Consider the following 45,453-nt stretch of genomic DNA (forward strand, 5'->3'; position numbering starts at 1 on the left):
AGTTGGGTGATGGTAGACTCTGACATGTGGCATATCCTTTTCTCAGCAGAGAATCGACGGCGTCTGAACACCGCCATGATATGCCGCCCCTCAGGGCATCACCAACTTTCGCACGTTTCTCTCAGCCTGGCAGCGATCGACTGCAAGATGACGGCGTTCGTGTTGATGTCGCTGTAAGTGCTGCTTGGGGTCCCAGTTTGTTCATTGATACTTGAAGCAAAGCCATAAGGGGTTTGAGCTCTTTCTCTTACGAACGACAGAAGTTTCGCACTCCACGCGTGGTCCTTGCATGCTGACCATAGGTATGCAGCTTTTGAGCTGATCGCGAGATGCTCCTCTCGGAACGCTTTGGTGCGATGCTCTTCTAAGCCGCCGACGGTGTCGATCGCCCATAGGCGTCCTGGGGCGTCAAATTGCAAACCTTGGTACAAGAACCAAGGTCTGCTGTTGATCGGCCCCTCGGAGACGCAGATCAACCGTCCTGTTTCATCGTATTCTTCAAGCTGAGCGGCAAAGAGAACATCGGCGAGATATGCTGCTTCCGGCGACATACCGAACTCTAGCGCCTCCATTAGGAGGGGTTCGGCGCCCATAGGGCCTATATGCCCGCACACTTCTAGCAGGGACATTTGACCATCTGAAGCGCTTTTCCCACCGAGCACTTCGTAGGGCGACTTGGCTTCTATGCCCCATATTCGAAAGGCCCAAGCTGCGTAATGTGCGCAATGAGATCGAAAGGTAGAAACCAATGTTCCCTCTTCGACTGAATGGACAATTCCATCGTCCACGACATTCTTCAGGTCCCAAGACGCGACAGTGCTTGTAGCAAGGCCTTTGGATAAGGGATGGGTGTCTAAGCTGTATAAGGCTGCTAGAAGGCGACCTGCATCGCAGCCGTCGAAGTTTCGATTTCCCCATTTGAACTTGTTTGTTGCAATCCACCCCTGCGGCAGAAGCCGACCTTGGGACCTGCGGCCTGCGATGTTGGGTAAGATTTTTTCGATGGCGTGGCGGAAGTGCTGGTCAGAAATAAGTTTTAAGTCGACGGCTGCTAGCAATGCGAAGATATGGCTCCCCACATCCCACATCGTCACGGCTTCATGTAGCCTTGGGTTGGTTTTTGAAAAATTCGCTGTAGCAGGGCAGAGCCCGGTTTTGGGGTTGGTCCATTTCTCAAAGTAAGACCATGCAACTTTAGCGTCATTCATCAGCCCTTCCCGCTCTGTTACATTTGGGATCTGGGGCCGCTGCGATATGTAAGGATAATAAGCCTCTGTCCTGCGAAAATGTGTGGTGTAGGAGTCGGTTGGTACGAGGCGCCCTACATAGTCCGAGAGCGAGACGACCTGGGAAAGCCCATCATTTTTAACCGCTTGCAGGGCATCTTTAAGCATCCTCTGATGGGCTTTGCTCCGCAACATCTCTGCAGGGATTGAGAGAACAGAGTCGGCCGCCCCCATAGAGGTTTGTAGCGTATCGCTTACTGTCCTGACGTTCTGTACGCGTACGGAGGGTATTCGTAATGTGTTGTCAGCTCCTAAGCCCCCTTCGCGCTTCTGGCTAAGCTCAATCGCAATGCCGTAGCTTTTTGGTGTTGATGGGTGTGCAGAGGAGGACGGCCCCTGTCCCAGGGCCCCCAGTGGTGCCAAAGGCTCATCCAGAGGGTGGCTTTCTTTTAGATTGGCCCAGTACTGAAAGGCACTTTCTGCTGAGGTCTTGTCACCAAAGCTAGATGATAAGCCTTCAAGAGCAAGCTCCTGCCGAAAGCGCATTAGAGCTTCTCGCTCTTTGTCTGTCGCGTCTGACCGTAGAGTAAAATGAACCCCCACATAGCGCTGATAGTCATAGGCATCCCGGAACTGAATATCAGAAGCGAGAATGGCGCTTACCCAAGGCCCCTCGTCGGGAAGCAGCACTTGCTGAGCAAAAGCAGTAGCCGCTGCTTGCAGGCGCGCCAGAGGCAGGTTTGAGAGGTCATGCGCCGATAGGTAATAAACCCTCTCTACGGATTGAGTTTTTGGCAAGCTATAGGCTGTTGGAGGGAGCTGCAGTTGAACCCTCTGACCACCTATTATTCTGACTACACCATTGTCCCAAGCTTCTGGTCGCACCTGAGTGCTGACGTCGGGGCGCATTAAAACATTCCGGATGCCGGACGCGCGAAGCCCCGATGGAGCCATTGCTATGGGTTGCATGTCACAGGCGATGGTTTGGCTTACAGCCATGTGCAGGGATTGCGGAGCGTCATTTCCCCATAAAATGGCCTCCAAGGCACGGCGGGCTTCGTAGGCGGCCCGTGCTTGGAAATAAGGGGTCATACTGCCTAACTGTTTCACCCAAGGCACGACCTGCACCAGTCCCGGCGTTTTTTCCGCGCGTTGTGTCAAGGTGCGAGAAAGCGCGCTGTTTGGCCCCAACTGACTTTGGCTGGGGTCAAGCAAGCAGGTGATAGGTAAGCCATTGCGGGCGAAAGTATCTAACACGATGGCGGTTCGCGGGGGGGATGTTCTGCTGTCTAAGCCATCAAGGACCACAAGGGTATTTTGAGGTGTGACCGTAGTGCTCTCTGCAGCGGTGGCTCCAGAAAGAAGCAGCGGGGCTGCGGTCCCCCATTTAAGAAAGGTTCGACGCTTCATGACGCTCTGTTTGCCGTGTCAACCTGGAAACCTACGCGGGTCATGCGCCCCCAGTTGGCCAAGGAGCCCGTAGCCGCCCGCCATAGCGCCCGGATCACGGATATATATAAGATCGGACGATAAAAGAGTCGCTGAAGGGGAAGCAATAGTAGGAGCCATCGATCCTCCAGAGGATCTAAGCGGAATGCCCTATTGGCGCTCAGCACCTCCAGTGTTGGAAGCATCAGGTAAGCAATAAGCAATGGGCTGGCTATAACCTTCGCATGTTCGTCTGCCGTTCCGAAGTCCGCGACAAACTCTACAATAAGGATCACTAAGAACAGGTCCGCCAAAGGCGCAAGGAGAGGCATAAGGTAGCCAAAAACTGCGAGATCTGGAAGCGCGACCAACCCCAGTGCCCGCCCTTCTATCGTGGCGCCCAAATGTTTCCAGCCAGCCTGCATCATGCCCAGTGACCAGCGTAGTCGCTGTGTCATCAGCCCTCTGAGCGAAGCGGGAACTTCTGTTCTTGCGATAGCGCGGTCCTCATAGAGCGCTTTGTACTTTGACCGGATGACGGCCATTGTCATATCTGCATCTTCCGTAAGGGTTTCTGTCGAGAAGATACCGGCTTCCATCAATGCTGTTGTCCGCCATGCGCCAATCGCGCCCGGAACAACGGTTATCGCATTAAGGTGTTCTTTTGCCCGCCGTTCTATGGCTTGGGATGTAATGTACTCTAGGGCCTGTAGCCGGGTGAGCAGATTGCGTCGATTGCCAACAACAACTTTGCCCGCCACGGCCCCGACGTTTGGGTTCTCAAAATGCGCGGCTAACAAGCGGACTGCATCGGGCGCTATTTGAGAATCTGCATCGATACAGATCAAAATGTCACTTTGGGCTTCATCAAGGGCTGCGTTAAGCGCTGCAGCTTTGCCGCGGTTGGGCTGCTTTAGAACGGTCACCAAGGGGTGGTACGAGAAACTTGCTGCTCTTAGATAGGTATCATCTGTTGACCCATCGTCGACGACGATAATATCAAAATCTGGGTACTCAGATAACAAAGCTTTTTGAATGCATTGCTCGATGACCTGCTCTTCGTTGTAAGCGGGGATCACGATTGTAACTGAAGGCTCATGACCTGAGGGTGTGGGGGTATGGCGTTGGCGGCGCCCCGCCAGAAGAAGCAAGCTTGCTGAGCGAAGGGCACCAACTGCGAAGACAGTCCAGAACGCCACTTGAAGAACAGTCCAGCTGCTTCCCATTGCAAAGAATGAGACATTGCCGAGCGTTGCGGTCATCGGGTCTCCGTCTGGCAAAAGAATATCGGGGGGAACGCCCAATAGGTCTGCAAGGGTTGTGAAGGTATAGCCTTTGTCTCGCAGCTCAGAGATCACACGTGGCAAAGCAGCGACGGTTTGGTGCTGATCACCTCCCCCGTCATGAAGCAACACAACGCCTCCCCCATTTAGCTCCACTTGCTTAATGATCTCATCTGCAAGCGCATCGGACGTTTGCTCAACCCAGTCTCGTGGGACAATATTCATGCCTGCAATGACATATCCAGCCTCCTCGAGAGGGAGCAAGGAGGCAACCTCCTTGGAGGTAATGGGCCCTCCGCTTCGCATGTAAGGCTCACGATAAAGGCGCATGTTTTTGCCTGTTATGCCGTTTATCAAAAGCTGTGTGGAGTTGGCTTCGACCTTAGCACGGGAGGCGGAGATCTCAGCCATATTGGGGTGCGAGTAAGTATGAGAGCCCAGCTCGTGCCCCTCCGCTAGAATGCGCCTTATCAGGTCTGGTGAAGCTAATGCGTTACTACCTAAAACGAAGAAAGAAGCGGGTGTCTGGGTCTGGCGCAAAATATCTAGTGCAGCCGGCGTATGTTGGGGGTGGGGACCATCGTCAAAGGTAAGAACAACCTTGTTCGGCTCGCCTTCCCCGTAAAGCTTTCCAGCTGCCGCCTGAGGCATCTCATCATAGACCGCGGAGGTAACCTCGCCTGTTTCTGGACTAATTTTGATGGTGCGTTTGCCCATCTGAGGCATGGAGCGAGGTGCAACAAAGGGCCCGCGGCCCGTGAGGGCTACATAATTTGACAAAAGAACGCTTTCTAAGGCTGCGGAAGGCAAGGTCATGCCGCGGGTGGTCTGATCTAAGACTGCCCAAATCCCGGGGTCTTCATAGCCTAAGCCGCTTAAGCTCAGAGCCTGTATCCCGTATCTTTTCAGGGTAAGTATCTGATTTTGAGCTGTTATGGCGTCAAGGAGCCATAGCTGATGCTGTAGGCCTCTTGCATCTAGATAGCTTGCCCGAGTGTTCCCTGAGCCCGGAGCCAGCGTGGCAAAAGCATCGTGTTGAGCAAGCGCCGTCATGGCTTTTGCAAAGGGCAGTACTTCCGGACGCGGGCTACCAGAAACCCAATCCAACGAGTGGGTTCCCAACTCAACCACAAGTTTGCTAGGCGCCACATGCTCCTGAAAGGCTTTAATACGCTCTTCAAACCAACGCTTGTCTGCAAGCGGTTGCGGGGCGGACCCGATCCAATGCTCTTGGTAACCTTTGATCACAACGGTATCGAAGAACCGGTTGGCAATGACTAAAAGGCTAGCGGAAGCACTGCTTGGGAGCCTAACGCATGTTTCCAATTCCCTGCTTTTAAACTGACTTGTAAGTCGGCGGCTTAGAATACTGAAGGTTTGACCCTCTATAAGAGCAAGCGAGCTTGCGTCTATGCAGTAGCCTTTCACATTAGCCGTTTGTGAAGGCTGATCCAAAAAGTTACTTAGTGCAGCGGATACCTTCGCGGGGCCGGTGGGGGTCCGCAATAGCCCCAACGCAGCCGTATCCCACTGCAGGATCGGCATGATGTCAAAGGTGCCAACTTCGGTGCGCTGCTTAAGCAAAGGCTGGCGGGTCTCAAGGCTCACTTCCCCGACTTGGACATCGCCGTCTAACTCAGTGAAGTGAAACCAAGTAGGCATAGCCACATGGATGGTATTGCAGCTCTCACTGAATGAATGCGTAGCCCAAGGAAGTTCCGCAGATACAACCGCATATACCTTTAATGTTTGGGATGGCGCTGCGCCCTGCCCCGTTCTGTTCAAGCACTGATACTTTTGAAGCTCTTGTTGAGCGTAAAGGTCGATCGCTGGCATATCAGAGCCATGCTCTCCTTCTACCAAGAGGCTGTTTCTGACAGAGGCTGTGTGCCCTTTCAGGGTGCTGATAGGTTCTGGTAGAGCTGCTTCAAGCCCTCCATCCAATCCTACTGTAATCGCAAAAAATAAAAGCCAAGCGATGACGCCACTGATAAGCGTGCCAGCTGAAAAAATAACACGCGCTTTCCGCCGCCGACTTGGGTCAAAAAAGACACGATCAGACAAACCACGAGTTGCACGTGGTTCATGGTACCCGCGGTGCGCATTCATGCGCCCCTTTGCCTTATTCTCTTGTCGCTTCGCGTTCCACATCGAGTATTCGCATCTATAGCTTGCTGTATAGAAGCGCAGTGTGAGGCCACCCGAATATTATGCCCACGCGAACGTCGCCAACCATTTGAAAGCCAAGAGACCGGGAGCGTTAAAAAGAAGTAGCCGCTTTCAACGTACCGTGAGGATGCTCAAACGTGGTCGGCGAGCTGTTGCTGGCAGAAAAGCAGTGCTCGCATTGTTACAAATCTATACAGAAAGCGAGTATAGATAGCGGCAGGAGTGTGTCACGCGTTTGCCCACTTTCCGCCCAATTTGCAACTTAAGAGTGTGTCATTGTTTCGCTTTTCGAATGCCTTGTGCGAATAAACTCAAACTGTTGAACCTAAAGAATAAATGGATCTTTCTGTAGGCTTATGATTCGCTCTCTTCTTTCCTAAGATATGTCGTCTAAGTTTGGCGTGGATCGAATCATTGACATATTTCCGTACGTAGAAAAAATGGAAGATGATCGTGTCCCCCACAGCACACGGTCATCCCAGTAGCGGCTACAGTTTCGGCTGTAGCCGTTTTTGCCTTAAAGGCTATGTCCGGAAATATCCCGACGTTTATATGCCGAGTTTCTTTTTGAGAGCCAGCACTTCGCGCTGATAGGTATAGCCCCGTGTAAGGGCTTTATCACCCTTGATAGGCCACCATTCCGTTTGCCCCGGGTAGCTGCGCCAAACCCGGTCAAAACGATCGACGACATGCAATATGCAACTTTTCTCACCCGGCGAGCTACCTGCACGACCGTTATTGGGCCAATACCATGTAAGATTGTGACACATACGCCCATAGCTATCTACGGTCCACTCGCCAGCGCCTAAGCTATCGCTGCTCTGCGCACACCACGCGCGTGCTTGGCTGTTTGCGCCAAAGTAAATTCCACCTTGGCAATCTGCTTCCCAAGTTTCTGTCTTTCCAACGTATGCTGCAATAATTTGACGAGGGGCTGGCGTTTTAGCGCCATAGGGAAGAGGGTCTGCTGCTGCGCCGACTGGAAGAGCTGCGATGAGCAGTCCAACCAACCAAGTTTTCCGGAAAAACATGCCAATAAGCTCTTTCTATAAAGGATCACATCGAATGATGGTCAGGATTTTGTGCTTTCAAGTCAATATATATCCCAAGCTCCTTTGCTCAAAAATTGATCTTTTGCCCTTCCAGCTTGGTAAGTGAAGCGCGCGCCCTGAGAGGCACAATTTTGCGATGCGTTGCAGTTAAGTGCTTAAAATTGCGAGGCTATCTTGAACAGATAGCTTGATGCGCCTAAGAAGCAGGAAATCCAATCCTATTTGCAGGTGAAAGAAAGTCTATGATCTCTAAAGACGAACTGAAAGCGATGTCCCGAAAGGAGCTTGAGAAGCTTCTAAACAGTGTAAGTAAAGCGCTTGCCTCTGCGAAAGCGAGAGATCAACGAGAGGCAAAGAAGGCCGCTGCCAAAGCCGCTGCGGAATTCGGCTTCTCTCTTGGTGAAATCTCCGAAGCCGACGGCACAGTCCAAAAGAAGACGAAAGCAAAAAAGGCCCCCAAAAAGCCCTCAAAGCCCGCTTTTGCGAACCCAGAGGACAAAACGCAGACGTGGACAGGTAAAGGGCGCCAACCAAACTGGTACCGCGCTCAGATCGCAGCAGGCGTTGAGCCTGACGCCATGCGCATTTGAACCTATATAACGACAAGGCCCTCGTCCGCGACGGGGGCCGAAGCGCCAGAAGGTATTTAATCCATTTCGGGGCATAGGGCGCGCTTCAGTGATTGTACTGCAGAAAATTAAAGCTCAAAAATTCCTATAATGTTCCGATAGTTATCGTGAGATTTCTACTTCAGGTAGATGTCCGCGCGCCATAGTTTTAACATTTTTATAGCCATGTAAGATTCAGCTTATTATCCTTTTTAAGCGGCGATTCCGGGCAAATTTTGTGCTGTCGGTCGCTTGCTGTTACTTTTTTAGGAGAATTTGCATGGATGAACTGACGGTCGGCGATGTTCGCCCCTTCTTGGCGATGATCGCGAATAACCCACTTTTGAATGATGCTGAGGGGCTCGCCTCACAGTTGCGCGACATCATAACCAGCCTGGGCGTTCCGATTACTCCTGAACTGGACGCATCCTTGTCCGCCATTGAAGCAAATCCCATCCTTGTATCCGCAGGAATTGAAGAGTTGCGCAGCGCCATTGAGGGCTTGCCAGATTCTATGCTTCTCAGCGACGTCGAAGGGTTTGGATCGGTAACTCCTGGCGGCCCCGACGTGACGCAGGACCAAAACGGAAACGACATTCAAACCTTCCAGTTGCCGTTCAGCGGGACGACGATCGCTATCGAAGAGGATGGGGTTACGGTGACCCTTCCCGGGGGCGAGCCGCAGAAACTCGTAGGCCTCGATCGGCTAGAGTTTACCGACGGCACGCTGTTCTTGGATGTTCAAGATGGTGCTGGATTGGTTAAAGCCGCTTACGAAGCCTTGCTTGGGAATGCTCAGCCGGATGCGGAAGGTTTCGACTTCTGGCTCGATCTCTACGAAGGGGGAACCATCGATACGTTTGCCCTGACAAACGCCTTTACGCAAACTGAAGCTTTTTCTCAGCAGTATGCAGAGGCATTAAATGATGCTGAAGCTTTGGTGCGGTCTATCTACCAAAATCTTTTTGACCGCGAAGCAGATGACGCTGGGCTGAACTTCTGGAAAGAGTATCTCGATGCGAACGGTATTTCCGATTCAGTCGACGAAGCTCTTGCTTACATGATGCAATCTGAAGAGTTTGCGCAACTGGTGGGCGCGACTTACACCGACGGCGTCTTTGTTTAGAAAGACCTGGGTGGGGCAGCTGTCTTACAGCAACTGCTCCACCCACATAGATGATAGATACGTCGGGTGGTGCACCTAATACAGGCGCCGCTTGGAAAGCGCGTATTTGTGGCTTTCTACCTTATCCCGAGTTAAATGCGCGGGCCATGCCGGCCGGCGCGCGGCGCTCTTTAACCCCTCTTAAAGTAGCGCCACGAAAACGAAGACTGCAGTGATGAGGCTATATCCGATCATGTGCAGGAAGTCTGACTTTGCAGGCTGTGTCATGTTTTGCTCCAATGCTGCTCTACAGGCACCATTGTTGACCACGAATGCGGCGATAAATTGCCCTAGGCTGGGCTTAAGGATGCAATTTTAGTGTCTTTGGGGCTATTGTTCGTAGTGGCCAGTTTGGTGCCATCTCCAAGCATCAGCAATCATGTTGTTCAAGGTGGAACGTTTAGGTGTCCAGCCAAGCTCATTGATCGCTCGAGAAGAGCCTGACACGAGCTTGGTGCAATCTCCTGGGCGTCGCGCACCGATTTTATGAGGCACCGTTTGATTGGTTACGGCACGGCTATGATCGAGCACCTCGCGCACTGAGAAGCCGCTACCAGTGCCGAGGTTAAATACTCGGCTGCCCCTATCCTGTTGAAGCCACTTCAAGCCCAGAACATGGGCATCAACTAGATCGCAGACATGCACATAGTCACGAATGCAGGTGCCATCGGGCGTGTCATAGTCATCTCCGAAGACCGTCAGCGCAGCCCTGTTCCCAGAGATCGCATCAAGCATGAGCGGAATCAAATGCGTCTCCGGCTGGTGAAACTCGCCCACTTCGCCCTCGGGATCTGCCCCGGCTACGTTAAAATAGCGGAAGATAACATGCTGCAGCCCATGGGCGGCTTCAAAATCACGCAGAATGTCCTCAATCGCGCGTTTTGAGGCGCCATAAGCGTTAATCGGATACTGTGCGCTATTTTCATCAAGAATGACGTTGTCCTGATCCCCATAGGTCGCACAGGTAGATGAAAAGACAAACCGTTTGCAGCCGGCCGCAACCGCTGCCTCAATCAGCGTAAGGGATCCGTTGACGTTATTGCGCCAGTAGAGACCCGGCTTTGCCATGCTCTCACCCACTTGGCTGAGAGCCGCAAAATGCATAACCGCGACGGGTTGATGTTCCGCAAAAACCTCATCTAGCCGTGTGCGATCTAGCAGATCACCCTCCTCGAAGGGGCCAAACTTTACTGCATCGCGCCATCCGGTGATGAGGTTATCGAAAGTCACTGGGATGAACCCAGCCGACTTCAGCGCTTTGCAAGCGTGCGAGCCAATATAGCCTGCCCCGCCGGTTACCAATACCTTATTCATATCACCTCTTCACCCGCCTAGTTAAGCTCGCTTTAACCCAGAAGGTCTGCTTTATTTCGGAGGCTTCTTGATCGCGCTATGCTTCGCATGGCGTGCTTCAGTTGGAGCGGTGAAGCGGCCTGCCGCCCCGCCCTCGAAAAGCTCTTAAGCAATCAGATCAAACTGCGCCATGTCGCTCTTCAATCCAATAGTAGATACAACGCCACCATCATCGTACGACCAGCTTTTCGCGTAGATTTCCGGAGCATTGCTGCCCCCTTCGAACGCGTCCATATGGATGAAGATGATTTCTGTGTTCAAGTTGACGACTTTAATGTTGCTGTAGGTATGGAGCAAGAAATCTAAAAACTCGCGCGCTTCCAGGTCGAAGCTTTCATAGCCAGGCAGTTTTTCAGCCAAGCCTACCGGGGTAGACGGCGACTTTGTCTCCTCCGTGTTCAGCAATTGGACGAGCTCACTGTGATCAATCTTGTCGAGGCTTGTGATTTCAAAGCTCTCGAAGGCCGCGTCAAAGCTCTGTAGAAAGCTAACCTCTTCCACGTTGCTATCGGAAGATATCGCGCTTGGAGTTTGAACCGGCTGCTCATTGGAAGCTTCCGCAGCTTTTTCATCTTGATCGCTCGGCGGTCGTTTAGACATCATGGCCACCGGCTGTGCGGGCTCAGCGTAAGAGAGCTCTTCAGTCTCTTTTATGCGGGTGCTCGAAGGACCTTTGGTTACGAGCGCGACTTCGGCTTCGGGATCAATATTTGGCGCTTCCGGTGCAGTTTCTTCGCTCTCCACTTCGGCTAAACCAAGGTCACGCTGCTGGAGCTTTATCGTTTCAGATGCCATTAGAAGGGCGGCTTCTTTCGACTTAACGTGCTCAAGTGCGGCGGAAAGGCTTTCTAAGCTTAGCTTTTGAGTAAAGCTGTCATCGGTCGTAATATCCAGAATGCTTCCAGCCGGTAAAGGCAAGCCAACGGCCAGGGCCACCAAGCTTAAGCTTACCCCAGCGGCTTTCGCACCATGCCCTGAAAGCCCTAAGGCCAAGCCTTCGCGGCTAGACGATGAACTGGACGTAGCCTTCACGATATCTTGCGGCGCAGACGCTTTCTGAACAGCGCTCGACAACACCTCCTGGTCGCCATCATGTCCTACTGGTTCTTTGCCAGCTGCATCTTCATGAGATGAACCCCCCATTTCTTTTGGCATGCTTGCCGTAGTGGCGGGAGTTGCCGCGATCAGTTCATCCGACATCAGATATACAGACCACACCAGAGCCGCGAGCGCCGCCGCGGGATGTATGAATACGACATCCCGGTTGCGTTTTGTGAGCGACACAACATTCTGCCCGGCCTGTGCCACTGGCTGCACGCGTCGCGAGAACTCTGCCACCAGATCGTGCAGGCTGTCTCCCTTAATAGGGGTTTCCTGCATTTGGCTGGTTACCAAATAGCATCCGTCAAAGCGGCTAAAATGCACCAGAACCTCGTTTTGGCTGTCCATAAAGACAAACCAAGGGTCTCCTTCATCTGTGACGCCATGATCTACTTGGGTCGTGACGCCTGCGAGGGCGAGTATTCTTTGCGTCCGGTAAAGATCCGCCAGTTCTTGATTGGTCCAACCTACTGGTTGCGTGCAAAGGCTATGGGATTGCTGAAGGAAGGAGACGTTTGCTTCAAAAGTCTGAGGGCCGTCATCAACGCCATCCCCTGCATCCATCGGACCATAAAGCTCTGCCATGTCGAGGCGGCTGCAGGCGTCATCTGTCTCAGTCAGCCCAGAAGCCGTTAAAGCGCTCGACCGAGCAAGCCGTGGAAAACGAATAACATCAGACATCAAGTAAATCCTTTGCGCCACCATATCAGTCTTGAAGCAAAGGCCAAGATGTTATGGCGCTCTGGACTTAGCACGGGCTCACCCACCTCCCCAAAGGTTTTCGGGTGGATGCAAAGGGTGTTGGTTTACGAAGACGGGCGAAGCAACCGCGCGCCTATTGTTTCCCCCATTGGTATGAAGAGCCCGACTCAGACTTTTAAAAAGCCCCGCACCTCCCGCGCTGTCGAGCTTCACAAAGGCACCCCTTCTCTAGGCAGCGTATTGCCCTGCAAAACATGACCGGCCGCTTGTGCTGCGGCAGCACCGTCAAAGTCTGAGGACGCCCCTTTGGGGTACCGGCTCGCTACTATGCTCAAAATATGCTTTCTGGCCATAAACCAAAGGCCTATCTGCCCTTGATACGGCACGTGACCTTTGACGAAAAAGTGTTTATAGCAAGACGACTATATTTGGTAGCGAAAGATGTTTTTACCCCATGAGTGCCAGTAATCCGCTCCAGCAGGCCTACAAGAAGTTTCGCGCCATTTTTGGGGCGACTATTCTATTTAGCTTTTTTGTTAACTTGCTCATGTTTGTGGGCCCGCTTTACATGCTCCAGATCTATGATCGGGTACTGGCCAGCCGCAATGAAATGACGCTTTTGATGATCACGGCCATCGCTGTGGCACTTTTGATCACCTATGGCGTCTTGGAGTTTGTGCGTTCACGCATGTTGGTGCGGGCCGGGCTGCAGTTTGACAGCATTCTCTCGCGGCCCTTGTTTGATCGTGTGGCGCGCATCCAACTGATTAATCCCACCAGTGGCGCCCGTACGGCTTTGGGGGATGCCGACAAGGTTCGCAGCTTCATCACCGGGCAAGGTGTTCTGGCCTTCTTTGACGTCCCCTGGACGCCCATCTTTTTGGCTTTGTGTTTTGCGTTCCATCCTTGGCTTGGTTGGGTGGCCACAGGCGGTACCCTCGTGATTTTCACACTGGCGTTGCTCAATGAATATCTTACACGAAACGCGCTACAGTCAGCGAATGTTGAAGGTCAGCAAGCCTCTGAGTTTGCGGGCGCCACGATGCAAAATGCCGAAGTTATTCGAGCTATGGGCATGCAAGACGCTTTGGCTGAACGTTGGAAGGTGAAACGCAACGGAATGCTGATCTCACAGGCCCAGGCCAGTGACTGGGCGGGCGCCGTGATGTCGAGCTCAAAATTTGTCCGTATGGGGCTCCAAGTCGCTATTCTTGGCACGGGGGCTTATCTCGCCATGCGGGGCGAAGTCTCTGCGGGGGTCATGATTGCAGCCTCGATCGTGATGGGCCGCGCCCTGGCCCCGGTAGAACAAGCCGTCGGACAATGGAAAGAGTTCGTGGCTGCACGCCAATCACATGCCCGTCTCAAAAAGCTTTTTGAAGCTGTTGCAGAAGAACCTACACGGCTCCAACAACCTCAGCCCAAAGGACATCTGCAAGTCGAAGGCATTACCACTGTGGTGCCCGGCACCCGCGATACAATTTTGCGCTCTGTAAGCTTCGATCTACCTGCGGGCCAAACACTTGCTCTTATTGGGCCAAGCGGGTCGGGTAAGTCGACATTGGCACGTCATTTGGTTGGCGTCGGCGACCCGATCAACGGTGCCATTCGGCTGGATAAAGTAGAGCTTGCCCATTGGGACCGCAATCAGTTGGGCCAAGCCATCGGCTACCTTCCTCAAGATGTGAAATTGTTCTCTGGGTCAGTGGCGGAAAACATCTCTCGCTTTGCAGAGGGCGCCACAGACGAGGAGATCATCGCAGCCGCTAAGCTTGCCGGCGCCCACGAGATGATTTCCGGGCTGAACGATGGCTATGCCACTCAAATCGGAAGCGGAGGAAGCCGGCTATCGGGCGGTCAACGCCAACGTGTGGGCTTGGCGCGCGCCTTGTTTGGGAACCCATGTTTGATTGTGTTGGATGAGCCCAACTCCAATCTGGACAGCGAAGGTGAAGAAGCGCTGGCTAAATGCCTTGCCCACCTCAAGAGCGAAGGTAAGTCTATCGTTCTCGTGACGCATAAAGCCAATATTCTGAGTGCGACGGACTATACACTGATCTTGAGGGATGGCGCGGTGCAGCGCTTTGTCGCCACCAAAGAACTCTTGCAACCTCAGCAACAGCAGCCGCAACAGAAACCTCAGCAGCCCCCCCAAACTGTTTCGCTGTCGACTGCAAAGCTGTAAAACTTGGCGAGATCGCACCGAATGCGCCGCAAGCGCTGGTCCGCTCTCTCTGAAAGTGGCAAAGCACCGGCATCCATACAGTAAGCCTCTAAAGCATTTAGGACCCAGTCGTGGCATCAGCAGAATCAACGTTGGTTGCAAGCCAACTTACAAAGATGGCAAACCCGCGGAAGTATTCTTGGGCAGGCTACATCCTCCTGCTCATTACCTTCGGCGTAATGGGCATCTGGGCCTATTTTGCCATCATTGCGAGCGCGGTTGTAGCTCCTGGGGTGGTCGCACTTGAGAGCGATCGCAAGGTTGTGCAGCACCTTGAAGGCGGCATCGTCCAAGAGATTATGGTTCGTGAAGCTGACCTTGTAGAGCAAGGCGATCCACTGCTTGTCTTGGACAACATTCAGGTCAATTCTGAAATCGCAGTTCTTGAGCAGCGCCGGGCGACGTCAGAGGCCTTGATCGCCAGATTAACCGCAGAGCAAACCTTTGCTGAAGAGATTTCTTTTCCCGAAGAGCTTCTGAACACGGAAGACCCTCAGGTTAAAAGCGCCGTGGAAGCGCAGCGTAATATTTTCGAAGACCGGCGCTCTATCTACCTGTCCCAAGCTGAGATCCTGAACTTTCGCGCAGAGCAACTGAACGGGCAAGCAGAAGGATATGAAGTTCAGCTCGAAGCCTTGAAGAGGCGTCATGCACTTCGCAGTGAGCTTTTCGAGCGCATGCGTACGGGGGAAGAGCGCGGTGTGGTTGAAAGCAATCGTCTTTCAAACATGGAAGATGAAGTAATCCAGATTGAAGCCAGCATTGGCACTGCTATGTCTGAAATCGCTCAAGTCAAAGCAGCCGCAGGCGAGGCGCGCCTCAATATTCTTAAGCTGAAACAGGAGTATAGCGAGCGCGCTAATAGTGAGCTTAAGACCGCGCGCTCAGAGCTTTCCGAGATCAACGAAAAACTCACCGTGGCTGAGGATCGGATGCGGCGTACCACGATCTCAGCGCCGACCACAGGTAAAGTTCAAAGCTTGGCCGTTACCACCCGAGGCTCCGTGATCCGCTCTGGTGAGATCCTCATGGAGATTGTTCCCAGTGATGAGACGCTTCTCATTGATGCGAAGGTCGCACCTGTAGACGTAGACAACGTGCGTCCCGGCCTTGAAACCGAAGTGCGCTTTTCAGCATTCAAATCCCGTCTGGCCAAGTTGGTCCTCGGCGAAGTGCTCTCCATTTCTACGGATGTTGTGACCACAAAAGATCCCAATGAGGCACCCTATTATTTGGCACGCATTAAAGTGCCGGATGAGAATCTTACAGATGAGATCCGGGACGGTCTGACCGCCGGCATGCCAGCTGACGTGGTTATTCTAACAGGCGAGCGTAGTGTATTGCAGTATATGCTGGATCCGCTGTCGGAGGCGATCTTTAAGAGCTTGCGCGAAGAGTAAGCTGGCATAGCGAGCTTTGCTCTTAGAAAGGCAAAAAATCTAATGGGGGGCGATGTGAGCAAGCTCAAACGTGTTGGCAACTATATAGCTGCAATCTTCAAGCTTGGTCGTACAGAGCGTATGGCCAAGGAAACATATCGCAACATGCAGACCATTGAAGACCGCTTTGCCGGTTGGGAAACGCGTGAGCGCCAGTTGCGCAACGGTGTTAAACAAATGGTTCAAGGCGAAACACAAGCTTTGATGGCCCGCAACGCAGAGCTTGCACGCAACTTTACTGAGCTCTCTCGGCGTTTGGATCAGATCCTACGCCCCCCCGCGGGGGAGCAGCCGATTTCTACGCCCGCTGATCCGTCCGATAAGGATGAAAGCGGCATTGGAGCGGTGATGGATAGTTTCTACCACAGGCTCGAGAACAAGTATCGCGGCACAACATCCGATATCCGCAACAGGCTGCGTATCTACCTTCCCGACGTAGAGAGCGCGGTCATTCGAACAGGCGGCAAACCTGTGATGGACATTGGTTGTGGCAGAGGCGAATGGCTTAGCCTTTTAAACGACACAGGCATTACAGCGCTCGGTATTGATACAAATCCAGTGCAGATCGCTGATGTGCAAGAGAAAGGGCTGGACGCTCGGCAGGGGAATGCGCGCAGCGCCCTCACGGACGCCGAGGACAACTCCATGGCCTGCATCACGGCTCATCATCTCATCGAGCATCTTCCTTTTGAAGAGGTTCTATGGATCACACGAGAGGCCATGCGCGTATTGGCCCCAGGCGGGGTTTTGCTGTTTGAGACGCCGAATGTACGTAATGTGTTGGTGGGGGCGACCTCCTTTCATAATGACCCCACCCACCTTCATCCGATGACCGATCCGGTACTGACCGTCTTGTTCGAAACAGTGGGGTTTCACCCTATTGAGACACGTCATCTGCACCCTCATGAAAAGCTCGCTGAGTTCATGGCCAAACCAGGGTTTGATCCAGAACTGGCGAACCTGATGTTCGGCGCACAAGACCTCGCCATTCTTGGCCACAAACCTCTTCAGGAGGCTTGAGATGCGGGTTGGTGTGGTTCGGACGCAAGTCCCCTTTGTGACTGGCGGCGCGGAGCGTCATGCCGCAGGTCTGGTTTCTGCTTTGCGCGCATATGGTCATGAAGCTTGTGAGATCGCCCTGCCCTTCAAGTGGTACCCTGTTGAGACTTTGACCGACAGTATTCTCGCGGCGCGGCTTACGGATCTTTCAGAATCTGAAGGTGTGCCCATTGATCTGATGATCGGGCTTAAGTTTCCGGCCTATCTGGCGCGCCACCCAAACCCCGTTTTTTGGCTGATCCATCAGCACCGGCAAGCCTATGACATGTGGGATGCGGGCACTTCGGATCTGTTGGATGCCCCCAAAGGAATGATGGCGCGCGATATGATACGCGCGGAGGATCGCGATGCTTTTGCGCGCAGTACAAAGCCAATATACGCAAATTCTCAGAACGTGGCCGGGCGGCTCAAGAAATACCTCGGGCTGTCATCTACGCCTTTGTACCATCCGCCACCGAACGCAGAACTGCTTACCCAAGGAAACTTTGGCGACTATCTGTTTGCTCCGGGGCGGCTGAACCCATCCAAACGAGTCGATCTGATGCTACGCGCGCTTGCCAAGGCGCCAACGCCCCTGCGTTTGATTATTGCAGGCGTCGCCGAGAACCCTGCCTATTTGGATGAGTTGCGCAGTTTGGCCACCGCTTTAGGCGTATCGGGGCGCGTAGAATGGCTCGGCGGTATCGATGACGCCACAATGGTCCGCTACTATGCTCAAGCCCGAGCTGTCGTGTTCACACCCCAAGACGAAGACTTGGGGTATATCACGCTGGAAGCAATGCTGTCAGGTAAGCCCGTTATTACCACCACTGACGCAGGTGGTCCTTTGGAGTTTATCTCTCAAAAGCAAGAAGGGTTGATTGCAGCACCCGACGCGGAAGCATTGGCTCAAGCGTTCAGCAGCCTTTACGAAGATGCCGCTTTGGCCGAGACTTTGGGTGAAGCTGGCCGCGCACGTTACCAAAAGATGAATATTTCTTGGGAGCATGTCGTCGAAACCCTAACTGGGCAAACCGCTCAACCCGCGCCAGGCCCTGCACAGATCGCGGCCCTTGAGGCGAAAGCTGCGGCCACGCCAGCCGAAGAAGCGGTCGCGCGAGTACAGGCCGCTGTCGCGCCCCCTTCCGCTCCCAGCTTACCTTTTGCATCGATCACAGAGGTTTTGAACGCCTATGACTTTGACACCATGCCTGCGAAAGACGGGAGCGGCCCTGCTCCGGTAGAGCCTGGGTTGGCGCAATACTTGGGCACACATTGGACGCGCTATCTGACCACATTGCATCATGTGATCGAGGCGGCCCCGCGCGACATTTTGGACGTTGGGGTATTCCCCCCGCTGGCCTTTGAAGCCATGGTCGTCAACGCCCTGCCTGATGCGAAGCTAAGTGGTATTTGGGAAGGCCCCCACCCTTACGCACAGTCCGTCAAAAGCCTCAACGGTGCCTATCCTGATTTTGATATTGAACTGCGACCTGCCAACATTGAACGCGATGCTATGCCTTACGGCGATGCTGAGTTCGACATGGTGTTGGGAATGGAAATTTTCGAGCACCTCGCTTTAGACCCGCATTTTTTCTTGTCTCAGGCCGCACGCGTGTTGCGTCCCGGGGGGCATATCATTTTGACGACGCCAAACGTTGGAAGTCATCGCGGCGTCCAGAAGATGCTTAACGGGCAATCGCCCTATTCTTTTGGCCTGTTTGTCCCCACGGGGGGCGTTTATGGCCGCCATAACCGCGAATATACACCGAGCGAAGTCGAGGCTCTCGCCCATGGCGCAGGCTTTGAAACCCACTATTTGGGAACAGCCGACGTTTACGAAGATCACGTCGATCCTGCGACTGCGGTACTTATGATTGCCCGTGAGGATGACTTGAACTTGCGCGGAGAGAATATTGTTTTTGTTGGGCGCAAAGCAGGTCCGCCCACTGCCCCGCCACCAGGGCTCTATCATGGAGACCCAGCCCGGCTTTCGGGGGAGCTCACCCTTTCAAAGCAAGAAGCCGATACAGGCCTTACGCAAATTACAGCGCATAATACTTCCTCAGGCTGGTGGCCGTCCTCGGGTGCTCAATCGACGGCGCTTCTGGCCGAATGGATCAATGAGAACGGCTACTTGGTCCACACAAATGTCATTCTCCCCCTTAATGAGGCTGTCGCTCCTGAAGGCAAAACAACCTTTAGTTTCCGCCGCAGCCCCGAGGAGATGATTTCTTCCAAAGGCATATTGCGTTTGCAGCTCTTCCAAACTGGCGTGGGGGCGTTCACAGGCACAGGTCGGGCTAATATGCTTGAGCTGCCCTGCTCTGAAGACACCTTCCTTGCTTTGGCCCAACAGGCTTTGTGATGACCGCTCAGACGCCGCGCCCCACCATTCATTGGATCAGCCCCCTGCCACCGGCTGAAACCGATATTGCCCACTATACCTCACGCATCTTGCCTGAGCTAAGCGCTAAGGCTGAGGTCATCCTTTGGACTGATGAAAGGGAATGGGACCTCTCACTTGAGAAATACTGTACCGTCAAATCTTTTGATCCAGATACAGTGTGTCCGCGAGACTTTACGGCCGCCCGAACCGGGGATGGGACTGAAGTGCTGTTTCTCCACATCGGGAACTCTTGGGTTTATCATGCAGGCTTCTTAAGATTGGCGCAGCGCATGCCCACTGTGGTGGTGCTTCATGATCTTGCGATCCAAGAGCTTATGGTGGAGGCAATCAGGGCCAGTGAATGGGACGCTGGAACTTATTTTGCGGGAATGGAAAAGTGGTATGGCGCTGCCGGTCTTGAGCAGGCTCGCGCCTGTCTCGATGGTAGGGAGCAGGCCTCCAACATATCGGGTGCGATGCCTGGTTTTGAACTGGTTCTCGAAAACGCGCTAGCGGTACTCACCCATACCCAGTTTGCGCATGAGGCAGTGCAACAAAAGCGCCCACGCCTTGCCTCCAAAGTCTTACCCCTGCCTTTCCCGATTGGCCGCGAACCTTACAGGAAAGGCATTTCCACCGGCCCATTAAGGCTTCTGCAATTTGGATGGATCGGCCCCAATAGACGGTTAGAGCAAGTCCTCGAAGCCCTGGCGCAGATGCCACCAGACTTTGACTATCGCTTCGATGTAATGGGTAAGCTTTGGAACCCTGATCTTATCTACAATAAGATCTCGCAGTTGGGGTTGAGCCAGCGGGTTTTTCTTCACGGCTTCGTGGCCGAGCCCGTTTTGGATGATGCGCTGCGCCAGGCCCATCTGGTCTTAAATCTTCGTCACCCCAGTATGGGCGAAGCTTCTGGCAGCCAACTCCGCATTTGGAATGCAGGTGCCCCTGCTGCAGTAACGCGGGAGGGATGGTATGCCAGCCTGCCGGAGAATGTCGTTTGCTTCATCGACCAAGACAAAGAAGTCGCCCAGCTACAGGCGCTTTTTAAAAAGCTTAGTGTAGAGCGTGATGCGGGCAAAACATTAGGCTTGGCTGGACGGGCTTACTTTGAGGCCAACCATGCGCCAAACATCTACGCAAAAGAACTGGTCAGGTTTGCCGATGACATCGCCTTAACCGCAAGTCAGGATTTAGCAGTGCAGCTTCGGCAAGAGCAATTGCGCAAGCGAAAGATGCATCCAGAGCTGCAAAAGCGCTTAGAGGCGCTCTGAACACCGCAAAGGCGCTAAGCTTAGTTTCCGTCACTCTCTTCAAAGAGCATCGCGAAAGCTTCTGGTTCATAATAGCTTAGAAGCGTTTTCATGAAGAACTTCGGGTCTTGTTCTAGAACCGCGGCCCAATCGCGATAGCGCGCGCTCGGAATTTTACCGCGCCCGGTCTCCAACTGGGAGATGAATGTATAATAATCGAGGTCGAGCGCCTCTGCGAGTTGGCGTTGCGAAAGCCCTTGTGCTTCGCGCAAAGCTCTCAACCAGTTGCCCAACTCGGCACGCGGCTCATTGCTCCGAGAGGCCGCAGACGTGGTTTTTTGATTTGCCATACTATGGTGCTTCCAAGATTCGAAATGCAGCCCAAGCCATCCAAGGCTTACTCAAACTTATATGCAGCTAGAGGACAGGACTGCCGATATTATGCTTAGCGATATGCGCCTCTGAACCCCTTATAACACTATATGAAGAGTAGTGGTATACTTTTTACTGGACATAAAGCTTGCTCGGTGGCCAGCGATTTGCTACCCCCATCATAGCGATCACTCCGCGTTCTGGCGATGCCGTCACCCTCGGATGGCATTTGCCTCGCGATCGCTAGAGAAGATCATCGTGCAAGCTTATTAAGCAGGAAAGCAAAAAACATGGCAACAACAGCACAAGTCGACGCAATCGTCGCCCTGTACGCAGGTTATTTCAACCGCGCGCCCGATCCGGCAGGTCTCCAGTTCTGGATCGACCAGATCGATGGTGGCCGCGAATTCAATACAATCGCCGCAGACTTCGCAGCTTCCCCTGAAGCAACTGCGCTGTACCCCTATCTGACAACACCTGATGTTGCGTCGCCTTCGACCTTCATCACCAATGTCTACCAGAACCTGTTCAACCGCGCGCCCGACGCCGAAGGTCTGCAGTTCTGGACCAACGTGCTGAACGAAGGTTCGGTTTCCGTGGCCGACATGATCGAAGCGATCATCAACGGCGCCGTGGATGCTCCCAACGCAACCCCGCCCACCTTTGACGCCAGCACCCTCGAAAACAAAATCGAAGTCGGCCGTGACTTTGCTGCAGACGCTGCAAACACAACTGGTTTCGTATTCGACGATGCAGCTAAATCCGCTGCCATCGACGTCATCGACGGTGTGACCAGCGACGATGCAACTGTTGATGCCGCCAAAGCCGAAACAGACGCGTTCTTGGGTGCCGCGGCCAACCCCGGCGACAAATTCACCCTCACCACAGGCGCTGATGTTGTCGCAGGCACCGCCGGCAACGACACAATCAACGCTCTGCCCGTGAATGCTGCAGGTGGCGACGCGTCCACCTTCTCTGCCTTCGACGACATCGACGGTGGTGCCGGTACGGACACGCTGAACATCTTTACTAACGGTTCGTTCAATGGCGGCGGTTTCCCGACGTCTGCTTCGGTAGAAAACGTGGAGATTGTCAACATCAGCAACGCGACAGCTGGTGGCTTTGGCAATGTAGATGCGGCTGACTTCGACGGTGCTACTCAGATCTGGCAAGTTGCCAACGGCAACAATATTCAGAACCTGGAAGCTTCGACCACAGCGGGCTTCCGTCAGACCACCGCGAACACCTTTGGTGTAGCTGCAGCCACTGGCGTTGCATCTGCTGCTGTTGCTCTGGACAACGCGGCTGAAGCCAGCACCTTCAACCTGTCTGGCGACGCACTGACAGAGGCAACCATCTCCGGTACAGTAGCTGACTCCAACAGCGACATGACTGTTGCAGACATCAACCTGAATGTCACAGCAGGCAAAGATGTCCAGTCCGTGGAAGTTTCCTCTGCCGTAGATGCAACGCTGGTAAGCGTTGCGAACACTGGCACCAAAGCGGTAACTTCGGTTGACGCATCGGCAAGCGCTGGCGACATCACCTACACTTCGGCTGGTTCTGCGATTGCAAACATCGAAACCGGCGCCGGTGACGATACCGTTCGCATCGCAACAATGACATCCAATACCGCAGGTTCTAAAGTAGCTGCGATGGTGGAAACTGGTGAAGGCGACGACACAGTTGCTATTGCAACCAGCGGCACAGGCACCACCACTGTTGATGCAGGTGCAGGTAACGACACCGTAACTCTGCTTGGTGACGGTTCCGGCAAACTGAGCGTCAACCTTGGCGAAGGCGACGACGCCTTCTTGGTCAACGGTGGCACTGTCTCCAAAGGCGACACCATCGACGGGGGTGCGGGCACTGACACTGTTCAGCTGAAAGATATCGGTTCTGCCAACATTGGTGCCTTCACAAACTTCGAAATCTTCGATGCTGTGGGCCTTGGCACAACTCTGGACACCGACATCCTGGCGTCGAACAACACTGTCACTGAATTCGTTGCATCTGGTAACGTAAACGCCGGTGCAGCTCTGACAAATGTTGCAGCTGGTGCTGGCGTCCGGGTCACCGGCGACATGGACGGCAACGCCCTGTCGATCACTCAGAAAACCGCTGGTTCTTTGACTGTCACCCATGACATCGATGAAGCCGCGGCGGCGACTACCGCCCCTGGTGATGTTTCGGGCAGCGTAACAGCAACAAACGCAACATCGGTTGAAGCTGTGTTCGATAGCAGCTTCGTGGATGCGGCTACAGGTACAGGCGACAACGTTGCTGAACTCAACCTGACCGCTGACAAAGCGACAAGCCTGTCGGTGAACTCGGGCGGTGATGTCGCGATGAACGATCTGACCGTTCAAGCAAATGCCCTCACCTCCGTGACTGTCACAGGTGACCAAATGCTGGACCTGGATTTCATCACCGGCACGTCCAAACTGGCTTCGGTTGATGCTTCGGCCAGCACCGGCGGTTTGATCTTCGACATGGAAGACCTTGCCGATGGTGGTTCTGTCTCGCTGGGCTCTGGCAAAGACACAATCCTTGTTGGTGCAAGCTCCGAAGCTGACCAAGATGGTGCAAATACCGAAAGCCTTGTTGGGTTTGAAAAAGCGGATGCGGCAGCAGTCGGAACAAATGCAACGGCTCAAGCCGCTGCAATTGCAGACTCCGACCTGATCGACCTGTCGGCTTTCGCTCCTGCTAGTGTGGCAGACGCCAACACTGGAACTGGTGCAACGTTGGCAAACGGTGTTCTCACCTTTGATGGTGCAGGTCCTCAGTCGCTTGACGATGCAGCCATGATCGCTGACGCCTTTGCTGACGCGGCAGGCGAAGCTGTCCTGTTCGAATACATCGGCGACTCGTACGTCTTCGTTCAAGGCGGGGCCACCAGCGACATCACCGATGACGCAATGGTGAAACTGACAGGTGTCACCGATGTGACCAACCTCGTCGAAACCGGCACCGACCAGTTCTTCATCGTCTAATCTAGACGCTGAGCTATTTTTAAAACCGGCCCCTCGGGGCCGGTTTTCCCACATCTGATCCCCCCAAATTCTCTAGGAGTATGAAATGGCTGACGGCCAAACAATTTCGATTGATGGTAAAGACTACATGGCGGATGCGCTGTCTGATGAGGCCAAAGCACAACTTGGGAACCTTCGAGTTGTCGATATGGAGCTACAGCGCCTTGAACAACGCAAAGCGATTGCGCAAACCGCGCGCAATGCCTATGCCCGCGCATTGCAAGCAGAACTGGCTAAAGTCGAACCCCAACAATAACTTCCGCTGAGCTTCCAGCCAGTGGCGCTGATATACAGCTCAGGTCGCGATAATTTGCCCTGCTGATCGAAAGATCAGCAGGTATTTGTCAAAACCAAACTTCGCGGGTGATACCCTGATTGCTCATCCGGTTTAAGAAGACCTACCCGCTTATCCACCAAAGAAAGCGGCAGCATCACAATGACACATTCCGTTCAGCGGGGCACGCCATCCATGACAAGCGTCCCAAGGCGAGTTGGCGGTTTGCTTTTCAGGCAGCCCAGAACCGGGTCCATCCGAGCAAAGCTTCTCGGAAGACGATTCCCGTCCAGCAGCGCAATGGCGCCCACCTGACAACGGTGACACGGGCACGGGCACGGGCACGGGCACGGGCACGGGGAGTGTAGGACCCAAAGCATTTGCCACAAGTCCCGTGCGACGGAAACGCCCGGTCGGCACCTGAATGTGCGGAGGGGGGTAACACCGGTGTCTCGCAACCCGGCCTTACGTGGCGAAGTAGCCGGCGATCTGCTTGGCGCGCCGCGACGGAACTCCGGCGGCGTCTGCGTGTCTCGGCCAGTCGGCGATGGCGGCGCGAACCGGATCAATGAGCGCGGCGATCGCTGCGGGTTTCATCCCGAGCGCCTGCCCGACCGCCTCTACATGCTTCCTGCCGGGCTGGCGCCCCTCTCCGGCGATGGCGAGATGGTGCTCGCCGCCGGGCCCGTCGGAGAAGCTGACGTCGTAGGCCGGCGCCAAGCGCCAACCGCCCCCTGCGTCCATTAGGAAGGCGTGGTTCTTCAGGTGATCATCCCGATTGTGGGCGAGGACGTTGAAGGCCATCCTGCGGAACATTTCGTCCTGATCTCCAGCATGCCGGGTGGTCCAACGCACCAGCTTATGCAGGTTCTCGTAATCGGTGGACGGCTGGCGGAAGTCGACGTCGAGCATGCCGGCGGCGGTATGCATATGCACCCGTCCGGCGCCTCTGCGGTCAAAGCGCTCTACGGCAAAGAAAGCATCGCCGCGCCCAGAGCGCAGCACCATCGTCCAGGGCATGGCGATACCGGCCGCCCGCGCCATCCTCGCGTAGGCCTCTTCCTCTTCGATCGCGGTCGGGCTGTCGGTTGTCGCCCGGTGCTTGATCAGCACCTGCCGTTCGCCGCGCTCCGGGGTTCGCCGATGGTCGCGTACGCGGCCGGTCTCCACATCGAGCAGGGCCACGAGTTTCGGCCGGGCGCCGGCAGAGCCGCCGGCTGCCGCGCGGGCCTTGCGGAGGTCCTCCACGGAAGCGTCTTCGGCCATGCTGGTCGCGAGATCGGCGAACCACTCGAGGTCGACGCTGTTCGGGCCGACCACTCGCTCTTCTGGACGATAGATGAGGGCGCCCATGCCGTGGGTGCCGACGATCGCCAGACGGTCAACCGGGGTGACGGCGGTGCGACCGCTGCCGCGGCGCTCAAGTTCGCGGTCGATGAGCAACCGTCCCCAGCCGTCAGGGAGCGAGTCGCCGAAGACTCCGGGCAGGCCTTCGAAGGCGGCCGTATTGCCGGTGCGATAGAGCCCGGCCAGCGTCTTGATGTGGTAGGGCGAGATCGGGAGCGGGGCTGCGACGAAAGAGGGGTCCCATTCGACCGCCGCGGAGCGGCGGGCGGAATCCCAAGCGATCTGTCCCACGGGGCGGACATCGTCCGAGTCGAAGGCGATATCGACGCGAAGACGGCGGGCCATAGTTACGAACTCCTGCGGGTGCGAGCGCGCTGTCGCATCGTTGGCTTGTCGAGATCATCGAGACGAGTCGCCTCGACAGCCGGGAACAGGGTGCCGAAGCCAGCGATGGCGTCGAGCGCGTCGGCGAGGGCGAGCAGGCCGGTGAGGCTGATCTTCCCCTTCTGCTCGAAGACTTTTAGGGTCGCCAGAGGAACTCCGGACCGCGTGGCCAGGTCGCTCTGAGTTAGCCCAAGTGCGAGCCGGCGGTCGCGAGCAGCCGCGCGAACCCGATCCTGCATCTCGGACGGCGTGTCGAGATTAAGCTTAAGGATCACTATGATATCCTTTATATGGCTTTTTTGCCATTATGGATACTATATTGATCGTTATATTGGAGCAAGAAGGAAGTAGACCTGGTGCCCCGCACACGATGATGCATTCCCTTCTTTGGGATTGCAGCAATGCATGCTCTGTATATCCCACGGAACGGAATGCGTCAGCATAACGGCCTGCATAGGCCGTATTCCTTCGAGCAGCGGACTTGCTTGCCGACCGCGTCCTGTAGGAGGACGCACATCTGGTCAACCAGTGGGATCGGACGCCAGATTTCTCTCGTGCAACGCCGGCTCTCGTGGTCCATTGCTTGACCACTTCCCGAACGGGCGCACGGTGGTTCCACCGCCAGACAATCTCGTCGAGGTATCGCTGAAGGTGCTGCCTTCCAAGATTGTGGTAGACCCCGACCAGGGCACGTTGCTCTCCGCTCGTTCCGCCAGGCGAGCAATGTTGGCTCGTAGGCTGTTTGACGAAGAAAAAACCGGGATAATCGCGCGAAATACGGCAAAAGCGCGGAAAACCTAATTTACACCAGCACCTTGCAATATTCGCTACTTTTTATTGTGGATAAGCGGGAAGACCTTTAATCCTAAGGCTTTGACAGAAGCTTCTGGCCATCTGCGCCTATGCCCCCTACAAATTTTTGGCGGTATATAGGAAATGCATATGTGGAATTCAGGGTACGTATCTGAGGTAGACTATACGTTTAGCCACTTTCCTTTCCTGTCGCCAAACAGTCTAAAGCTTGCCGCCTTGTTAGAGGGCGGCAAACACACCGTCCCCGAAGTACCCACCTACTTGGAGCTTGGTTTTGGGCAAGGTCTTTCCTTGAATATGCATGCTGCGAGCAACCCAGGGGCGTTCTGGGGCGCAGATTTTAGCCCCACACAGACAGCGACAGCTCAAGAGTATGCAGCATTTGGAGCAGGAAACCTGAACCTGTTCGATGCGTCTTTTGAAGAGCTTCTGCACCGTCACGCCCTGCCCTATTTTGACATGATCGTTCTGCACGGGATTTGGTCCTGGGTGCCGCAAAAGGCGCGCGAAGCCGTTGTGCAGATTGCCTGTGATCACCTCAAACCCGGTGGGCTCTTCTATGTCAGCTACAATGTAAAAGCAGGCTGGGAAGGTATTGGTCCTCTCCGTGATCTGCTCGCGCAACATTACCGCGCCCATGTGAAGGGGACAGTCGTAGAGCGCGTGAAGGCAGCAATCGCTTTTGCCGAAGATGTCTTGGATTCGGACGCCAAGTTCTTTGTGCAAAACCCGCTCGCCAAAGCGCAACTCAACGACATGAAGAAGAAGGATCCGATCTACCTTGCGCATGAGTTCTTCAACGAAACTTGGAATCCAATGCGCTTCTCAGATGTCTGCAAGGAGCTGGCCCCTGCTAAGCTTGACTACTTAGGCTCCAGCACCCTGTTGGATGGGCTGCCAAGCATTCATCTTACGCCCAAGGCCAAAACGCTTTTAGACAATGCTTCTGACAAAGCGACGGCGGGTGACCTGCGAGATATCTTCGTCGCGCAGAGATTTCGCCGCGATATTTTCGTTAAAGGGCTCAGAACCCACACCGAAGTGGGCAGGCAAAGACTACTCTTGCAGCAAGAGTTCATCCTCCGGAAACAGGCCAAAGACCTGCCCAAAACAATAAAGGGCGCGCGTGGAACGGCGAACTTGGATCAGGACCTATATGCTCGGATCCTGGGGACGTTTTCTGAACAGAAAGGCTACATCAGATCACTTAAGGGTATCCTGACTGATCCCGCGTGCAGAACTCTTAATCTGGCTCAGCTTGAACAAGCTGTGCGGGTGTTGGCGGACTTGGAGGTAATTGCCGCCATAAGCTCTCCGGATGCGATTGATGCAGCCAGGTCCGGGGCGCAACGTCTGAATGCCAAACTATGCCGAGACGCTGCCTTAGATGATAGGGTGGGTTACCTGGCCTCACCTGTTTTGGGTACAGGCGTTGCGGTTTCTCGTTTTGAGCAGGTTTTTATCCACTGCCTATCGCACGAACTCGGCGATCCCGTCGCACATCTGTGGCAAGTGCTCCAAGCGCAGGGGCAATTGCTTCGGAAAAATGGGGAAGTGCTGCAATCAGCAGAAGCGAACTTGGAAGAACTCAAAAAGCAATTTGAGCACTTTCAAAACAACCGTCTTCCCATCTTGAGCCGCTTGGGGGTGGTGTCCGAGAAAGGGGCGCTAGAGGTGCCCCACGAAGATTGAGACAAACTATAGCCCTGCACAAATGCTCAGATGATAAATTTATAAATAACAAAAGCTTAAACTATTATCTTAATGCATAGCATTAAGATAATGGCAGCTTTCTATACGCGGCATGCCTGCTCGGTTTCACTTCCATATGAAGAGAAATCGATACTCTTGATGCTCTTATACACCGCCTGGAAAGGCCGGGGGTGCACTGGAAGCTGCACGCCCCTGCGTCAATCATAATCGAGTTTTTCAGTCCTTTTGCAAAGCACGCAGAACACGATCCAGTGCCTGGCCTTGCTTGGAGTATTTTGCAGGACTGTCTTTGACGAGTTTATAATAAGCGGCCGCGTCATAAAGCTGTACAGGCAAGCGTAGGTCAGCTGCGGTCAGACGTCCTGTTGATGCGAGCACGGCATAGGCTGCGATATAGAGGTTCGCGCGGGCTGTAACACGGGTGGATTGCGCATCCAGCAACACCTGCTCCGCATCCAAGACATCAATCGTGGTACGTGCGCCCAGCTTTGCCTCTTCGCGCACACCTTCAAAGGCCGCGCGCGCCGCACGTATCTGACGGTCAGACGCTTCAAGCTGGGCACGGGCCGAGGCCAAAGACGCATAGGCGTTTCCGACTTCTTGAACGACTTCTCTACTGACCACATGAAGATTGGCACGCTGTGCATCCTCCTGCGCCATAGCGCGGCGAACCGCAGAAGAGAGCGCCCCACCTTGATAGATTGTTTGACCGGCCTCCACGCCAATGCTGCCGCTTCTGCTGTAGCGCTTGCTATCAAAGGTTTCAGATATGCCATAACTGCCTTGCAGTGTGACGCGCGGGGACATCGAGGCTTCGTTCGATCTGACCGCCAATCGTGAGCAGTGTCCCAACAGTTGGTGTAACTCCCACTGGTAGCGCGGGCTGAGCGGAGCCTTCGCATAGCGAAGCGAGGCCCGTGCGGGTCCCTTGGCGGCCATGGTTGTTCTTCGGCTAAGGTTTGGTTTGCGGACCTAACTTTGACCGAGGAGAACGACCATGACCAAGAACAGTCTATCAGATACTGCCGCGCTGCGTGCGCTTTTGTCAGAGACATCTGACAGCAACCTGCTTGCCGAGATGCTCGGTTTCGTCGCCGACCGCCTCATGGCGCTGGATGTCGACCAGCTCTGCGGTGCCAGTGCGCACGAGCGAAGCAGCGACCGCATGAACCATCGCAACGGATACCGGTCCCGAGCTTGGGAAACGCGTGCAGGAAGGGTCGACGTGAAGATCCCGAAGCTGCGCAAGGGCAGCTACCTGCCCGAGTTCCTTGAGCCCCGCCGGGCGGCGGAGAAAGCCATGACGGCTGTCATTCAAGAGGCCTATGTTCAGGGCCTGTCGACGCGCTCCGTGGATGATCTGGTCAAGGCTATGGGAATGACTGGCGTATCGAAGAGCCAAGTCTCGCGGCTCTGCGGCGAGATTGATGAACGCGTCGATGCATTCCTGAACCGCCCGCTGGAAGGCGAATGGCCCTATCTCTGGCTTGACGCGACTTACATCAAGGTCCGCCGTGGCGGTCGGATCGTCAGCGTCGCTGCTATAGTGGCAGTGGCGGTCAACCTGGATGGACGCCGCGAGGTTCTGGGCATCGCTGTCCAGCCCAGTGAAGCCGAGGTCTTCTGGGACGAATTTCTGCGTTCTCTGTGCTGCGCGACAAACTGGATGAGATTCCGCGACAATCAGGATGAGACGTTGCGGCGGGCGTGTGCCGGAGGGAGGGCGTAGCCCGACCGGAGGCACACGCCCGCCGCTTCGCCCGTTTTTGGGGTCTGTGATCGCGGCCGGCCCGCTACGCTGGTGGTTTTCAGGAATGGAGAACCACCTTTGTGCCGGGGCGCCATGTAACCGATCAACAGACGAGACTTTTCATGAAGCTGAGACAAGACCACCCCATCGAAGTCGCCGCGGCCAAGGCCGGGATGAGCCGGGCGACCGGATACCGCATTTCACAGAACCCCAAGCTGCCGTCGCAGAAGCCCCAGACGCGGGGCCGGCGGCGCCCAGACCCGCTTGAGCACATTTTCGACGCGGAAGTTGTCCCTCTTTTGCAATCAGCCCCAGGCCTTCGCCCGGTCGCAATTTTTGAGGAGATGCTGCGCCGCCACCCCGAACTGTCCCCGGGCATCCGCCGGACACTGGAGCGGCGGATCCGGGCCTGGCGGGCAGTGCATGGCGAAGATCAGGAGGTCATCTTCCGGCAGGTTCACGAGCCGGGCCGGCTCGGTTTGTCGGACTTCACCGACCTGGGGGCAGCGGCGGTGACTATCGCAGGCCAGCCGCTGGAGCATCTGCTCTACCATTTTCGCTTGCCGTGGTCTGGTTTTGAGCACGCCCATGTTATCCTCGGCGGGGAGAGTTTTGTCGCCCTGGCCGAAGGGCTTCAAAATGCGCTCTGGTCGGTGGGCGGGGCGCCGGCGTCTCATCGCAGCGACAGTTTGTCTGCAGCCTTCCGCAACCTCGATGCCGACGCGCGGGCGGATCTCACGACGCGCTATGATGCCCTATGCGCCCATTACCGGATGACGCCGACGCGGAACAACAAGGGGGTGGCGCATGAGAACGGCTCGATCGAAAGCGCCCACGGCCATCTCAAGAGCGCGATCCGGGATGCGCTGCTGATGCGGGGCAGTGCCGACTTCGGCGACCTCGATGGCTACCGCGCCTTCATCGACGAGATCGTGGGGCGCCGCAATGCGGCCCGCGGCAAGCGTATCGCGGCCGAACGGCCATATCTGCAGGGGCTGCCCGCACGCCGCACCACGGATTTCGAGGAGGTGATCGTCACCGTTTCCAGCACCGGCGGCTTCACTTTGCGCAAGGTCTTCTACACCGTGCCCTCCCGCCTGATCGGGCACAGGCTGCGCGTGCGCTTGTTTGACGACAGGCTGGATGTCTTCACCGGCGGCACCCGCCTGCTGACCCTGCCCAGGGGGCGGGCCAAGGCGAACGGCAAGCATGACCAGGTCGTGAACTATCACCATGTCATCCATTCGCTGCGCAGAAAGCCCATGGCCCTTCTGCATCTCGTTTACCGCGACAAGCTCTTCCCGCGCCAGGAGTACCGGCGTGCCTTCGAGGCGCTCATCGACCGGCTGCCCGAACGGCAGGCCTGCAAGATCACAGTCGAGCTGCTTGCCCTGGCGCATGAGCGCAGCTGCGAGAGGGCGCTGGCGGCGGAACTGGCCAAGGTGCTCGAGGCCGGCGGTCTCCCCAACATTGCTGTCCTTCGAAGGCACTTCGCCCCGGACCCGGCCTGTCTGCCGGCCGTCACCGTGCAATCCGTGTCCCTGGACAGCTATGAAGCCCTCGTCAAAACGGCGGATGCAGCAGGAGTACCGGCATGACGCGCTCCCATACCGTCGATGAGGCCCGCCTCAGCATCATGCTGAACGACCTGCGGCTGCCGACCATCAAGATCCTCTGGCCGCAATTCGCCGAACAGGCTGACCGGGAGGGCTGGCCTGCCGCCCGCTTCCTGGCCGCTATTGCAGAGCACGAACTGGCCGAACGCGCCCACCGCAGGATCGCCCGCCATCTTGCCGAAGCGCACCTGCCGCCCGGCAAGACGATGGACAGCTTCGACTTCAACGCCGTTCCAATGATCTCAAAAGCACAGGTCATGGCCATGGCGGCGGGAGACAGCTGGCTGGCCAAGGGCGCCAATGTCCTGATGTTCGGCCCGCCCGGCGGCGGCAAGAGTCATCTCGCGGCCGCCATTGGTCTGACACTGATCGAGAACGGCTGGCGGGTGCTCTTCACGAGAACCACCGATCTTGTCCAGAAGCTGCAGGTGGCCCGCAGGGAACTGCAGCTCGAGGCCGCGATTGCGAAACTGGACAAGTTCGACCTGATCATCCTCGATGATCTCGCCTATGTCACCAAGGATCAGGCCGAAACCAGCGTTCTCTTCGAGCTGATCTCGGCGCGGTACGAGAGGCGGTCCATCATGATCACCGCCAATCAGCCCTTCGGCGAATGGAACAAGGTCTTCCCCGATCCGGCAATGACGCTCGCGGCCGTCGACAGGCTCGTCCACCATGCGACCATCTTCGAGATGAACGTGGAAAGCTACAGACGGCGGACGGCGATGGAGGCGAAACGGAAGAGAGGCAGGCCTGCCGCTTACGCGACAATCAACAATACACCGCTGATTGACGCGGAGCGACAAACAGCAGCCGAAGAAAATCTTGCCAGCGGCAATCACGATGATAACGTCACCGATGCCGCGACATAGAATCTCATCCTGATTGTCGCTGGCGTCTCACTCAGATTGACGCGCCATAGTTCTCTGGCCGATCGCGGGCTGCGCGGCACCCGCCTGATCATCGCCGACGATCATAAGGGGCTGAAGGCCGCCGCGGCAAAGGTGCTCGGTGCGACAGTCCAGCGCTGCCGCGTCCACTTCATGCGCAACGCACTTGCTTGCGTCGGCAAGAAGGACAAGCCAATCGTCACCGCGGCGCTCAGAACCGCCTTCGACCAGGACACGCTGGCCGCGTCAAAAGAGCACTGGGCCAAGCTGATCGACGCGTTTGAGACGCGCCATCCAAAGCTCGCGGAGTTGATGCGCCGGGCTGAGGATGACGTGTTGGCCTACAAGAGCTTTCCCCGCGAGCATTGGGTCAAGATCCACAGCACAAACCCACTTGAACGCCTCAACAAGGAGATTAAGCGCCGGACCAACGTTGTCGGCATCTTTCCAAACGAGGCCGCAGTCACACGACTGGTCGGAGCCCTGATGCTGGAGCAAAATGATGAGTGGGCGATCACGCGGCGCTACATGACACTGGAAACCGTCGCCGCCATTTGCGACACTACCCCCATGGACCCGGCGACAATCGCCGTCCTGTAACTGCGGCCAAGCCATGGCCGAAGAACAAAGTTACACCATTCCTTGGGACACTATCCAATCGTGCAGCCGCGACCTGATGTTGTGCGGCGAGAACGGTAGGATGCTGGCGTACAGCAAGAGCTTTGGCCGCATCCAAATTGCCGTCAATATTCGGCAACTGAGGCGGAGGAACGAGGTTGCCGGGCTTTCGACCGACAACATTGCGATATTCCTCTACAGCCTGCATCAATGCCCCTTCGGCACCAGCAAGTCCGCTACGGGCTTCGGCCAATTGAGCTTGGGCAATTGCAATATCGGTGCTCGTCACCTCGCCTACATCAAAACGGTCCCGCGCGGCCTGAAGCTCTTGAGTTAGAAGGCGCAGGTTATTGTTACGTAAAGCCACAGCATCGGAAGCTTCAATGACGCCCATGTAGGCTGCAACCGCGCGAAGAAGCACGCGCTGCTCAATATCAAGCAACGTCTGACGGGTCGCCAAAACGGCTTCTTTGGTCGCCTCGACCCGGTACTGGCTTGCGCCAAAATCGTAGAGCAAAAGCTCCCCAATCAGGTTAATCGAAGCCGTAAGACTGTCTGTCGATTGCGCAGGAGCCAAGCTCGACGCGCGCGTAGAGCCAAAGTTTTGCGTGAGCCCCCCTGCCCATCTCAATACCGGTTTTAGGGCTGCTTTGGCACTGGCCACATCTTCATCAGCGGCGCGCAATAATGCACGGTTTTGATCTAAAAGCCCCGAGGTCTCATATGCCCCAACCAAAGCATCTGCTAACGTTTCCGCTAAGGCCTGTCGCGGTAAAAACACCGCAAAGGCAAACGGGATCGCAACGACGACACCGCGCAGGGACCTGCTGAAATGCGTTAGGTTCATTGTTTGCCTCATTTTATATGTGCACCATCGATTTCACGAGCAGCTGGGACGTCAGTCAGTAGAGCTCTTTTTGTTCACCAAGGGTCAGGAACGTTACAAACACAAGTTTTGCGCAGTACCACCTATGGGGAGTAATCGCCTTGGGTGTGATGCGGGTATTTTTGAGATACATGACACATTAGAGGTGCTTTTGCTATGCGAGAAACCTCTGTGCGCACTGCGCCAGAGCAGGGGCATTACACGGCATCATTCCTTTTGCGCGGATAGCCTTCGGGTCGCGGGTTTGAGAAGAAGGCATAATGCGCGTCTCGCCTAAAGTCCGTCACAGCTCTCCGAACGCATCCCTGAAGGTGAGGCCAAGGGCCTGACGATCAGGGTTTTCGATACATGCGTCAGTAAACAAAATGCTGCGATCGATACCGAAGTTGGTGAGCATGCCGATCGGCGCGCCCGATTTTCAGTATGTATAGCGACCCTGCTACGATAGGCTTCTATAGATCGCAGCGTGACAGCCACGCGGGAATCTCAACTGGGGCCTTTGTTTAGAACTGCCTCGACATCCTGAGCGACATCATCCCATGTCCTAAGAGACGTGGCGCTGATCTTTTGCTCCAACTCACGACGATAGTTGGGATCTGCGATCAACTTATAACAGGCATCATAAATGCTGCTAATGGAATGCGCATCACAGTAGGCGACCATATCGCCTCCCACCTCAGGCATCGACGAATTTTGGGCCACAACCGCTGTTTTACCAAATGATAAGCTTTCGCCGATCGGCAAGCCCCACCCCTCGTAGAAGCTCACAGTCGCTGTAAAAAGACAGTTTTCATACAGGAAGCCGAGTTCTGTATCACTGGGGCCTTCGGCGAACTGAACCCAGCCTCCTAAGTTACCAGTTGCCTCCATTAGCGCTTCGAAGTCATCGTTGTACCACCCTCGCTTGCCCGCAAAGATGAGGCGCGGAACATTGAGTTCAGGGGTCTGAGCCAAACGCTGCCAAGCTTGCGCAAGGGACCAAAGGTTCTTACGGGATTCCATTGTGCCAACGACCAACACATATGGCATCTTCGTTAGGTTCAACACGGAGTGCCGCACCCCGTCCAAGCTGCTCAGCCGAGATTGAATAGGCTTTGCAGGATCGCTTACCCGGTTGGAATGCACCACACTAAACTTTTGGGCCAAGGGGACAACGTCAATGGGCCGCTGGCGCCCGACCTCATCCATAAAGCGCTGAAGATCCTGTGCGGTGTTCTGAGAGTTTGCAATAAACCGGTCGCAATACCTGATAGAGGCTTCGAGCCAGTGAAAGAATGCCCCTGAAAAATCCGCAGCGATATGTTCCTTGGCGATCAGAGGGATCAGGTCGTGGACCAATTGGTGGATGGCTATACCGTGGTCATCTTTCAAACCTTGAAGAGCCTGCTCCAGCCCATCTATATCCCAAATCGCGCCCAAAATGACGAGTTGATCGCCCGCCTTGACCGTCTGGCTCAGATTGGATGGTTCGATTTCCTGATTTGCTTTGGCCTGCACAGGGATTGAGCGCTCTTTGAACGCATTCCATGCTTCAAGGCTCGACCCTTTTCGAGCGAAGTATCGCTCATGACCACGGGCCGCATGATAGGCGCGCACCATATAGTGCAGCCAGTATTTCACAGGTTTGTTGCGATACCGGACCAAGGTCGGAGCAGCATCACTTTGTCGACGCGCTCTCTTGCCAAAGAAGACCTCCCCCAAGTCATCTGCGGAGAACTCTTCCATCCCACTGATAAAGCTGGATTCTACGGCAACATACGCGCGACGCCGTCGATCCCAGTAGCTTAGCCGGACATTATCCGCACCCAAACGTGCCACCATGCGGCGTATCACTTCAAAAGAAACCCTTTGAATGCCTGAGACAGTGGTTTCCTTCTCTATGTAGAGAAGAATATCAGTCACGTCGAAATAGTACATGTTCAAGCTCTTCTTCGGCCCTGTCCCGCAAGCCCCAAAAAGGCTAAAGCTGCGCGTTATCCATGCTCATTGACGAACATTTCCATGTTCCTCAACCCCAGTCACGATGTTAAGAGGACGTATGAGCCCCATATACTATGACCTTTCAGAACAGTTTCTCTCTTCTGGCATAAAATTTCGGTACTACGGCATCGCGCGCACGGTCATGGAAGTGGGCTATGAGCTCGCTTGCTCGTCAGCGGATGTGCGCTTTGTCATATTCTCGCCAGCCCATGATCGCTTCTTTGAGGTCACCCCACGTATCGGGGCCCAATCTCCAACAGGAGCTTGTGACCCTGACATCTCCCATGAGGCTAAGCCATTACGTTTGCGCTATAGTTTCCCCCAGCCTCATCCGGTACGAGATGCGCTTTATCCACTGTTTCGCACCATCGTAAAGCGCATTTGCCTTAAGAAATGGAACCGTGCGGTTCCCCCAGGAAGCCTGCGTGAGGTCGATTTGTCAGATCAAATCCTGGTCTCGTTAGGACGGCCTAAAATGATGGGCGATTATCTGGTGGCGATGGATCGGCAGAATATACGTCCACGGTTTTTCCCTCTCGTTCACGACATGATACCTTTGCATGAGTTCGCACATCCTCGGCAAAGCATGTTTGCGCGCAACTTCGCTCACGACAATGGGATTGTCATCCGTCACGCTGAAAAGGTGATGACCAACTCCGTTTTCACCAAATCCGAGCTTGAGCACTTTGCCGCCTCAGGGCACCTACCTGCCCTACCGCCCTTAGAGCCGGTGCTTTTGCCGCATGAACTGCGCGAAACAAACGAAGACGTGGAAGTCAGCCCGCCCCAAACCCCCTACATTTTGGGGGTTGGGGTGATGACCGGCCGCAAGAATCTCGAGTGCGTTTTACAGGCCATGTTACACTTGCATAACACTGGTCGTCCTGTCCCCACCTTCGTTTTAGCTGGTGCTCATAGAAAGCGAACTGTCACATACCTAGACAGCCCCGAGCTTGCACCAATCAAAGACAAGGTTCAGATCATACTCGACCCGAACCAAGCCAGCTTGAGAATGCTTTACAGCAAAGCGCTTGCCTTGGTGATCCCCAGCCATATGGAAGGCTTTGGTTTGCCGCTTGGCGAGGCGCTGTGGTTGGGAACACCGGGGCTTGCCGCAGATGTTCCTGCGTTGCGAGAAGTGGGAGGAGAACTCGCGGAATATTTTGACCCTTCAGACCACACCGCTTTGGCTGCTTTGATCGACAAAATGCACAGCGATCCCGTCGCCCATGCCGCGCTAAAGGCAAAGATACAGCAAAGTCACGCTTCCTTGCGCACTTGGAAAGACGTCGCAGCAGATGTGATTGCTACGGTATCCCCGCCTAATACAGGCGCATAAGGTCCATCATGTCAGAAGAAGATCATACCGCTTCTGCCCCGGCAGATACGACTAAAGCTGCTTTGCGGAAACGCAAAGAGCGTGTGCCGCTTTTTAATGATCAAGACAAAGACAACATCTCTTGGTTCTGGACGAAGTACCTAAAGCAGCGCGCCCCCTGGTTAGGGCTCGTCATGGTGATGATCCTTATTCAAGGGTTTGCCTATCAACAGTTTATCTCGCTGACGGAGAGTGGTCTGCGGGTGATCTTCGATGACGGTCGTGTTTCAGGCCTAATCAAAGTGTGCGGTATGGTACTGGCGATCTTCTCCATACGCGCCGTAATGTCATACTGGGTGCCCCGGCTTTCTGCATGGTTGGCCAGTGATGCGGTGTTCAAAATGCGCCGAGATCTCATTGATCACCTGATGACATTAGACTTGGCGTTTTTTGAGCGGACGAAGTCGGGCGACATCATTTTGAAACTCGTCAATCAGGCCCAGGACCTCTCAGGCTTTATCGGCCAGACCACAGTCAACGCCGTCCGGGATACGGTCACGATCATTGCCGTCTCAGGGTACCTGATCTGGAAGAACCCGGCTCTTTTTGCACTGGTCATCATTGTGATGCCCACCATCACAATTGTGGTTCGGCGCATTTCTCAGGGCATTAAAGGCACACAAGCCACCGCGGAAAATGCCATGGGCAACTACATGTCGGGCATCGAAGAGATGACCAATGGCATGCGCACGGTCAAAATATCGAACCAAGAGCCGGTAGAGAAAGCACGGCTCAATAAAGCCACCGGTGAGATCAAAGATCTCACCATCCGTCTGCAGAAGCTACAGGCGATGATGAGCCCCACAGTCGATATTCTCGCGGCCATCATCTACGTCTTAATCATCGGCGTAGGCGGATACATGGCCTTGAGCCCCTCCTTTGAGATGGATGGCGCCGGCATCATTGGCTTTATGATCGGCATGGCGCTGATCTTTGATCCAGCGCGCCGCCTCACCGCGTTCTTCGTTAGCATGCAAGCCAGCTTGATTATTCTAGACAGCCTGCGCTCGCTCTACCGCGAGCTGCCGACAATCACCAATGCGCCCGAGGCTAAAGAGGTCTTTGATCCCACAGGAGACATCGTCCTTGACGATGTAACGTTCCAGTATTCCGAAAAGCACCCGTTGTTCCGCAATGTGAACATGACGTTCGAAGGCGGGAAGGTGACAGCTATTGTCGGAGCGACAGGCTCAGGCAAAACATCGGTTCTAAGCCTGATTGCCCGTCTATACGATGTAAGTGACGGTGTGGTGACCATTGGCGGCACTGCGGTCAAAGATTTGCGCATCGACAAGCTGCGGCAGTCGTTTTCTGTCGTCGCCCAAGACATCGTTATCTTTAACAGTTCGATCTACGAAAACATTAAGTACGTGCGCCCCGACGCCCCGGAGGATGAGATCTGGCGCGCTGCGGAGCTTGTGGGCATCGATCAACTCATGCGCGACCGGGGTGATGCCCCCTTAGGGCCTAAGGGCTCTCAGCTTTCAGGTGGCCAGAAACAACGCATTGCCATCGCTCGCGCGTTTTTGCGCTCCGCACCTATCCTATTGCTTGATGAAGCCACCTCCGCGCTTGATCAGCGGACCGAGGAAAGGGTCCGCGGCGCGATCCAAGAGCTTTCAAAAGACAAAACCACGATCATGGTCGCTCACCGCCTTTCTACCGTAACCCATGCAGATCATATCTATGTGCTGGATGAAGGAACCGTGGTCGAAGAAGGCACGCACGCACAACTCATGGAGCAAGAAGGTCTCTATGCCGCTATGTTCAACGCGCAGCGTAGCAGTTACGGTTGAAGCGCTTGACTTGCACCGACACCGAGAGGAACCGATATGCCACCCCTTAAACTTCCCCTATTCTCAGTGGCAGCACTTGGCATTGTGGTGGCGGCCTGCACAGCGCCTTCAATGCCCGAAGCGCCAGATGGGGCCAAATTCTATGTGGAAAACTGCGTTGCGTGTCATGGCATGTCCGCAAAAGGCAATGGTCCCCTGGCATCAACGCTCGATACCGCGCCAACGGATTTGACACTTCTTGCCCGCAAGAATGGGGGCAGCTTCCCGCGCGCGCGGGCTCTGAGCTATGTCTATGGCCACCCCGAGCAACGCGAATTGGCGCGCGATATGCCGCAATTCGGCGGGGCTATGGCACATGATACGGTACCGGTTGAGATCAATGGTATCCTTACACCCACTCCACGTGAACTCGCGGGGTTACTGATCTATTTGGAAAGCATCCAGCGATAGGAATCTTAGGTTGGAACAAGCTGCGTAAGCCTTAAGCGCTCGGCCGGATGCGAGACACGTCACCCTTTTAAACAAAATGCGCAAGCATTGGGGGGCAAAATCAGAGCTCTACGTCGATTGAGCTGCGCGCCGGCTCCGATGCAACCACAGGCCCACAACAGCCTCAAAAACCACCGCACGTAGGCTTTAGTATGATGGCTTAGCTACAGACCAACGCAAGCGAGTTACAATTTCAGGCCGCCTGCCTAGCCGCGTCGGAACCATCCTTGCCCGTTACCCGGTCAAACTCGACAAAGAAGACTGACCCCACACCAAGCTTACTGACGTAATCGATGCGCGCTCCATGCCGCTCAATGATCTGCTTACTAATATTAAGGCCAAGCCCCGTGCCGCCAACCTTACGGATGTCTGAAGCATCCACTTGGCTAAACTTACCAAACACAGCCTCCTCAGAGCCCTGCGGTATACCTATACCTTCGTCTTGCACCGAAATACGGATCTTCTCTCCCAGCTTTTCCACATGCACATGTACCGCGCCGCCGTCTTCAGAGAACTTAAGTGCATTCGACAGTAAGTTGTTCAGGACCTGTATCAGGCGGCCGCGATCGCCGGAGATATCGCAGCCCTCATCACAAAACGAAGATGTAACCTCAACTCCCACCTTGCTCGCATAGCCCGAAACGGCTTCGACCGCCTCTTGCGCTAAATCATTTGCATCTATGGTATTGAAGTAAAGCTTCATCTCCCCAGCCTCTAGCTTCTGTAGGTCGAGCAGATCTTCGACCAAGGATGTGAGCCGCGCGCTGTTTCTGGCAGCGATGTTGAGAACTGGCTTTAAGTTATCAGGGAGAGCGCCGAATTTCTCGCTCCTCAAGATCTCAAGGGAGCCGACAATCGAAGTCAGGGGCGTGCGCAGTTCATGGCTTACGATAGCCAAGAACCTCGACTTTACCTCTAAAGCAGCTTTGGTGTCCTCGTTCTCTTCCTCGATCAAGCTCATATGCTTCTGCTGTCTTTGGTAGCTGAGGTAGAACTTCAAAGAAATATCAGCGATGAAGTAGAGTACGAATATAATCGTCCAGAACTGCAGCCAAATGGGAGAACTCAATGGCGGCAGGTATCTCACCACATCCAAAAGGGCGATGTACAAAAAGGCGCAGCCATAGATCGACAGACGCAACACCAAGATGAACAGCATCTGGCTATTGTACATTGACGCAAAGACGGATGCAGAGAACAGGAAAAACAGAGACGTAAAGTGTCCGGTTGAGGTTTCCTGATGTGCGATGCTGATGATGAACGCAGAGATCGCCAATGCACTTAGAACGGTATTAATGGCGATGCGTATAAAAATCCGCCGGCCCCTCACCGGGTCTTTGCCATCCCACGTCTTAGATTGACGCCCAAGAAGCACATCGAGCACCTCAGTGACAACGACAACCGCGTAGAAAGCAAATATTGTTAGTGCATCAAAATAAATCGCAGCCAAAACAGCTGCCGCAAAAAAGCTACCCTGCCGTTGCCAGACAAGTTGGTTGGCAAGCGCTATGTAATCTTTGATGTTTTGTTCACGTCCATCCGGCTTGAACCAGTCGATACGGAACACGCGGAACACACTCGGGGACTTCACGCTAACCTCGGGCCATATTGCTGACGCTTAGCGCTACGCCATTAATATGTTTAAATTTTGTCACTTAATAGCAAATGTTTAGCACAAGAAAGCGCATAGGCATACATCGGCAAAACCTTCCCGATGCAGATGTTGCCGGTCTCCCCCGAAAGGCTCAGAGCACGCCCAAAACGGGCAATCAAGCCACCTTAAAACGCCCCCGTGGGGAAGGTGCATAGACTTCTGAAAGATCAGGAAAAGAGATGTTGGCGTTCGGGAACTCGCCCACCGGACCAAAAATCGGCGCGCGCGCCAAAACCGCCTCGCGCTGCTCACGAAAGTTCGCGACCAAAAGCTGCACGGGTTTGCTTAAACCTGGGTAAAAACGCGCCTTCAACTCTGGTTTGTAGCCAAGATAGCGCCGATAAAACGCACTATGCTCGTCGCGCACAGGCGCCAATGCCCAATCGATATCGTAAAATATTGCCGCGAGGAACGGAATTCTTAAGGCCAGAAAGTGCAATGGCACACGACTTTTACGAACATCGGGAGAAATCACGAAACGTGTTGGATCAAGCACCGTCTGCCCGTCCTCTACACGGTCCAAAATCTCAGGAAAAACTTCTAAGGTAGGAGAAACATAGGATAATTTTGAGACCAGATGAAGTCGAAGAGCGGCTAAAACCTCACCGTCCATTTGAACGGCGACATGGACACAGTTGGCCGTCTCATCAAACGGGTCCGTCATGCGACAAAACTCGTTTTGCGCTATCGTGTCCTGAGCCCGATAGCATGTGTAGCGCAGACGGTATATTGCTTCGAGATCAGAACTATCCGTCATAACCCGATAGCGGACCTGTTTTAGCGCAGTAACAATTTGCTCATCCATCTCAGGGCCCCTGCTCATGGCTCATTATTTTGCGCGGCATACAAGAAGGTCGCTGTAGCCACGATATACGGTTTTTTGACTGATAATCTCGAAACCGGCGTTGCGGACTGCCGATACAAGTTCTGCTGCGCTGTGCATCCAATAAGTACCGCTCTCCTGCGCTTCGCAGATCGCCTTGTTCTGCTTGGCCACCTCACGCCCTTGCCAGAAAATTCGCAGAGCTCCGATCAAGCCATGCCTTCGCCTAAGTTCTGAAAACAGATACTTGCGCCAATCTGCCACGTTCATCCGCCGACCAAGGTCGATGAGATAAAGGTAACCGCCCGGCTTTAGTAAACGATGGAGATCGCCAAGCCGCTGCATTTGCTCTGGCATCGCATAAAGAGCGTGAACGCAGATGACGAGGTCGCAAGCGTCTGTTCCTTTGACGTCTTCGAGCGCGAGATTGTGAAAGCGTATATTGTCATATGCAGCCAGCTTAGACCGCGCGGACCGGATCATTGATGTATCAGGCTCGATGAGGTATATTTCACTGCCAGGATAGGCGCGGGCTGCAATTTCCGTGTAGTTACCAGTCCCCCCGCCGACATCATAAATCCGTTGCGGCACCTCTATCGTTGCAAAAAATGCAGAGAAATCCTGCATAAGCGCTTGATAGGCAGGGTTGTGCATCGAAAGAAGATCATAAGCCGATGAATAAGCACTCCAATCGGTGGGCGCTGTCTGATTGGGCCGTGAAAATCCGTCAGCAATCGGAGTGACGTCTTTCTTGGCATTCAACGACATACAGTGAAGTCTCCGAGGCTGACCGGGAGCGCCTCATTAAAAGGCTCTCTACAAACAACACCTTATGCGAAGAAGCTGTTACTTCAAGGCCTACTTAGAGATACCAATATCTGCAGGAGCAGTGTCTCAATTTTGCGCCTGATGTTTGACCATAGGCGACATGAGCCGCTTTGAGCAGAAGGGTTTGACGATCGCTCAGCCATCGATGCAAAGCCAAGCCATAACAGCAAGCTGCTCCCGCATCCGCGGATAAGTGAGCTTAACCTTCACCGCCCTAAAAGAGGTGACTTCAAGACGGGCTGGACAGGACACCCCCACCTCATCGAGACATCACAGCAGCTTCAGCTCGAAGATATAAATGTGACGGCACAGAGGCAAAAACGCCTGATTATAGAGGAATAATTCACAAGACCGCCTCCATGCGACCCCAATTTTGAAGGACAACGAGATCAAACCGTAAAGCTTCGATGAACTTGGAGTTGTGATGAAAGTATCTGCTGTCTGTAGCGATCCGGGTGTAACAATGAACAGCAACAACGAGCCGCTCGTATTGGAGCTGGTCGCGCACTTGCTAGGCATGGCCATACACCACAATGATAACGCCCCACCAGCGGCCGAAGAAGCGCTTTTAGAGCCACGCTAAAATTACTTAGGGATCGGCTCGCCGCATCTTTCCTAAAAGCCAAGACTATGCGGTGGCAGTTTCTGCGCTCGTTGCAAACCTGAACACTTCGCGCTCTGCCACTGGGGCTCAAGACCTCGCACGTTTGCATGACTTATGCTTTGCAGCAAACTCCCCTATGCTGCTTTAAACCTGTGGGAGGGAGAAGATGGCCGAATATTGCTTAAGTGATTTTGTCGAGGGCTATAATCGACTGAATGCTCACCGATTTTCTGATTTATCATATGACGACATACAAGAACTGATGGCAGAGTACGGGGCCATCGATCCGATGATTGCCCAAACCATTCACGACGCCTACCTTGCCGAGGCGGCAGGGCGCAGCCTTAAGATTGCAGGCGATCTCACTAAATAAGTTCAGATCTTAGCGCTCAAGGCTTGCGAGGAAGTTAAGCGAAGAGAAGCATAGCCCGCTAAAGCCGAGAAGCTCACCGTCGATGCGTGGATCAGTGCCTCTGTGCCGCAACGACAGTCAGCTCTCTGTCACAGCCGCGGGGACATACAGTGTCGCATACAAACAACTATAGCCAGGCCTTTGTAAGAAGCGGATAAGTTTATCTATATCGTCCAGCGACTTACCCGTAGCTGTGGTCTTGCACCTCTTCGAACCTAGGCCTCCTTCATGCAGCATTTGACCACCGCCCTATTCCTTATGCTTTCGACCTCTGCTGCATATAGCGGCGAAGTGGTACTTGGCTTGGGCCTGGATGACGTACTGGAGCATACCAACACTTCAGCCCCTGCTATTGTCGCAGAGTATCATGCCTCCCCCTTCATTGAAGGACGCCAAGCCGCTTATTCTTATGCAATCGCGGCACAGATCGACAACGATCGGGACATCTTCATCGGCGCAGGCCTATCTGCCCAATGGCAATTGAGCGACAGTCCCTGGTTCATTGAGGGCAGCTTCATGCCAGGTTTTTACACCAAAGGCACCGATGGGACGCCCCTCAATGGGAAAGTGCAGTTCCGGACACTGATCGGATTGGGGTATAAGCTCAATGATACCAGCCGCGTATCATTGGCACTCGACCACAAATCCAATGCCCGCCTTAAAAGTCCGAACCCCGGATCAGAAACCCTAGCGATCCGCTACCACCATAGCTTTTAAGTTATGTGGGCCTCAGCTCACGCCTGTAAGTCCAAGCCCTGCTTTTAGCCGCGCCGCTTTACGCGGGTCATTCTCCGCAGCACTTAACCACGCTGCACAGCCCGCCACGACATCCTCGCAGAAGTGACATATCGCCAGTTGAAGAACCCCGCCCTTATGGGTGCAATGGTCCTCTGACTTCGATGTAAAGCAATACCGATCCAGAATATAGGTGCGGCCATGCGCCGACCCAGCATCTACATCCTGATAGAGCACGGCACGTTTTAGGGCGTAGCAATCAGAGCCCGACAGAAACCTACGCGCCCCCGACAAAAGACCTGTCCGGTACTTCTCACCCACCCATCGATCAAACCACTTGGCGTACCTATGCCGCGCCTCGATCTCAGGGGTTTCAATCGCGCTGGCCATTTCGGGGAGAGTAAGAGCAAGACACAGAGCAGCAGGCCAGTTTGCGGCACCTATACACTGCTGAAGAGAGGCGAGGTATACTCGCACAGGGGCCTCCTTACCGAGATGTTTCGGTAGTGTCCCGGGATGTGGTGTAGGAACTGGCATCCACCTGCTTCTTCATAGCTGGTGTCGCTCGTTCACTGAGCGGCGATCATTGCCGTCTCCTCATCATGGTTGCACACGGCGGTTAG

The 45,453-nt window shown here is 54.6% G+C and carries 32 protein-coding genes and 2 pseudogenes; 19 read left to right on the plus strand and 15 right to left on the minus strand.

Features of this window, described 5'->3' with window-relative positions; translation table 11 throughout:
• Positions 1-98 precede the first annotated feature (98 nt).
• The 3 genes from ACGYLX_RS18345 to ACGYLX_RS18355 form a co-directional block, all read right to left on the minus strand.
• Complete coding sequence (locus tag ACGYLX_RS18345; RefSeq protein WP_394451122.1) at positions 99-2,636, minus strand: DUF3131 domain-containing protein; 2,538 nt, start codon at positions 2,634-2,636, stop codon at positions 99-101.
• Positions 2,633-6,046, minus strand: a complete 3,414-nt coding sequence (locus tag ACGYLX_RS18350; protein WP_394451124.1) for a glycosyltransferase — start codon at positions 6,044-6,046, stop codon at positions 2,633-2,635. The genes ACGYLX_RS18345 and ACGYLX_RS18350 overlap by 4 nt, the downstream gene beginning before the upstream one ends.
• Before the next feature lie 608 nt (positions 6,047-6,654).
• Positions 6,655-7,137 (minus strand): DUF995 domain-containing protein, encoded by a 483-nt coding sequence (locus ACGYLX_RS18355; protein WP_394444281.1) that lies wholly within the window; start codon positions 7,135-7,137, stop codon positions 6,655-6,657.
• Positions 7,138-7,400: 263 nt separating this feature from the next.
• Between ACGYLX_RS18355 and ACGYLX_RS18360 the strand changes: the two genes are divergently transcribed.
• Positions 7,401-7,748 (plus strand): H-NS family nucleoid-associated regulatory protein, encoded by a 348-nt coding sequence (locus tag ACGYLX_RS18360; protein WP_322346553.1) that lies wholly within the window; start codon positions 7,401-7,403, stop codon positions 7,746-7,748.
• Positions 7,749-8,046: 298 nt separating this feature from the next.
• Positions 8,047-8,892 (plus strand): DUF4214 domain-containing protein, encoded by an 846-nt coding sequence (locus ACGYLX_RS18365; RefSeq protein WP_394403787.1) that lies wholly within the window; start codon positions 8,047-8,049, stop codon positions 8,890-8,892.
• Positions 8,893-9,261: 369 nt separating this feature from the next.
• Here the strand turns inward: ACGYLX_RS18365 and galE are convergent, their stop codons facing one another.
• Positions 9,262-10,245: a UDP-glucose 4-epimerase GalE gene (gene galE / locus ACGYLX_RS18370; protein ID WP_394444278.1), complete on the minus strand. Its 984-nt coding sequence runs from the start codon at positions 10,243-10,245 to the stop codon at positions 9,262-9,264.
• 144 nt (positions 10,246-10,389) lie between these two features.
• Positions 10,390-12,066, minus strand: coding sequence for a hypothetical protein (locus tag ACGYLX_RS18375; protein ID WP_394451126.1), 1,677 nt, complete (start codon positions 12,064-12,066; stop codon positions 10,390-10,392).
• 475 nt (positions 12,067-12,541) lie between these two features.
• Here ACGYLX_RS18375 and ACGYLX_RS18380 point away from each other — a divergent pair, with 475 nt between their 5' ends.
• The 5 genes from ACGYLX_RS18380 to ACGYLX_RS18400 all read left to right on the plus strand — a co-directional run bounded on the left by ACGYLX_RS18380 (position 12,542) and on the right by ACGYLX_RS18400 (position 20,454).
• Positions 12,542-14,272 (plus strand): type I secretion system permease/ATPase, encoded by a 1,731-nt coding sequence (locus ACGYLX_RS18380; RefSeq protein WP_394451128.1) that lies wholly within the window; start codon positions 12,542-12,544, stop codon positions 14,270-14,272.
• Positions 14,273-14,382: 110 nt separating this feature from the next.
• On the plus strand, positions 14,383-15,711 hold the full coding sequence (locus tag ACGYLX_RS18385; protein WP_394403668.1) for an HlyD family type I secretion periplasmic adaptor subunit: 1,329 nt from the start codon (positions 14,383-14,385) through the stop codon (positions 15,709-15,711).
• Between the two features lie 54 nt (positions 15,712-15,765).
• Positions 15,766-16,770: a class I SAM-dependent methyltransferase gene (locus tag ACGYLX_RS18390; protein ID WP_394451129.1), complete on the plus strand. Its 1,005-nt coding sequence runs from the start codon at positions 15,766-15,768 to the stop codon at positions 16,768-16,770.
• Between the two features lies 1 nt (position 16,771).
• On the plus strand, positions 16,772-19,156 hold the full coding sequence (locus tag ACGYLX_RS18395) for a glycosyltransferase (RefSeq protein WP_394451131.1): 2,385 nt from the start codon (positions 16,772-16,774) through the stop codon (positions 19,154-19,156).
• Positions 19,156-20,454, plus strand: coding sequence for a glycosyltransferase family 1 protein (locus tag ACGYLX_RS18400; protein ID WP_394451133.1), 1,299 nt, complete (start codon positions 19,156-19,158; stop codon positions 20,452-20,454). Before ACGYLX_RS18395 ends, ACGYLX_RS18400 begins: the two co-directional genes overlap by 1 nt.
• A gap of 20 nt (positions 20,455-20,474) precedes the next feature.
• Here the strand turns inward: ACGYLX_RS18400 and ACGYLX_RS18405 are convergent, their stop codons facing one another.
• On the minus strand, positions 20,475-20,783 hold the full coding sequence (locus tag ACGYLX_RS18405; protein WP_394403664.1) for a helix-turn-helix domain-containing protein: 309 nt from the start codon (positions 20,781-20,783) through the stop codon (positions 20,475-20,477).
• Between the two features lie 312 nt (positions 20,784-21,095).
• On the opposite strand from ACGYLX_RS18405, the gene ACGYLX_RS18410 reads away from it, so the two are divergent.
• Positions 21,096-23,801: a DUF4214 domain-containing protein gene (locus ACGYLX_RS18410; protein ID WP_394451135.1), complete on the plus strand. Its 2,706-nt coding sequence runs from the start codon at positions 21,096-21,098 to the stop codon at positions 23,799-23,801.
• An 85-nt stretch (positions 23,802-23,886) separates the two neighbouring features.
• Entirely contained in the window at positions 23,887-24,096 is a 210-nt protein-coding gene (locus ACGYLX_RS18415; RefSeq protein ID WP_394451137.1) for a hypothetical protein, read from the plus strand.
• A 483-nt stretch (positions 24,097-24,579) separates the two neighbouring features.
• Here the strand turns inward: ACGYLX_RS18415 and ACGYLX_RS18420 are convergent, their stop codons facing one another.
• From ACGYLX_RS18420 to ACGYLX_RS18430, 3 genes are read right to left on the minus strand one after another with little or no spacing between them, the layout of a single operon-like run.
• Positions 24,580-25,806 (minus strand): type II toxin-antitoxin system HipA family toxin, encoded by a 1,227-nt coding sequence (locus tag ACGYLX_RS18420; protein WP_394451138.1) that lies wholly within the window; start codon positions 25,804-25,806, stop codon positions 24,580-24,582.
• A 2-nt stretch (positions 25,807-25,808) separates the two neighbouring features.
• Positions 25,809-26,120 (minus strand): helix-turn-helix domain-containing protein, encoded by a 312-nt coding sequence (locus tag ACGYLX_RS18425; RefSeq protein WP_394451140.1) that lies wholly within the window; start codon positions 26,118-26,120, stop codon positions 25,809-25,811.
• The gene (locus ACGYLX_RS18430; protein WP_394451160.1) at positions 26,110-26,667 is read right to left on the minus strand and encodes a transposase; all 558 of its coding nucleotides are present in this window, start codon (positions 26,665-26,667) and stop codon (positions 26,110-26,112) included. The genes ACGYLX_RS18425 and ACGYLX_RS18430 overlap by 11 nt, the downstream gene beginning before the upstream one ends.
• A gap of 120 nt (positions 26,668-26,787) precedes the next feature.
• Here ACGYLX_RS18430 and ACGYLX_RS18435 point away from each other — a divergent pair, with 120 nt between their 5' ends.
• A complete protein-coding gene (locus ACGYLX_RS18435; protein WP_394451142.1) occupies positions 26,788-28,350 on the plus strand; it encodes a class I SAM-dependent methyltransferase in 1,563 nt (520 codons plus the stop codon).
• A 237-nt stretch (positions 28,351-28,587) separates the two neighbouring features.
• On the opposite strand, the gene ACGYLX_RS18440 is transcribed toward ACGYLX_RS18435, so the two are convergent.
• A complete protein-coding gene (locus ACGYLX_RS18440) occupies positions 28,588-29,310 on the minus strand; it encodes a TolC family protein (RefSeq protein ID WP_394451144.1) in 723 nt (240 codons plus the stop codon).
• Between the two features lie 58 nt (positions 29,311-29,368).
• Between ACGYLX_RS18440 and ACGYLX_RS18445 the strand changes: the two are divergent.
• The 4 genes and pseudogenes from ACGYLX_RS18445 to ACGYLX_RS18460 all read left to right on the plus strand — a co-directional run.
• Positions 29,369-30,019 (plus strand): annotated as a pseudogene (locus ACGYLX_RS18445) (transposase); the annotation flags it as partial.
• Between the two features lie 224 nt (positions 30,020-30,243).
• The gene (gene istA, locus ACGYLX_RS18450; RefSeq protein WP_233145838.1) at positions 30,244-31,719 is read left to right on the plus strand and encodes an IS21 family transposase; all 1,476 of its coding nucleotides are present in this window, start codon (positions 30,244-30,246) and stop codon (positions 31,717-31,719) included.
• On the plus strand, positions 31,716-32,609 hold the full coding sequence (istB, locus tag ACGYLX_RS18455; protein WP_088636328.1) for an IS21-like element helper ATPase IstB: 894 nt from the start codon (positions 31,716-31,718) through the stop codon (positions 32,607-32,609). The genes istA and istB overlap by 4 nt, the downstream gene beginning before the upstream one ends.
• A 51-nt stretch (positions 32,610-32,660) precedes the next feature.
• Positions 32,661-33,227: pseudogene (locus ACGYLX_RS18460) on the plus strand (transposase); the annotation flags it as partial.
• Here ACGYLX_RS18460 and ACGYLX_RS18465 read toward each other — a convergent pair.
• Together ACGYLX_RS18465 and ACGYLX_RS18470 are read right to left on the minus strand one after the other, a co-directional pair.
• Complete coding sequence (locus tag ACGYLX_RS18465) at positions 33,190-34,092, minus strand: TolC family protein (RefSeq protein ID WP_394451146.1); 903 nt, start codon at positions 34,090-34,092, stop codon at positions 33,190-33,192. The pseudogene ACGYLX_RS18460 and the gene ACGYLX_RS18465 sit on opposite strands and share 38 nt — an antisense overlap.
• 525 nt (positions 34,093-34,617) lie before the next feature.
• Positions 34,618-36,048: a glycosyltransferase family 4 protein gene (locus ACGYLX_RS18470; RefSeq protein ID WP_394451148.1), complete on the minus strand. Its 1,431-nt coding sequence runs from the start codon at positions 36,046-36,048 to the stop codon at positions 34,618-34,620.
• A gap of 121 nt (positions 36,049-36,169) precedes the next feature.
• Here ACGYLX_RS18470 and ACGYLX_RS18475 point away from each other — a divergent pair, with 121 nt between their 5' ends.
• The 3 genes from ACGYLX_RS18475 to ACGYLX_RS18485 are packed head-to-tail and all read left to right on the plus strand — an operon-like array spanning position 36,170 to position 39,735.
• Positions 36,170-37,450 carry a glycosyltransferase gene (locus tag ACGYLX_RS18475; RefSeq protein ID WP_394451150.1) on the plus strand — a complete coding sequence of 427 codons (1,281 nt, stop codon included), beginning with the start codon at positions 36,170-36,172 and terminating at the stop codon, positions 37,448-37,450.
• 8 nt (positions 37,451-37,458) lie between these two features.
• Complete coding sequence (locus ACGYLX_RS18480) at positions 37,459-39,285, plus strand: ABC transporter ATP-binding protein (protein ID WP_394444122.1); 1,827 nt, start codon at positions 37,459-37,461, stop codon at positions 39,283-39,285.
• Positions 39,286-39,321: 36 nt separating this feature from the next.
• On the plus strand, positions 39,322-39,735 hold the full coding sequence (locus ACGYLX_RS18485) for a c-type cytochrome (RefSeq protein WP_394451152.1): 414 nt from the start codon (positions 39,322-39,324) through the stop codon (positions 39,733-39,735).
• A 232-nt stretch (positions 39,736-39,967) separates the two neighbouring features.
• Here ACGYLX_RS18485 and ACGYLX_RS18490 read toward each other — a convergent pair whose 3' ends face one another.
• The 3 genes from ACGYLX_RS18490 to ACGYLX_RS18500 all read right to left on the minus strand — a co-directional run bounded on the left by ACGYLX_RS18490 (position 39,968) and on the right by ACGYLX_RS18500 (position 43,019).
• Positions 39,968-41,341, minus strand: coding sequence for a sensor histidine kinase (locus ACGYLX_RS18490; RefSeq protein ID WP_394451154.1), 1,374 nt, complete (start codon positions 41,339-41,341; stop codon positions 39,968-39,970).
• Between the two features lie 202 nt (positions 41,342-41,543).
• The gene (locus ACGYLX_RS18495; RefSeq protein ID WP_394451156.1) at positions 41,544-42,233 is read right to left on the minus strand and encodes a GNAT family N-acetyltransferase; all 690 of its coding nucleotides are present in this window, start codon (positions 42,231-42,233) and stop codon (positions 41,544-41,546) included.
• A gap of 24 nt (positions 42,234-42,257) precedes the next feature.
• Positions 42,258-43,019, minus strand: coding sequence for a class I SAM-dependent methyltransferase (locus ACGYLX_RS18500; RefSeq protein WP_394451158.1), 762 nt, complete (start codon positions 43,017-43,019; stop codon positions 42,258-42,260).
• 830 nt (positions 43,020-43,849) lie between these two features.
• Here ACGYLX_RS18500 and ACGYLX_RS18505 point away from each other — a divergent pair.
• The gene (locus tag ACGYLX_RS18505) at positions 43,850-44,056 is read left to right on the plus strand and encodes a hypothetical protein (RefSeq protein WP_322346577.1); all 207 of its coding nucleotides are present in this window, start codon (positions 43,850-43,852) and stop codon (positions 44,054-44,056) included.
• 267 nt (positions 44,057-44,323) lie between these two features.
• Positions 44,324-44,812: an acyloxyacyl hydrolase gene (locus tag ACGYLX_RS18510; protein ID WP_322346578.1), complete on the plus strand. Its 489-nt coding sequence runs from the start codon at positions 44,324-44,326 to the stop codon at positions 44,810-44,812.
• Positions 44,813-45,453 lie beyond the last annotated feature (641 nt).

The organism is Sulfitobacter sp. 1A13496, from assembly GCF_043557225.1.
GTDB lineage: Bacteria > Pseudomonadota > Alphaproteobacteria > Rhodobacterales > Rhodobacteraceae > Sulfitobacter > Sulfitobacter faviae.

Coding starts and splice junctions, on each gene's coding strand:
- ACGYLX_RS18380 (WP_394451128.1), top strand. CDS start 12,542: ATGAGTGCCAGTAATCCGCTCCAGCAGGCCTACAAGAAGTTTCGCGCC.
- ACGYLX_RS18415 (WP_394451137.1), top strand. CDS start 23,887: ATGGCTGACGGCCAAACAATTTCGATTGATGGTAAAGACTACATGGCG.
- ACGYLX_RS18475 (WP_394451150.1), top strand. CDS start 36,170: ATGAGCCCCATATACTATGACCTTTCAGAACAGTTTCTCTCTTCTGGC.
- ACGYLX_RS18395 (WP_394451131.1), top strand. CDS start 16,772: ATGCGGGTTGGTGTGGTTCGGACGCAAGTCCCCTTTGTGACTGGCGGC.
- ACGYLX_RS18465 (WP_394451146.1), bottom strand. CDS start 34,092: ATGAACCTAACGCATTTCAGCAGGTCCCTGCGCGGTGTCGTCGTTGCG.
- ACGYLX_RS18435 (WP_394451142.1), top strand. CDS start 26,788: ATGTGGAATTCAGGGTACGTATCTGAGGTAGACTATACGTTTAGCCAC.
- ACGYLX_RS18375 (WP_394451126.1), bottom strand. CDS start 12,066: ATGTCTGATGTTATTCGTTTTCCACGGCTTGCTCGGTCGAGCGCTTTA.
- ACGYLX_RS18360 (WP_322346553.1), top strand. CDS start 7,401: ATGATCTCTAAAGACGAACTGAAAGCGATGTCCCGAAAGGAGCTTGAG.
- ACGYLX_RS18355 (WP_394444281.1), bottom strand. CDS start 7,137: ATGTTTTTCCGGAAAACTTGGTTGGTTGGACTGCTCATCGCAGCTCTT.
- ACGYLX_RS18485 (WP_394451152.1), top strand. CDS start 39,322: ATGCCACCCCTTAAACTTCCCCTATTCTCAGTGGCAGCACTTGGCATT.
- ACGYLX_RS18500 (WP_394451158.1), bottom strand. CDS start 43,019: ATGTCGTTGAATGCCAAGAAAGACGTCACTCCGATTGCTGACGGATTT.
- istA (WP_233145838.1), top strand. CDS start 30,244: ATGAAGCTGAGACAAGACCACCCCATCGAAGTCGCCGCGGCCAAGGCC.
- ACGYLX_RS18480 (WP_394444122.1), top strand. CDS start 37,459: ATGTCAGAAGAAGATCATACCGCTTCTGCCCCGGCAGATACGACTAAA.
- ACGYLX_RS18470 (WP_394451148.1), bottom strand. CDS start 36,048: ATGTACTATTTCGACGTGACTGATATTCTTCTCTACATAGAGAAGGAA.
- istB (WP_088636328.1), top strand. CDS start 31,716: ATGACGCGCTCCCATACCGTCGATGAGGCCCGCCTCAGCATCATGCTG.
- ACGYLX_RS18345 (WP_394451122.1), bottom strand. CDS start 2,636: ATGAAGCGTCGAACCTTTCTTAAATGGGGGACCGCAGCCCCGCTGCTT.
- ACGYLX_RS18410 (WP_394451135.1), top strand. CDS start 21,096: ATGGCAACAACAGCACAAGTCGACGCAATCGTCGCCCTGTACGCAGGT.
- ACGYLX_RS18505 (WP_322346577.1), top strand. CDS start 43,850: ATGGCCGAATATTGCTTAAGTGATTTTGTCGAGGGCTATAATCGACTG.
- ACGYLX_RS18420 (WP_394451138.1), bottom strand. CDS start 25,806: ATGGCCCGCCGTCTTCGCGTCGATATCGCCTTCGACTCGGACGATGTC.
- ACGYLX_RS18495 (WP_394451156.1), bottom strand. CDS start 42,233: ATGGATGAGCAAATTGTTACTGCGCTAAAACAGGTCCGCTATCGGGTT.
- ACGYLX_RS18510 (WP_322346578.1), top strand. CDS start 44,324: ATGCAGCATTTGACCACCGCCCTATTCCTTATGCTTTCGACCTCTGCT.
- ACGYLX_RS18365 (WP_394403787.1), top strand. CDS start 8,047: ATGGATGAACTGACGGTCGGCGATGTTCGCCCCTTCTTGGCGATGATC.
- galE (WP_394444278.1), bottom strand. CDS start 10,245: ATGAATAAGGTATTGGTAACCGGCGGGGCAGGCTATATTGGCTCGCAC.
- ACGYLX_RS18440 (WP_394451144.1), bottom strand. CDS start 29,310: ATGGCCGCCAAGGGACCCGCACGGGCCTCGCTTCGCTATGCGAAGGCT.
- ACGYLX_RS18400 (WP_394451133.1), top strand. CDS start 19,156: ATGACCGCTCAGACGCCGCGCCCCACCATTCATTGGATCAGCCCCCTG.
- ACGYLX_RS18350 (WP_394451124.1), bottom strand. CDS start 6,046: ATGAATGCGCACCGCGGGTACCATGAACCACGTGCAACTCGTGGTTTG.
- ACGYLX_RS18405 (WP_394403664.1), bottom strand. CDS start 20,783: ATGGCAAATCAAAAAACCACGTCTGCGGCCTCTCGGAGCAATGAGCCG.